Origin of the sequence: Oceanobacillus alkalisoli (genome assembly GCF_022213125.1) — a bacterium.
Taxonomy (GTDB): Bacteria; Bacillota; Bacilli; order Bacillales; family Amphibacillaceae; genus Oceanobacillus; species Oceanobacillus alkalisoli.
In genome coordinates this window covers 403,701-461,371 of record NZ_JAKNRA010000001.1, presented here as the reverse complement: position 1 = coordinate 461,371, position 57,671 = coordinate 403,701, and the positions used below count along the sequence as shown (strand labels likewise).

General features: G+C 38.3%; 46 protein-coding genes and 1 other annotated feature (1 of these 47 only partly in view). Of the genes, 33 read left to right on the top strand and 13 right to left on the bottom strand.

The features are described 5' to 3' along the window. Nucleotides 1-373: 373 nt before the first annotated feature. The 7 genes from licT (at nt 374) to L3V42_RS02070 (ending at nt 11,358) form a co-directional block, all read left to right on the top strand. Complete coding sequence (gene licT, locus L3V42_RS02100; RefSeq protein ID WP_235762009.1) at nt 374-1,213, top strand: BglG family transcription antiterminator LicT; 840 nt, start codon at nt 374-376, stop codon at nt 1,211-1,213. 233 nt (nt 1,214-1,446) lie between these two features. After that, on the top strand, nt 1,447-3,366 hold the full coding sequence (locus L3V42_RS02095; RefSeq protein ID WP_238471147.1) for a beta-glucoside-specific PTS transporter subunit IIABC: 1,920 nt from the start codon (nt 1,447-1,449) through the stop codon (nt 3,364-3,366). A 206-nt stretch (nt 3,367-3,572) separates the two neighbouring features. Then, entirely contained in the window at nt 3,573-6,068 is a 2,496-nt protein-coding gene (locus L3V42_RS02090; protein WP_238471146.1) for a glycoside hydrolase family 3 protein, read from the top strand. 77 nt (nt 6,069-6,145) lie between these two features. Then, the gene (locus L3V42_RS02085) at nt 6,146-7,585 is read left to right on the top strand and encodes a glycoside hydrolase family 1 protein (RefSeq protein WP_238471145.1); all 1,440 of its coding nucleotides are present in this window, start codon (nt 6,146-6,148) and stop codon (nt 7,583-7,585) included. 117 nt (nt 7,586-7,702) lie between these two features. Then, a complete protein-coding gene (locus L3V42_RS02080) occupies nt 7,703-8,539 on the top strand; it encodes a Cof-type HAD-IIB family hydrolase (RefSeq protein WP_238471144.1) in 837 nt (278 codons plus the stop codon). Nucleotides 8,540-8,865: 326 nt separating this feature from the next. After that, on the top strand, nt 8,866-10,338 hold the full coding sequence (locus L3V42_RS02075) for a GGDEF domain-containing protein (RefSeq protein ID WP_238471143.1): 1,473 nt from the start codon (nt 8,866-8,868) through the stop codon (nt 10,336-10,338). Between the two features lie 87 nt (nt 10,339-10,425). Then, a complete protein-coding gene (locus L3V42_RS02070; protein WP_238471443.1) occupies nt 10,426-11,358 on the top strand; it encodes an aldo/keto reductase in 933 nt (310 codons plus the stop codon). 75 nt (nt 11,359-11,433) lie between these two features. On the opposite strand, the gene L3V42_RS02065 is transcribed toward L3V42_RS02070, so the two are convergent. The 3 genes from L3V42_RS02065 to L3V42_RS02055 are packed head-to-tail and all read right to left on the bottom strand — an operon-like array spanning nt 11,434 to nt 14,332. Further along, the gene (locus tag L3V42_RS02065) at nt 11,434-11,790 is read right to left on the bottom strand and encodes a cupin domain-containing protein (protein WP_238471142.1); all 357 of its coding nucleotides are present in this window, start codon (nt 11,788-11,790) and stop codon (nt 11,434-11,436) included. Between the two features lie 22 nt (nt 11,791-11,812). Beyond that, on the bottom strand, nt 11,813-13,378 hold the full coding sequence (gene lsrK / locus L3V42_RS02060; RefSeq protein ID WP_238471141.1) for an autoinducer-2 kinase: 1,566 nt from the start codon (nt 13,376-13,378) through the stop codon (nt 11,813-11,815). Between the two features lie 24 nt (nt 13,379-13,402). Beyond that, nucleotides 13,403-14,332, bottom strand: coding sequence for a sugar-binding transcriptional regulator (locus L3V42_RS02055; RefSeq protein ID WP_238471140.1), 930 nt, complete (start codon nt 14,330-14,332; stop codon nt 13,403-13,405). Nucleotides 14,333-14,835: 503 nt separating this feature from the next. Between L3V42_RS02055 and L3V42_RS02050 the strand changes: the two genes are divergently transcribed. The 7 genes from L3V42_RS02050 (at nt 14,836) to L3V42_RS02020 (ending at nt 23,579) form a co-directional block, all read left to right on the top strand. Continuing rightward, nucleotides 14,836-16,347 carry a sugar ABC transporter ATP-binding protein gene (locus L3V42_RS02050; protein ID WP_238471139.1) on the top strand — a complete coding sequence of 504 codons (1,512 nt, stop codon included), beginning with the start codon at nt 14,836-14,838 and terminating at the stop codon, nt 16,345-16,347. Next, the gene (locus L3V42_RS02045; RefSeq protein WP_238471138.1) at nt 16,334-17,350 is read left to right on the top strand and encodes an ABC transporter permease; all 1,017 of its coding nucleotides are present in this window, start codon (nt 16,334-16,336) and stop codon (nt 17,348-17,350) included. Before L3V42_RS02050 ends, L3V42_RS02045 begins: the two co-directional genes overlap by 14 nt. Next, entirely contained in the window at nt 17,340-18,344 is a 1,005-nt protein-coding gene (locus tag L3V42_RS02040; protein WP_238471137.1) for an ABC transporter permease, read from the top strand. The genes L3V42_RS02045 and L3V42_RS02040 overlap by 11 nt, the downstream gene beginning before the upstream one ends. Next, nucleotides 18,344-19,426, top strand: coding sequence for an autoinducer 2 ABC transporter substrate-binding protein LsrB (gene lsrB / locus L3V42_RS02035; protein ID WP_238471136.1), 1,083 nt, complete (start codon nt 18,344-18,346; stop codon nt 19,424-19,426). Before L3V42_RS02040 ends, lsrB begins: the two co-directional genes overlap by 1 nt. Nucleotides 19,427-19,627: 201 nt before the next feature. Continuing rightward, entirely contained in the window at nt 19,628-20,521 is an 894-nt protein-coding gene (gene lsrF / locus L3V42_RS02030; RefSeq protein WP_238471135.1) for a 3-hydroxy-5-phosphonooxypentane-2,4-dione thiolase, read from the top strand. Between the two features lie 185 nt (nt 20,522-20,706). Next, nucleotides 20,707-20,946: a binding site (T-box leader), on the top strand. Nucleotides 20,947-21,085: 139 nt separating this feature from the next. Beyond that, the gene (gene brnQ / locus L3V42_RS02025; protein ID WP_235762015.1) at nt 21,086-22,408 is read left to right on the top strand and encodes a branched-chain amino acid transport system II carrier protein; all 1,323 of its coding nucleotides are present in this window, start codon (nt 21,086-21,088) and stop codon (nt 22,406-22,408) included. Between the two features lie 133 nt (nt 22,409-22,541). Continuing rightward, nucleotides 22,542-23,579 carry a lactonase family protein gene (locus L3V42_RS02020; protein WP_238471134.1) on the top strand — a complete coding sequence of 346 codons (1,038 nt, stop codon included), beginning with the start codon at nt 22,542-22,544 and terminating at the stop codon, nt 23,577-23,579. 457 nt (nt 23,580-24,036) lie between these two features. Here the strand turns inward: L3V42_RS02020 and L3V42_RS02015 are convergent, their stop codons facing one another. The 3 genes from L3V42_RS02015 to L3V42_RS02005 form a co-directional block, all read right to left on the bottom strand. After that, nucleotides 24,037-25,368, bottom strand: a complete 1,332-nt coding sequence (locus tag L3V42_RS02015) for a GntP family permease (RefSeq protein WP_238471133.1) — start codon at nt 25,366-25,368, stop codon at nt 24,037-24,039. A gap of 24 nt (nt 25,369-25,392) precedes the next feature. Further along, on the bottom strand, nt 25,393-26,595 hold the full coding sequence (locus tag L3V42_RS02010; RefSeq protein WP_238471132.1) for an iron-containing alcohol dehydrogenase: 1,203 nt from the start codon (nt 26,593-26,595) through the stop codon (nt 25,393-25,395). Between the two features lie 147 nt (nt 26,596-26,742). Continuing rightward, the gene (locus L3V42_RS02005; protein ID WP_238471131.1) at nt 26,743-28,530 is read right to left on the bottom strand and encodes a sigma 54-interacting transcriptional regulator; all 1,788 of its coding nucleotides are present in this window, start codon (nt 28,528-28,530) and stop codon (nt 26,743-26,745) included. A gap of 436 nt (nt 28,531-28,966) precedes the next feature. On the opposite strand from L3V42_RS02005, the gene L3V42_RS02000 reads away from it, so the two are divergent. Next, a complete protein-coding gene (locus tag L3V42_RS02000) occupies nt 28,967-29,704 on the top strand; it encodes an SDR family NAD(P)-dependent oxidoreductase (RefSeq protein WP_238471130.1) in 738 nt (245 codons plus the stop codon). Between the two features lie 209 nt (nt 29,705-29,913). On the opposite strand, the gene L3V42_RS01995 is transcribed toward L3V42_RS02000, so the two are convergent. Further along, nucleotides 29,914-31,062 carry an Rpn family recombination-promoting nuclease/putative transposase gene (locus L3V42_RS01995; protein ID WP_238471129.1) on the bottom strand — a complete coding sequence of 383 codons (1,149 nt, stop codon included), beginning with the start codon at nt 31,060-31,062 and terminating at the stop codon, nt 29,914-29,916. Nucleotides 31,063-31,272: 210 nt separating this feature from the next. Here L3V42_RS01995 and L3V42_RS01990 point away from each other — a divergent pair, with 210 nt between their 5' ends. After that, the gene (locus tag L3V42_RS01990) at nt 31,273-32,439 is read left to right on the top strand and encodes a YeiH family protein (protein WP_238471128.1); all 1,167 of its coding nucleotides are present in this window, start codon (nt 31,273-31,275) and stop codon (nt 32,437-32,439) included. Between the two features lie 29 nt (nt 32,440-32,468). Here L3V42_RS01990 and L3V42_RS01985 read toward each other — a convergent pair whose 3' ends face one another. From L3V42_RS01985 to L3V42_RS01975, 3 genes are read right to left on the bottom strand one after another with little or no spacing between them, the layout of a single operon-like run. After that, nucleotides 32,469-34,094: a M20/M25/M40 family metallo-hydrolase gene (locus tag L3V42_RS01985; RefSeq protein ID WP_238471127.1), complete on the bottom strand. Its 1,626-nt coding sequence runs from the start codon at nt 34,092-34,094 to the stop codon at nt 32,469-32,471. Between the two features lie 23 nt (nt 34,095-34,117). Further along, the gene (locus L3V42_RS01980; RefSeq protein WP_238471126.1) at nt 34,118-34,789 is read right to left on the bottom strand and encodes a GntR family transcriptional regulator; all 672 of its coding nucleotides are present in this window, start codon (nt 34,787-34,789) and stop codon (nt 34,118-34,120) included. 22 nt (nt 34,790-34,811) lie between these two features. Further along, complete coding sequence (locus tag L3V42_RS01975) at nt 34,812-35,963, bottom strand: aminotransferase class I/II-fold pyridoxal phosphate-dependent enzyme (RefSeq protein WP_238471125.1); 1,152 nt, start codon at nt 35,961-35,963, stop codon at nt 34,812-34,814. Nucleotides 35,964-36,305: 342 nt separating this feature from the next. Between L3V42_RS01975 and L3V42_RS01970 the strand changes: the two genes are divergently transcribed. The 5 genes from L3V42_RS01970 (at nt 36,306) to purU (ending at nt 40,536) form a co-directional block, all read left to right on the top strand. Further along, nucleotides 36,306-37,316 (top strand): DctP family TRAP transporter solute-binding subunit, encoded by a 1,011-nt coding sequence (locus L3V42_RS01970; RefSeq protein WP_238471124.1) that lies wholly within the window; start codon nt 36,306-36,308, stop codon nt 37,314-37,316. A gap of 77 nt (nt 37,317-37,393) precedes the next feature. Beyond that, nucleotides 37,394-37,864 carry a TRAP transporter small permease gene (locus tag L3V42_RS01965; RefSeq protein WP_235762027.1) on the top strand — a complete coding sequence of 157 codons (471 nt, stop codon included), beginning with the start codon at nt 37,394-37,396 and terminating at the stop codon, nt 37,862-37,864. After that, on the top strand, nt 37,861-39,141 hold the full coding sequence (locus L3V42_RS01960; protein WP_235762028.1) for a TRAP transporter large permease: 1,281 nt from the start codon (nt 37,861-37,863) through the stop codon (nt 39,139-39,141). The genes L3V42_RS01965 and L3V42_RS01960 overlap by 4 nt, the downstream gene beginning before the upstream one ends. An 11-nt stretch (nt 39,142-39,152) precedes the next feature. Further along, the gene (locus L3V42_RS01955; protein WP_238471123.1) at nt 39,153-39,491 is read left to right on the top strand and encodes a cupin domain-containing protein; all 339 of its coding nucleotides are present in this window, start codon (nt 39,153-39,155) and stop codon (nt 39,489-39,491) included. 145 nt (nt 39,492-39,636) lie between these two features. After that, nucleotides 39,637-40,536: a formyltetrahydrofolate deformylase gene (gene purU, locus L3V42_RS01950; protein ID WP_235762030.1), complete on the top strand. Its 900-nt coding sequence runs from the start codon at nt 39,637-39,639 to the stop codon at nt 40,534-40,536. Between the two features lie 92 nt (nt 40,537-40,628). Here purU and L3V42_RS01945 read toward each other — a convergent pair whose 3' ends face one another. Together L3V42_RS01945 and L3V42_RS01940 are read right to left on the bottom strand one after the other, a co-directional pair. Beyond that, entirely contained in the window at nt 40,629-42,242 is a 1,614-nt protein-coding gene (locus L3V42_RS01945) for a glycoside hydrolase family 43 protein (RefSeq protein ID WP_238471122.1), read from the bottom strand. A gap of 126 nt (nt 42,243-42,368) precedes the next feature. After that, nucleotides 42,369-43,571: an ROK family transcriptional regulator gene (locus tag L3V42_RS01940; protein ID WP_235762032.1), complete on the bottom strand. Its 1,203-nt coding sequence runs from the start codon at nt 43,569-43,571 to the stop codon at nt 42,369-42,371. 160 nt (nt 43,572-43,731) lie between these two features. Between L3V42_RS01940 and L3V42_RS01935 the strand changes: the two genes are divergently transcribed. The 3 genes from L3V42_RS01935 to L3V42_RS01925 all read left to right on the top strand — a co-directional run bounded on the left by L3V42_RS01935 (nt 43,732) and on the right by L3V42_RS01925 (nt 46,907). Further along, nucleotides 43,732-45,048, top strand: a complete 1,317-nt coding sequence (locus L3V42_RS01935; protein ID WP_238471121.1) for an extracellular solute-binding protein — start codon at nt 43,732-43,734, stop codon at nt 45,046-45,048. 143 nt (nt 45,049-45,191) lie between these two features. After that, nucleotides 45,192-46,070: a carbohydrate ABC transporter permease gene (locus L3V42_RS01930; RefSeq protein WP_235762034.1), complete on the top strand. Its 879-nt coding sequence runs from the start codon at nt 45,192-45,194 to the stop codon at nt 46,068-46,070. A gap of 15 nt (nt 46,071-46,085) precedes the next feature. Beyond that, on the top strand, nt 46,086-46,907 hold the full coding sequence (locus L3V42_RS01925; RefSeq protein WP_235762035.1) for a carbohydrate ABC transporter permease: 822 nt from the start codon (nt 46,086-46,088) through the stop codon (nt 46,905-46,907). 82 nt (nt 46,908-46,989) lie between these two features. Here L3V42_RS01925 and L3V42_RS01920 read toward each other — a convergent pair whose 3' ends face one another. Further along, the gene (locus L3V42_RS01920) at nt 46,990-47,610 is read right to left on the bottom strand and encodes a YesL family protein (RefSeq protein WP_238471120.1); all 621 of its coding nucleotides are present in this window, start codon (nt 47,608-47,610) and stop codon (nt 46,990-46,992) included. Nucleotides 47,611-47,927: 317 nt separating this feature from the next. On the opposite strand from L3V42_RS01920, the gene xylA reads away from it, so the two are divergent. The 9 genes from xylA to arfA form a co-directional block, all read left to right on the top strand. Continuing rightward, the gene (xylA, locus tag L3V42_RS01915) at nt 47,928-49,253 is read left to right on the top strand and encodes a xylose isomerase (protein ID WP_235762037.1); all 1,326 of its coding nucleotides are present in this window, start codon (nt 47,928-47,930) and stop codon (nt 49,251-49,253) included. 100 nt (nt 49,254-49,353) lie between these two features. Next, nucleotides 49,354-50,853: a xylulokinase gene (gene xylB, locus L3V42_RS01910; protein ID WP_238471119.1), complete on the top strand. Its 1,500-nt coding sequence runs from the start codon at nt 49,354-49,356 to the stop codon at nt 50,851-50,853. A 134-nt stretch (nt 50,854-50,987) separates the two neighbouring features. Then, nucleotides 50,988-51,797: a molybdate ABC transporter substrate-binding protein gene (modA, locus tag L3V42_RS01905; RefSeq protein ID WP_235762038.1), complete on the top strand. Its 810-nt coding sequence runs from the start codon at nt 50,988-50,990 to the stop codon at nt 51,795-51,797. Next, entirely contained in the window at nt 51,778-52,458 is a 681-nt protein-coding gene (gene modB / locus L3V42_RS01900) for a molybdate ABC transporter permease subunit (RefSeq protein ID WP_235762039.1), read from the top strand. The genes modA and modB overlap by 20 nt, the downstream gene beginning before the upstream one ends. 979 nt (nt 52,459-53,437) lie before the next feature. Beyond that, complete coding sequence (locus tag L3V42_RS01895; protein WP_235762040.1) at nt 53,438-54,784, top strand: ABC transporter substrate-binding protein; 1,347 nt, start codon at nt 53,438-53,440, stop codon at nt 54,782-54,784. A gap of 138 nt (nt 54,785-54,922) precedes the next feature. Beyond that, nucleotides 54,923-55,819 carry a carbohydrate ABC transporter permease gene (locus L3V42_RS01890; protein ID WP_235762118.1) on the top strand — a complete coding sequence of 299 codons (897 nt, stop codon included), beginning with the start codon at nt 54,923-54,925 and terminating at the stop codon, nt 55,817-55,819. Then, a complete protein-coding gene (locus L3V42_RS01885) occupies nt 55,820-56,659 on the top strand; it encodes a carbohydrate ABC transporter permease (RefSeq protein WP_238471118.1) in 840 nt (279 codons plus the stop codon). It begins immediately after the preceding gene. 36 nt (nt 56,660-56,695) lie between these two features. After that, a complete protein-coding gene (locus tag L3V42_RS01880) occupies nt 56,696-57,313 on the top strand; it encodes a YesL family protein (RefSeq protein WP_235762042.1) in 618 nt (205 codons plus the stop codon). A gap of 125 nt (nt 57,314-57,438) precedes the next feature. Further along, on the top strand, nt 57,439-57,671 hold the start of the coding sequence (gene arfA, locus L3V42_RS01875; protein WP_235762119.1) for an arabinosylfuranosidase ArfA. The gene runs 1,258 nt beyond the window's last position; 233 of the gene's 1,491 nt are visible here — the first part of the coding sequence; the start codon lies at nt 57,439-57,441; the stop codon falls past the right edge of the window.

The following is a 57,671-nucleotide window of genomic DNA, read 5'->3' as shown; positions in this document are numbered from 1 at the left end:
ATTGATTTGAGAGCGCTATATGTGCTTTTTCAAATGATTCAGGTTTTTTTATTGCCAAGCTATATCCATGCATGAAGAAATTTGAAGGAAAAATAAAATGGCTTTCAAAAAGGGGGGTATAACTACACTTAACTATGTATCGGTTTTCCAGAAGCATAAACAAAAGAAGTGATTTCTTGTTTAACCTTAATGAATTTCATAATACGTATTTAATGTATCACCATCACCATATGTAGTTGAGTTGGTTCGTTCCCAACTACATACGGTGATGGGAAAGCCGACTTTGGTAATTATGAAATTCATTCAACCTATCTAAGTTATTTCAAATGAACACTTAGAAATTAAAATAAAATATCGTTCAGGTGTGGGTAAAATGAAAATCAAAAAAATATTAAATAACAATGTAGCGTTAACTTATAATGAAATAAATCAAGAAGTCGTCGTTATGGGACTGGGCTTGGCTTTTCAGAAAAAGGAAGGCGATTCCATTGATCCGGAAAAGATAGAAAAAACTTTTATACTGGAGCATAAAGGTGTATCCAATAAGATTGCTGAGCTATTAAAAGAAATACCAGAGATTTATTTGGAATTAGCTCATCAAATTATTGAGCTCGCTAAGTCCAAACTGTCCTATTCATTAGATGATTATTTATATGTCGCTTTAATTGATCATTTGAGCTTTGCCGTGGAACGTCATAAACTCGGATACGACTTGAAAAATGCATTGTTATGGGAAATTAGAAAGTATTACAAAGAAGAATACAAAATAGCTTTAGAAGCACTGGATATTATTAATCAAGAATTAACTATAGAATTACCAGAAGACGAAGCAGCTTCCATCGCATTACACTTTGTTAATAGTCAGCTTTCTGGTGAGAATATGACAAAGACCGTCCAAGTGACGGAAATGGTTAATGACATCTTAAATATCGTTAAATATTATTTTCAAATGGACTTAGATGAAGACTCAGTCAATTATGAGCGATTTTTGACACACTTGCGCTTTTTTGCCATGCGCTTTATTCGCAAAGAAAAATTGGAAGACACATACGATGAGTTCTTATATGAGCAGATTAAATTAAAATACGATAAAGCATATCAATGTGCAGAACGCATTGCTTCGTATATTAAAAAAGACTATAATTGGTCCATTTCGCATGATGAAATATTATATTTAACGCTGCATATTCATCGGTTAACGAATCGAATTTAAGTAGGTATATATAAACTTCACAACATTTATAAGAAATGCTAGGGAATGTAACCTTAATTGGGCATAACCCGAATGTTTTGTAAAGAGGGATTTTGGACTTTACAGAGACCGAGAAAAGTAATTTTCTTGGCTGTAAAAGTGCAAACAAACATGATAGAGAATCATGTTACCCCGTTTGCAAAAACATTCGGGTTTTTATTTTAAATAAATAGATTGATATTGGAGGGTTTTAAATGAAATATGAAAAGTTAGCAAAAGACATCATCGAAAATGTCGGCGGTAAAGAAAACGTTAACAGTGTTGTCCATTGCATTACCCGCTTACGCTTTAAATTAAAAGATGAAGGAAAAGCGAATACAGAAGTGCTGGAAAATATGGATGGCATCGTTACAGTTAGACAAAGCGGCGGGCAGTACCAAGTTGTTATAGGTAACCATGTGCCGGATGTTTATAAAGCAGTTGTCATTGAAGGCGGTTTCGAATCAAATAGACCGGTGGATGACCCGGACGATAATGGTGATAAAGGCAGTTTATTAGACCGATTTATCGATATGATTTCTGGAATTTTCCAGCCGATCTTAGCTGTATTAGTTGCTTCAGGTATGATAAAAGGTTTTAATGCCTTATTTTTAGCAGCGGGCTGGTTGAATGAAGCAAGTGGAACCTACCAAGTTTTAAACGCAATTGGAGATGCACTGTTCTACTTCCTGCCAATATTCCTCGGATATACAGCAATGAAGAAATTTGGCGGAACACCATTCTTAGGGATGTTGATAGCGGGTGCACTCGTTTATCCAGCGCTTGATCCGAGTGCTCAAGCAGGAGAACCTTTATACATGTTATTTGCGGGTACTTTACTTGAATCACCCGTTTATATTGAATTCTTTGGTATTCCGATTATTTTAATGACGTATGCGATGTCGGTTATTCCAATTATTTTATCTACATTTTTCGCTGCAAAGCTGGAAAATTACTTTGCGAAATTGATTCCAGACGTAGTAAAAACGTTTGTAGTTCCGATGTTGACGGTACTGACCATTGTTCCATTAACATTCATTGTCATCGGCCCAATTGCGACATGGGCAAGTCAATTGCTCGGAGCAGGAACCATTTGGTTATATGAGCTAAGTCCTGTGATTGCTGGGGCAGTTATAGGTTCCTTCTGGTTGGTATTCGTTATGTTTGGATTGCATTGGGGTCTTGTTCCAATTGGAATTAACAACGTTGTGAGCCAAGGTTGGGATCCAATCCTAGCATTAATGTTTGTCCATTCCTTTGCTTTAGCAGGTGCGCTCACCGCAGTATGGATTCGAACAAGAAAACAAAAGTTGAAAACACTTAGCCCTCCAGCAATCATATCAGCCGTATTTGGTGTAACAGAGCCTGGTATGTACGGTATTGCTTTACCACTTAAAAGACCATTTATGTTCACGCTAATCGGATCAGGAATTGGCGGTGCATTATTAGGGTTGTTTGGTACAGTTGCTCATGTCATGGGTGGACTTGGAATATTCCAAATACCTAGCTTTATTCATCCAGAGGAAGGTATGAATATGGCGTTTATCGGTGCTCTTATCGCCGCTGTCGTTGGAGCTGTATTAGCTTTTGTACTGACTTACTTCTTTGGTGGCGCAACTAAAGAGAATGAAGAATCAGCTCAACCAGCTCCACAAGAAGAAAACAAGGAGGAAAATATAACAAATGAAGTAATTGAAAGTCCAATGAATGGAGAAGCGGTCAATCTAGCTGACATTTCTGACTCGGCATTTGCATCCGGTGCATTAGGGAAAGGTGTAGCAATTAAACCATCAGAAGGAAAATTAATTTCACCTGTATCTGGTACGGTTACAGCATTATTCGATACCAAGCATGCGATCGGTATTATCACCGAACATGGTGCGGAATTACTCGTCCATATCGGAATGGACACGGTTCAGTTAGAAGGAAAGTTCTTTAACGCGCATGTTGCTCAGGGAGACAAAATTGAAAAGGGTCAATTGCTTATTGAGTTTGATATAGAGGGTATTGAAAAGGCCGGCTATGAGATTATTACCCCCGTTGTTATTACAAACTTTGATCAATATACGTCCATTGAAACTGCAGAAGAGGGAACAATTCAGACCGGTAAGCCAATAATGTTTTTAAATAAATAAACAAAAGAAAAGCTTCTATGGAAATCAAGAAAAAAATACACAATTAATGAATTTCATAATACGTATTTAATGCTCCACCATCACCATATGTAGTTGAGTTGGTTCGTTCCCAACTACATATGGTGATGGAAAAGCCGACTTTGGTAATTATGAAATTCATTAAATAAAAAGAAAAACTTGTTAGGAAGACATAGGAGGAATTAAAAATGATAAAGAAGAGTAAGTTCATATCTATTTCATTGTTGGTATTGTTGTTATTGCTAAGTGCCTGTTCCGGTAATGATTCCACTAAGGAGAAGGAGGAAAGTCAAGACAGCAAGGAAAACAAAGAGAACCATGAAACTGAAATTGCAGGGGATCTTGATTATCAAGAGTTTTCCGATGGTGAAACGACATTTGGTGTAGTGGAAAACTCTGGCGATGGTCCAGCTATTAGTTTTTCATTAAGTAGCGGTATTAATATTTTAACTGAAGAAGTTGATGGGGAGACTTATTACTTTAAAGACTTGAATAATAATGGGGAATTGGATACCTTTGAAGATTGGCGCGAAGATACAGAAACCCGTGCAACTGCTTTGGCAGAGACATTATCTGTAGATCAGATGGCTGGTTTGATGTTGTTTAGTGAACATGAATGGGATCAATCAGCGGGTATAACAGATGACCAAAAAGCATACTTGGAAAATGATAATTTGCGGAATGTATTACATGCAGGACCTAATGATGTAGAAGCAAGTGTGAAATGGGCGAACCAGATGCAAGCATATGCTGAAGGATTGGGAACTGAAGATGAACCAATTATCCCGGTAAATTTCAGTTCTGACCCAAGAAGTACAGCTGAAAGTGGTGGAGTCTATAATTCAGAAGGGAACGATATTTCCCGCTGGCCATCAAATCTAGGTTTAGCTGCAACATTTAATCCTGATATCATGCGTCAGTTCTCTATGATGTCATCGCAAGAATATCGTGGTCTAGGAATTACAATGGCATTGGGACCACAAATTGACTTAGCAACTGAACCTCGCTGGTTAAGGGTAGATGGGACATTTGGTGAAGGAAGTAAATTAGCCACTGAATTTGCTGAAGCATACACAAACCAGTCTCAATCCACATTTGATGAAGATGGGAATGATGTAGGTTGGGGTGATGATTCTATTTCTATTATGTTGAAGCACTTCCCAGGTGATGGTGCTGGAGAAGGTGGTCGTGAATCACACACGTTCGAAGGTAAATATGCTGTATTCCCGGGTGATAATTATGAAGAACATGTACAAGTATTTACAGATGGAGGACTAAGCTTAACGGGTGAAACTGGTGAAGTGGCGTCCATGATGACTTCTTATTCCATTCAAATAGACGCTGAAGGAAATCCTTTGCATGGTGATCAATATCTGGCGTCGGCTTACAATTCCGATGTAGTCAATATTTTACGTGAAGCGAATGATTATGATGGCGTTTTGGTTACGGACTGGGGTGTTACAAGCGACCCTTCTAATGAAAAAGGTTATGACATGAGTTATATGGGATCTGCTTATGGTACGGAAGATAAAACGGTAGAAGAACGTCATTTCCAAGCTATTAAGGCTGGGATTGATATGTTTGGTGGTAATAATGATAAAGCCCCAGTGCTAGCTGCGTATGAAATGTGGGAAGAAGCTTATGAAAATGGAGAATTAGATGAGTCAGCTGACGAAAGATTCCGCACAAGTGCAAAACGAATTGTAAGCACATTTTTCAATGTAGGAATATTTGAAGATCCATACTTGAATCTGGAAGAGTCACAAGAAAAGGTAGCAAGCGAAGATAAAGTTGAAGCTGGTTACCAAGCACAACTTGATTCGGTCGTTATGGTCAAGAATAAAGATAATACGATTCATTCTTCTGATGATTTGAGTAAATATAAAGATAAAGTTGTATATATCCCTTCAACAATGCGGACACCTTTTGATAGTATGTTTGGGCCGGGTGAACCATATAAAGGACCAACAATGAGTGTTGAAGTTGCTGAGGAGTACTTTAAAGAAGTAGTAACGGATGAAGAAGTGCTGGATGAAGACGGAAATGTGATTGGTTTTGAACAGCCGGAAAATCTAGACAACGTTGACTTAGTAATTGTTGGAATGACAAGTCCTGATAATGGTGATAATTTCTCTTTTGCTGGGCTAGAAGAAGATAATGAAACGTTTTACCCGCTATCACTCCAGTATCGTCCTTACACAGCAGACGGAAAAAACGTTCGTCAGGAATCAATAGCTGGCGATGTATCAGAGGATGGTTCTAAAGAGAATAGAAGTTATTACGGAAACACTTCTAAAATCTCTAACGAATATGATTTGGATGCAGTATTAAACGCAACCGAATTAGTAGAGAAGTCAGGTAAAGATATTCCTGTAGTCGTTGCAATGAAAGCTAAGAATCCAGTAATCATGTCTGAGTTTGAAGATAAGGTTGATGCGATTGTTGTAGGATTCCAAGTATCAGATAACGCTTTGTTTGATATCATCTTAGGAAAACAAGAACCAACTGGCTTGCTACCAGTTCAATTCCCTAAAGACATGGACACGGTAGAAGCTCAGTTTGAAGACATTGCAAGAGATATGGATCCATATGTGGATAGTGAAGGAAACAGTTATGATTACGGATTTGGTTTAAATTATGATGGTGTTATTGACGATGAAAGAACAGAAAGCTTTGTAAAGTAAGTTTACGAAAGATGTTATCCAAGCGTTAATCATAAAAATAATGCTTGAATGGCATTATAAAATCAGGAGGTTATCACATGATAAAAAATACAAGATTTCCAGAAGGATTTTTATGGGGAGGAGCAACGGCTGCAAACCAATTAGAAGGCGGCTTCGGTGAAGGGAATAAAGGATTGAATATTGCCGATGTCTTGCCAGGTGGTAAAGAAAGGCTTAAAGTATTAAGTGAACCAGGGTTTGACTGGGAGATTGACAAAGATAAATATTACTACCCGAACCATTTAGGTATTGATTTTTACCACCGTTATAAAGAAGATATCGCTCTATTCGCTGAAATGGGCTTCAAAACCTATCGCTTGTCGATCGCATGGTCCAGAATTTTCCCTAACGGAGATGAAGTGGAACCGAACGAAGAAGGGCTAGCATTCTATGATCGTGTCTTTGATGAATTGGCAAAGTATGATATTGAACCACTTGTCACGTTATCACACTATGAGATGCCATTAAACTTAGTGAAAAATTATGGCGGTTGGAGAAATCGTGAGGCGATTACATTTTTCGAAAGATATGTTGAAACGGTGCTAGATCGCTATAAAGATAAAGTGAAGTATTGGTTGACATTTAATGAAATAAATAGTGGATTTATGATGCCAATCATGGGTCTTGGGTTTTCGATTCAAAAAGAAGAGGATAGGTATCAACCAACATTCCAAGCCTTACATCATCAATTTGTCGCAAGTGCACTAGCCGTTAAAGCGGCACATCGAATTATCCCTGGTTCTCAAGTAGGCTGTATGATCATTTATGCTCCAGTCTATTCCTATGATTCCAATCCGGAAAATATCATGTATGCACATGAAGAGAGCCGCTTATTTAATAATTTCTGTACCGATGTTCAAGTGCGTGGAAAATATCCTACTTTCATTAATCGCTATTTCAAAGAACATGATATCCATATCGAAATGGAAGATGGCGATGTAGAACTGATTAAAGAAGGAACTGTTGACTTTATTTCGTTAAGTTACTATATGTCCCGTACAGAAAGAAAAGAAAAAACGGCAGAGGAAATCGGTCAAGGTAACATGATTGGTGGCGTTAAAAATCCTTTCCTTGAAGCAAGTGACTGGGGATGGGAAATTGACCCAATAGGTCTCCGTGTTACACTTAATGAACTTTATGACCGTTATGAAGTACCGTTATTTGTAGTGGAAAACGGCTTAGGTGCTTATGACAAAGTGGAAGAGGATGGCAGCATTCAGGATGACTACCGTATCGAATACTTAAGAGAACATATTAATGCGGTAGGAGAGGCGATTGAAGATGGTGTGGAAGTAATGGGCTATACTTCATGGGGATGTATCGACCTTGTCAGTGCGTCAACCGGAGAAATGTCCAAGCGTTATGGCTTTATCTATGTAGACCTCGATGATAAAGGCAATGGTACATTAGAACGTAAAAAGAAAAAATCATTCTATTGGTATAAAGACGTGATTGCAACGAATGGAGAAAAGCTTTAATCTGGAAGTAAATTTTAAGTATATGTAATTGTTACCTCCAATTGTCAGGTACTCTGGATAATTGGAGGTTATTTATTCGTTAAACATTAGATAAATGTAGTACAGGAGTTGAATAGGTTGAAAAAAATTATATTTTTGGATATTGATGGGACACTGGTGAATGACAATGGAGTCGTCCCTGAGTCAGCGAAATTTGCTGTACAAAAAGCGAGGGAGAACGGTCATCTCGTTTTTATTTGCACAGGACGATCGAAGGCTGAACTATATGAAGATATACTGGATATAGGATTCGATGGCATTATAGGTGCAGCAGGAGGATATATCGAAGTCGAGGAGGAAGTCATCCTGCATGAGACCGTGGATCCGGAAGATGTCCGGCACCTTGTTGATTACTTTAGTCAGCATGGCATTGATTTTTATTTGGAGTCCAATGGCGGGTTATTTGCCAGTGAACACTGCAAAAAGCATATCCGTTCCATCATTGATAAAGTAATCGAGGCAAATCCCCAGGCCAAGGCAGAAGTGGAAAAAGGAATCCTTCCTTTTCATGATGCGCTGATTGAAGGAGAAAATTTGCTAAGAGACGATATTAATAAGATTTCCTTTTTAGGATCAGACATACCGATCGAGAAGATAAGTGAAGAATTTGGAGGAAAGTTCAATATTATTCCTAGCACCGTACCAATCTTTGGTGAAAACAGTGGGGAATTGTCTGTCCCAGGAATTCATAAGGCGACAGCTATTGTCAAGCTATTAGAGCATTTGAACATGGATCGAAAGAATACCTTTGCTTATGGTGACGGGATGAATGATTTGGAAATGATTCAATATGTTCAGCATGGAATTGCTATGGGAAATGCGAAAGAAGCATTGAAGCTGGCGGCTGATGATCTTACGGATACACCAGATGAAGGTGGGATATTTAATAGTTTTAGGAAGTATGGGTTGATATAAAAAGAAAATAATGCTAGGTGCTTAATTGAACAGGTTTTGATAATAAAAAGTCCTGCTGGAATGCTACAGGACTTTTTATTGCCAATTCTTTTGCAATATAATAAGTAGTTCTTTAATGGAGTTTTCTGGGTTTACGGTATATACTTTTCGAATCATGAAATCCTTTACCTGCATTGGTTGCACACCTCTTTTCAAAGATAAATGCGTATAAATATATGATATCACATCATTCGCCTTCCCCCCAGTTGAATTATTTAGTGAAAAGTCATATCATACTAATGTACTGAATATTTATTACTGCAAATAGAAAATGTGGAGGAATCCTCATGTGGCGTAGCTTTCGAACTAAATTAGTCATGACGATGGTTATTTTTGCAGTGGCAATTGCTTTTGTCATTGCAACAATCAATCATAAAAGAATATCGGAACAGGCTATTCAAAATAACGCATTTCAATTGGAAAGCATTGAAGCGACAGTGGAGTATTCCCTGAATACAATTGATAAGACCTATTATTATTTTGATGACGATGTAGCAGAAAGAATGAAGGCGAATACAAAAGAATTACTGGAGCTTTATAAAAATAACCCATCCATCCATACATGGGATATGCAGAAATTAAAAAAGAAATACGAGATGGATGTGTATATCATCAATCAAGACAATGTCATTTCTAACAGCTCGAATGAGGTTGATATCGGATTGGATTTTAATGAATGCTGTGGCAAGCTTGCTGAGATACTTGACTCCCGGAGAGAAGCTGGCGCATTCTACCATGATGGAATGGATATCGCTCAAGCAACAGGCGAGGTAACCAAATTCAGTTACATGGCGACTCCAGATAAAAAATATATTATGGAGCTTAGTTACTCTTTAGAGGATGGGGAGATATTCGAGGATTTTAACTTCCTAAGTGTGACAGATGATTTGGAAAAAAGTTATCCATCAATTAATAAGATAAACATACTGAATTTAGGCGGACTTGCCTTAGGAGATCCAGCGGAAGATTCGAAATTATCATCGGAGCACAGAGCTGCATTTGAAGAAACCTTAGCAAAAGGTGAAACTACTGAGGTTCGCACGTTAAACGATAAAGGTGAAGCAACTATTTATCATTACGTACCTTACAATTCAGGCTATGATTTCGGTTCGACACAGAATAAAGTAATTGAAATCTCTTATAACGAACGGGAACTTGAATCTATCCTCCAAAAACATAATGAAGCGTTTATCCTGCAATTAGCATTTATTCTAGTTATTACCGTTATCATCGCCCTTATTATCTCAAAATGGGTGTCCCGCCCGATGTACATGGCATTCCATGATAGCTTGACAGGTTTAAGAAACCGGGCAGCTTTTGAAGAGGATTTAGATGCAATCTTGCACGTGAGTGAAGGTGAAACAGGTTTATTAATGATTGATCTGGACCATTTCAAGTCAGTTAATGATCTGTTTGGACATGCTGATGGGGATGAATTACTGAAAAACATGGCAACATCTATTCAGTCGACTATTCATTCAGAAGGAAAAGCTTATCGATTAGGCGGGGATGAATTTGCGATTGTACTAAGAAATACGAATCGTGATCATGCAACATTTGTGGCAGAACAGGTTATTGAAGCAGTGAACGAATCGGTAACAGAATATTATAAAACAAAAGGGCTTGAATTATCGGCAAGTATTGGAATAGCGCTAGTTGATGAAGAAATAAGAGATGTGAATGAGATTTATAAACAGGCAGACCGGGCTTTATATGAATCGAAGGAGGGAGGAAAGAATCAGTATCGGGTGTATGGGTAGGAATATTGGGTATTGAGTGTAGTAGAGACGAATATTATAAACTATAAATATATTTTTAGACGTTTAAAACGAAGGAGAGGATCCGTCATTAGTAAAAGAATTGAATTAGGAAAAACAGGAATTCACATCCATCCTATTGGACTTGGCGCTAATAAAATCACGGAAGAAGATAAAAAAACGAATACCCAATATGGAGGGAAAATCCTTTCAACAGCAATTGAAAATGGTTTGAACTTTATTGATACTGCATTTATCTATGGGAATGGGGAATCTGAAGAAATTGTAGGAAAAACATTGAAGGAAAGTAAAAGCAGAGAGGATGTTGTTATTGCAACGAAAGGAGCGCATAAAGTCACGAACGATGGGATTCTAGTTGACAATACACCAGAATTTCTCAAGAATGAAGTGGATAAAAGTCTTAAGCGTTTGCGTACGAATGTAATTGATTTATATTACATTCATTTTCCTGATGAAAAGACACCTAAATATGAAGCGGTTGGTGCGTTAGAGCGTTTAAAAGAGGCTGGGAAAATTCGCTCTATAGGTGTTTCCAATTTTTCAGTAGAGCAATTAAAAGAAGCGAATCAAGATGGCTATGTGGATGTCGTTCAAGGAAACTATAATTTACTCGACCGCTCCGTAGAGAGAGAATTTTTCCAATACCTGCTCGAAAATGATATCTCTTTTGTACCTTATTATCCTTTAGCATCAGGGTTACTCACGGGGAAATACTCAAAAGATAGCGTGATTTCCGAGAAGAATAAAGCTCGTCCACAGTTTCAAGGTGACATGTACATGGAAAATGTTAAAAAGGTGAAAAAACTTCGAGGAATTGCTGATAAACATGGGGTAGAAATTCATCATATTGTTTTAGCATACTATTTGACGAAGAAACCAATTGATGCGATTATTCCTGGTGCAAGGAATACAGAACAAGTGTTAAGTAATTTAAAAACTGCGTCTGTTCAATTAGTACCTGAGGATTTACAGTTGATCGAAGAGCTCTTTCCCTTAGAATGAAGAACATTAAATGACTTGGGGACTTTATAGTTGATGATTATCATTTGTAAAGTCCCCAAGTTTGTTTTCATTCCGTTATTTTTTATATGGCCTGTAGTCTACCTCGACTTTATCTTTTTCTTGAAACGGCGCAAGCATAAAAACGGCCTTAAAATCAGTTTTACCGGGATTTATTAAATAATGGACTTTTTTCGGTTCGACATGAATGTAATCCCCTGTTTTGCAATGGAAAATTTCATTATCAATATGAATTTCCAGTTCTCCCTCTAAGACGAAGAAGTTTTCTTCCATGATATTATGATAATGGGCAGTGAAATCCTCACCAGGCCTTAATACGACAACCCCAACATTCATTCTTGGCCCTCTTTGTAAATACTTCGGTCCGCTGTCTCCAAATCGATATTCTCTTTCGTTTTCGTTAAGAACTGTCATTTACAACACTCCCATTATTTTATTATAAACCTGGCGCAATCCACATATGTTCCGTAAATCCTTGATCAGCCAAGCTCAACTGATTACTATATACTTTTTCCCATTTTTTATAGATCCCCTCGTAAACGGAATGGTTTTCTATTATTGGAGTGTATGTTCTTTCAATCTTTACGACTCTAGAAATGGCATCATCAAAATGATTATAAACGTTCGCGCCGACTCCTGCGCAAATTGCTGCCCCAAGTGCGGTCGCTTCTTTGACAACAGGTACTTTAACTGTTTTATTTAGTACGTCAGAAAGGATTTGGCACCATAGGTCACTCTTTGATGCACCACCTCCAAAGATTACGGAATCAGGAGAAGTATTAGTAATGTTATTTACGGATTCCATATTTCCTCTTGCAACAAAGGCTGCATTTTCCATGATTGCTCTGTAAAATGTTGCTTTATTGAATTTGACGGGATCAAGTTTGAAATTCAGGAATCCTGGTGCTGCATGTTTCCAAGAAATGTAATTCATTTTGTCGGAGAATGTGCTAAGCATGCCAAGGCTTCCGGCTGGTACGTTTCTCGCTCGGTTTTCCATCTGTGAATAAATACTCTCTCCTGTTTCATTTTCGATGTATTTCTCAAGCTCGCAGAAAGCGTCTCTAAACCATCTCATTACTAATCCAGGGAAGAAGGCGATGGCTTCGTATTGCCATGTATCAGGAACTGCATGACAGTTTATCCTGACTTTACATTCATCATCCATTTGTACACTTTTCGTCGTATATTCATATTGCCAAAAACTGCCGCCAAGTATTGCTGCGTCGCCTTCATTAATGACACCCATGCCGATACAGCCTAATTGAGCGTCACCTCCTCCGGCAACAACTATCGTATCCGAACTCAATCCTGTCAGTCCCGACATGCTATCCGTTACTTTACCTATAACAGTTCCACTCTCGAAAACAAGTGGATATATATCTGATTTCAGCCCTACCTTTTTGGCGATTTCGGGATCCCAAACTCTTTTCTTTATGTCGAAAATACCTGTCGTACAACCATTAGATGGTTCTACAGAAATGATATCTGTTAATCGATAGGTTATCCAATCGTTAAGCATCGTTACATATCTCACTTTTTTGTACATATCAGGCAGATTGTTCTTCACCCAGAGAATTCTTGGGATTGCACCTAATGAAAAGGTTTGACCGGATAATTGATAGATTTCAGATTCTAAGCGGTCATTGATTTTATGGAGATTGCTTACTTCTGTTGTGGCACGTGAGTCTACATTAGCGCAAGCCCATAGTTCAGCCCCGTTATCATCATATAAGACGATGGCTTCACGCATACTCGTCGTGGAAATCGATAGGATATCTTTTGGATTGACATTGCTTTTAATTAGAGTTTCATTCATTAATTGGATGATGATTTTTAAATTCGTGTTTACATCAAAATCCATGGAACCTGGGAATCTTGGGTCTTCAGTATGTACCCACTCAGACTGAGAAACTTGGTGTTCATTCCCACGTGTATCAAATAATATAACTCGGACACTTCCGGTGCCTGCATCAATCGCCATTAAATATTTGTCTCGCATTTCCTTTCCCTCCCCGTGATTATTTTATTCAACTAAGCTATGGGCAACATCTTCATCCGTAATGAGCACATCGATATATCCGCCATTAAGTGCTCCTAGAATAGCTTCTTTTTTATCGAGTCCTCCAGCGACTGCTACCACATGATTTAAAGATCTTAATAGGTCTATGTCTGTGCTGATTAGCTCTTCGTGCAGAGACAAATCCAATTTATTGCCGTTAATATCGTAGAACTGACTTAAAATATCTCCAACAGCCCCCTTAGATTTCAGAACTTCTACTTCTTCTATACTTAAATGACCTTCATTAATAATTGTGGCATGTTCATTTAAAGCTCCGATGCCAATTACAGTAACATTGGAATGAGGGATGATTTCTAAAATATTTTGGATCGGTTTTTCCTGTTTCAATTGATTGGCAATATCTCTAGAAGAGACGATTAATGGTGCAGGTATAATGAAATGGTTATAATTTGGATTCGTATAATAGTCCGATTCCTTATCGATTGCAGTTGGCATAAAGAATTTTACCCCACCAGATAGTGAAACGAATGTAACCTTATATTTTGTTGAGATATTCAAATGTCCAAGTGTCTTTGACACGGACTCACCATAGCCAACGTTGATGATTGTATCTTTGGTGATTCTATCTTCAATATACTGTGCGGCAGCAATTGTGAGGCTTGTTGGAATATGTTGAGTCGATGCTGGCACGATGTAAATATCATCTATGCTGTATTTTTCCTTTATTTTATTTTCAAGCTCAAGTTGGTCCATTTTGCTTAAATCAACTTTGAATTGGATGATATTAGTGGATTTTGCTTTTTCTAGATATTTAATGACTTTCATTCTGGAGAGATTCATAACTTCCGCTATTTCATTCTGTGTTAATCCTTCGTGGTAATATTTCCATGCAATTTTTACGATTAAATTTTCCGAGTACGCTGTCATGATCATTCATCACTCTCTATCTTCATTTTTTAATCCCTATTACAAATTCAACAAAATATTTTACTCGATACATTTGTTTCAAAAATAAATGAACCGTTTTCCAATATCCTTTGTTAGTTGAATGAATTTCATAATTACCAAAGTCGGCTATTCCATCACCATATGTAGTTGGGATCGAACCAACTCAACTACATATGGTGATGGTGAAGCATTAAATACGTATTATGAAATTCATTAAGTTAATAATGTATTAAAATGACATTAAAAAAATACGTAAAGATAAAAAAGCAATGACCACCTGTATATAGATTGTTCTATGATTAAAAAATGCATTTTATTCTATGTTTTTTTCGTTTCGTTAGCATACTTTCGTTTTTTGAAAATAAGATAGAAAATAATAAAAGTATTATTGAACAATAAAATGTTTAGCAGGAGCTCCTACGGAATGAAGCTTCCTTTTATAAGATGAATGGCAGCAATTATATCAAGATTGTTAGGGGGGGATAAAAGTGAGAAGCGAAAGAAGCCTGGTTGAAATGGAAAACATCCATAAAAGCTTTGGTAAAAATACCGTGCTAAAAGGTGTTTCTGTGAATTTAATGGAGTCTGAAGTAATTTCTATTATCGGTGGTAATGGGGCTGGAAAAAGTACGCTTATGAAAATACTGACTGGTGTGCACCGCGTGGATGATGGGATTATAAAGATAAATGGAGAAAAGGTAAAAAATTTAAATCCTTTGAAAGCGCATCAAAAGGGAATTTATTTAGTGCCTCAAGAGCCCTTACTGTTTCCAAATATGACGGTAGAACAAAATATATCCATTGGCTTTGATTTTTCTAAGCAAGTTATGAAGGAAAAAACTAAAAGGATTGTTGAAGAACTTGGATGGGAGATGAACATGAGTCGTCTGGCATCCTCTCTTACGATAGCTGAACAGCAACAGCTTGAAATCATTAAAGGGTTACTCTGGGAGGCGAGAATACTAATTCTGGATGAGCCTACAAGTGCTTTGACATTTTCTGAAACGAAATCTCTATTCAACGTGATACAAAAACTAAAAGAAAAGGGCGTTGGAATTTTCTATATTACGCACAGACTGAATGAAGTATTTGAGATTTCTACCCATGTAGTTATTTTAAGAGATGGGAAGGTCACTCTTAAAGGGGATATCAAAGATTTTACAAAAGGTTTGTTAATTCAAGGATTACTTCCAGAGGGAAGTAATGTTGAAAACCAGGATGTGGTTGCAAAGGAAAATATCGATCATTCTGAGGATATACCAATTTTAAAAGTAGCTAATATTTGTGGGGATGGTTTTAGAAATATTAGTTTTAACATCTACAAAGGGGAAGTAGTCGGACTTGCAGGTCTGGTTGGTGCGGGAAGAACGGAAATAGCTGAAGCGATTTATGGACTGAGTCTCGTCCACAGCGGAAAAATCTATTTGCAAGGGAAGGATATTACAAAAAAAGGCATCAATGGAACAATTCGTAGTGGGCTGGCTTATATCCCTGAAGATCGATTTTTACACGGGGTATTCCCGATCAGCTCTGTAAAAAATAATATTACCGCACAAGTGATCAAGCGTGCCCGAGTTTTTATTAATCATAAATTTGAAAAGGAAGTTACGAAAAAGTATGTTGAACGGTTACGTATAAAAATTAATGATGAGCATCAGGAAATGAAATCACTTTCTGGAGGAAATCAGCAAAAAGCAGTCATTGCGAGGATTCTATCTACTGAACCAGAATTAATCATCATGGATGAACCGACTAGAGGGATTGATGCGACAGCAAGAAGTGATATTTATTCGATCATTGCAGAATTAAAGAAAAAGGGATATTCCATTCTGCTTATATCTTCGGATCTTGAAGAACTAGAAAGAATAAGTGATCGCATCTATGGAATATATCGGGGTACTTGCAATGCATATTTGGAATCGAATGAAATAAACGCAACGAATTTGATGAGGGCTGCTTTTGGAACGAATGAAGGAAGTGGAGCGTATGCAAAAGCTTAAAAGTATAACTAAAAAAAGAGAGTTTAGGACCTTTTTATTTCTGATTGCCTTATTCGTAATCGTTGGTCTGATTAACTCGGAGTTTCTGTCACTCAGCAATATCCATAGCTCTCTGAAAAGTAGTTTACTTTATATCGTATTGGCGGTCGGACTGACATTCGTACTTTTAACAGGGAATATAGATATTTCTGTAGGTGGGACATTGGGCTTGAGCGCAGCGGTTAGTGGAATGATACTTCAAAATGGTGGAAGCATCCTGTTAGCGATTGTCATTGCGATAGGTATTGGCGGTTTGATTGGGCTTATGAATGGCTTAGGAGTAACGGTGTTCAAAGTTTCATCCTTTATTATGACACTAGGGATGCTAGGAATAGCAAGAGTAGTACAGGTTATTTTTACCGATGGCAAATGGATAGAGAATCTGCCGGTAGCATTTAAAAAGATTTCGCAAATACATGTGTCTGGAATCAATCTATTATCCATTTTCGTTGTTGTTGGATTAATAGTAGTTCATCTGTACCTAACGAGACACAAAAAGGGAAGATATTTTGCTGCGATTGGAGATAACGAAGAAGGTGCTATCTTGCTGGGGATCCCGGTACAGCGCTATGTTATTTATTCATTCATTATTTCTGGCATATGTTCGGCTATCGCTGGTTTTATTTTTGCTAGTCAAATCGGATTCATATCTACAACTGCCGGTCTTGGTATTGAGATGACGGTTATTGCCGCAGCTGTTCTTGGTGGAGTTTCTCTAAGTGGGGGAGTGGGATCAGTAATTGGAGCGGGAATAGGTGCTATTATCATGATTTCAATCAACTCAGCATTAGTATATATGAAAGTTCCAGCATTCTGGAATGATGCTATTTCCGGCATGTTATTAATCGTCATCGTTGTGAGTGATGCATTACTAGCGAGAAGAGCGAATGAGCAGGCAAAAAGAGAAAGATTGAGAGCAAGGGTCCTTCACGAGAAGGAGGTATCAATGGAATATGTTAAGTAAAATACCTAAATGGAATATCATATTGTTACTTATATTACTTTCTGAAATATTGATCTTTGGATTGATAAATCCTCGGTTTTGGAATATCTCCATTCTGCTAAATAGTTTTAATGATTTTATAGGGATTGCCGTCATCGGATTCTTTGTAACTTTAGTGATGATTACTGGTGGCATCGATATATCTGGTGGATCCATTATCGGTTTGACATCAGTGCTCGTTGGAATTTTATCTCAGATCGTTGGTCTTAATATTTGGGTTGCGTTAGTGCTAGCTATTTCAGCCGGGGCTTTCTGTGGATTACTTAACGGGGTTTTAATCGCTTATGGCGGTGTGCAAGCGATGGTAATCACACTTGGTGGGATGCTTCTATATAGTGGCATCGCCATTGTGCTTGTCGGTTTATCAGGTGTAAGTGCTTATGAAGGCATATCAGGATTTCCACAAAGCTTCAGTACGATTGCGTATGGTGCGGTTTGGGGAATACCGAATTCAGTTATATTGTTTGTAATCATGTTTACGATTGCATATATCCTTTTACATTGGACGAAATATGGCAGGTTCATATTTTTGACTGGGATTAATCAGAATGCTGCAGCGTATTCCGGTATCAACACAAAAAAAGTAATAGCAAGCACCTATGTATTATCTGGTTTAAGTGCTGGAATAGCCGGGGCAATGCTAACATCTTATTTAGGAAGTGCGAGAGCTGACTTTGGTGCAGAGTATCTTATGCCGATTTTAACAGTAGTAGTCTTGGGAGGAACATTGATTACAGGAGGTAAAGGAGGTGTTATTGGCACTGCACTTGCTAGTATAATAGTAGGTTTTATGCAGGTAGGATTACAGATGGGAGGAATTTCAACTCAGTATATTGGACTTGCAACAGGTCTGCTTCTTATCATATCTGTAGCTGTGATGGGTATTTCTCCAGAATTTCAGAAAAATATCAGGAAGTTAGTAAGTCATAAAAAATATCAAGGGGGGAAAGTGTAATGAATAGATTTAGAGTGAGTTTCCTAAGCTTGGCGATGCTATTACATCTTGTAGTATTAGCCGCTTGTGGCTCAAACGACGGTGATTCATCAACGAATGGAACCTCTGATAATTCGGATGCAAGTGATATTGAAGTCGTATTTATACCAAAAATGACAGGCAATGCTTTCTTTGAATCTGGCAATGATGGAGCACAAGCAATGGCAGAAGAGATTGGTTTTAATGTGAAATATGATGGTGCTCCCGAAGGTACGGTTGCTAATCAAGTTCAAATTATTAACAGTGCTGTAAGTAGTGGAGCAGATGCCATCGCAATATCATCTGTGACATCTGATGGATTGAACCAAGCACTGCAAAAAGCTTTGGATGCAGGAGTGAAGGTCGTTACTTGGGATTCGGATGTAGAACCAGAATACAGGTCTATTTACGTTAACCAGGGCACACCAGAAATACTTGGAGTGATGCTTGTCGATATGGCAGCTGAACAAATGGATGATCCTAACGAGGAACAGCAAGTAGCGTGGTTTTATTCGAGTCCGACCGTTCCTGATCAGAACTCTTGGGTAGACTATGCTGAAGAATATATTGCTGATAAATATCCCAATTGGGAAATCGTTACAAAGCAATTTGGTGAAGGGGATGAGCAGAAATCTCTGCAAATTGGTGAGTCTATCATTGACTCGTATCCTGACTTAGATGCTGTAATCGCTCCAGATTCAACCGCATTGCCGGCAATGGCACAAGCTGCGGAAAATAAAGGGCTTCATGCTGAAGATTTAATAATTACTGGCTTTGCATCTCCAAATTCGATGAGGCAGTTCATTGAAAATGGAACCATTCTTAATCACGGGCTTTGGGATGTAACGGATCAGGGTGCACTTGCTGTATATATTGCCTATCATCTAGCGAGCGGGAATGAATTGAAAGTTGGCGATACGCTTGAAGTACCTGGGATGGGGAAAGTAGAAGTCGAGCCAAACACAGTTCAAGGGTACGATTATGAAGCAGAAGATTCAGGAATCATTGTCTTACCAGAAAGAATTGTCTTCACAAAAGAGAATACGAATGATTTCGATTTTTGATCCCAAATGAATTCGTTTATCACGGATTAACGGTCTATAATACCCCACCTCTAAACAAGAGGGAAACGCAAAATGTGAGGGTTGGGGATAAACAGTCCGTAAAACCCTGATTCTGTTCAAGTAACATGCAGTGGAGGAGATAAGGAAACCCCCACTGAATAAAGTTTCACTTTATGAATAGATAGAGAGGAGAATTATTTAATGGCTGACGTAATAGGTAACAAGGATGCAAAAAAGTTTGCAGAGAATGTAGCTTTTGCCAACAACGGTGATTTCCATGTGAAAGGTGCAGCTAATTTGGATTGGGGGATGAAAGACAGGTTATCCAGGATTTTTAATGCAAAAACTGGAAAAACAGTCATGCTAGCTTTTGACCACGGTTACTTTATGGGACCAACTTCCGGTTTGGAGAGATTAGATTTATTAATTCCAGAATTAGCAGAGCATGCTGATTGTCTGATGGGGACGAGAGGGGCAATCCGGACTAGTGTACCTGCAAATTACAATAAAGCAATTGCACTAAGAGCTTCCTCTGGTTCGAGTATACTTCAAGACGATTTAAGTCATGAATCCATGGTAGTTGATATGGAAGATGCGATTAAAATGAATGCAAGTGCAATAGCGATTCAAACGTTCATTGGTGCGGAAGGACAAAAAGAAACAATCGAAGAATTAAATAAAGCAATCAATCTTGGGCTAAGGTATTCTATTCCCACGATGGGAGTAGTAGCGGTAGGGAAGCAAATGGAGCGCACAACCAAATTCTTTCTTTTAGCAACAAGAATGCTAGCAGAGTTTGGAGCACAGATTGTAAAAACGTATTACTGCGATGATTTTGAAAAAGTTGCAGCTGCTTGCCCGGTACCTTTAGTTGTAGCTGGAGGGAAGAAAATCCCTGAAAAGGCTGCGCTCACTTTAGCATATAATTCAATCCAGTCTGGGGCGGCCGGGGTAGATATGGGGAGAAACATTTTTCAGTCCAAGCACCCGAAAGCAATGATTCAAGCAATTAATAAGGTTGTCCATGAAAAGTTTACCGATAAAGAAGCTTATGAGTATTTTAATCATTTAACTGACATAAAAGCAAAGGTTTAACCTGCTTTTATTAGAGAAATTTTAGCTAAGCTTGCTTAAATATCCAGCGATTACATTTAAATCTGTAGACACATCCATTATTGGTGAAATAAAACTAACCCATTTTTCCCACAAATCCTAATATACCGTATTTAACGAATCCTATTGACGAAAAATATTTATTTAGCTAAACTATTCTTAACAAAGTAAAATCAGTGATGGGAAAGAGTAAGTTATCATTCTTGTTCTTCAGAGAATCGGTAGATGGTGAGAACCGATGGACAATTTATTTCTGAAAATCATCCCAGAGATGCAACACTGAAGCAAGTAAGTGTTGACGGCATCCACCGTTACCTGGAGCATGTATGATAGTACGTGGCAGAGAGTTGTATGTAGTATAACATACAGAATATGGGTGGTAACGCGAGCATAAACTCGTCCCTGAAGACAGGGGTGAGTTTTTTTGTTGTTGATAATTAGTTTCCAGGCGCTGGTGACTGACTAGTAAACAATCTCGATTTACACTTTACTCTCTGTCCTTAATCATCTTAGAAAATCAAATTCATCAAGTTTAGGAGTGGAAATATGAGTAAAAAAAGAGTGTTTTTTATAGGTCTCATGTTATTCTCATTATTCTTCGGTGCTGGTAATTTAATTTTCCCGCCTTTATTGGGCTTAGAGTCTGGGAGTAACTTTACACCGGCAATGACAGGATTTCTTGTGACGGGGGTGCTGCTGCCGTTTGTGGCGGTATTAGCGGTTGTTACAGTTGACGGAGGGATGATTTCGATCGGCAGTCGTGTACATAAAGTATTCGGAATTGTATTTGCGATTATCATATATCTTTCAATTGGTGCTTTTTACGCGATTCCACGTGCTGCAAACGTTGCTTTCGAGTTAGGATTTCAACCGTACTTTACAAATGAAGCTGGCTGGCCACTCATCTTGTTCACTGTATTGTTTTTCGCTGTTGCTTATTATATTTGTTTAAATCCGAAAAAGCTGGTTGATCGTGTTGGTCAATTGCTTACACCTATTTTACTAGTTGCTCTAACTATATTGTTTGTACGTGCATTTTTCCTTTTAGAGAATGTAGCAAGTCCGGTAACAGAAAAATATACAGCTAGCCCATTTGTCACTGGCTTCATTGAAGGGTATTTTACAATGGATGCAGTTGCGGCGCTTGCTTTCGGAATTGTCGTGATTAACGCTTTTAAAGATTCTGGAGTGAAGACGAAAAGAGAGCAAATAAAAGGAAGTGTCCTTGCTGGTATCATTGCTGTCGTTGGGCTGGCAGCTGTTTATATCTGTTTAGGATGGATCGGTGCAGTTATGCCGCAAGCAGAGCAATTCGCAAATGGCGCGGAAATTTTAACTGCAGCTTCATTTCTATTGTTTGGTAACACTGGTAGCTTATTATTTAGCGTCATCGTAATTCTTGCATGCTTCACTACATGTGTCGGGCTAATTAACGCAAGTGCCAGCTTTTTCCACGGATTATATTCGAAAGTTAGTTATAAAACTTATGTTCGAGTTCTCACGCTTGTTGGATTTGTTATCTCAAGCCTGGGGTTAAGTGCGATTCTTGACATTGCTGTACCAATTCTAGTATTGATTTATCCGATTGCGATTGTCTTGATTATACTATCTCTTTTTACACCACTTATTGGGAAAGGAAAAGCGATGTATCGGATTTCTGTTGTGTTGACATTGTTTTATGCAATTTATGATGTACTGACAAATCTTGGTTTTAAATTAGATGGATTTGCGCAAGTTATTGGCTTTGTTCCATTTTTTGATTTAGGTTTAGGTTGGATTGCTCCTGCGTTTGTAGGTGCGGTTGTTGGGTATGCTATTGACCGGTATACGACAAATCATAAGGAGACACAGGCTTCAGAAAAAAAGTAAGTTAGACTAAATTAGATAGTTTTGAAGAAGCGACAAACTTTATCTGAATGCTAGATAGAGGACAAAGCCGCAATGCTTATGATAGTGTATTAAGTAACTTGATATATAAGCAATATTGAAGGAGGAATCTTAAGTGAGCAAAAAATATACAGGCTATCTCGGAAGTTATACAAAGAAAACAAGTGAAGGAATTTATCGCTTCACCTTGGATACGGAACAGAAAAAGATAACAGATGTTGAAGTTGCTGCTAAACTGAATAATCCGACGTACGTAACGGTAAGTCAAAATAATGATTATCTTTATGCTGTTTCTCAGGAAGGCGAAGAAGGCGGTGTTGCGGCTTTTTCAATTGCAGATGGCAACTTGGAAAAACTGAACAGTGAAGTAACAGCTGGATCCCCGCCTTGCCATGTCAGTGTGGACAGTAAGAACCGTTTAGTAGTCGCGGCAAATTACCATACAAAAAAAGTAGAAGCTTTCCAAGCGAATGAAGATGGGTCCCTGCAAGCTCCTACATCTGTAACTCATGAAGGAAGCGGCCCGCATGAGCGTCAGGAAAAACCGCATCTTCACTTTGCAGGGTATACGCCGGATGAGAAATATATTGTCGTTGTGGACCTCGGCAGTGATACGATTACAACATACTCCCCGAATGGAGATGAGCTGGAAGAAGTTAGCGTATTAACTGTAAAAGTTGGAAGTGGCCCGCGTCATATCGCATTCCACCCGTTTGCTCCTTATGCATATGTAATGACAGAGTTAAGTAATGAAGTTATTGTACTTAAATATGATGAGAACACAGGAACATTTGAAGAAGTCCAGTATGTAGCAACGATTCCGGAAGATTTCACAGAAAATAACCAAGGAAGTGCAATTCATCTATCTTCTGACGGGAAATTTGTATACGCAGGTAATAGAGGCCATGATTCCATTGCAGTTTTCCGGATTGCAGCGGATTATACGGTCGAGCTGGTTGAATATACACCTACAGAAGGAAACTGGCCGCGTGATTTTGTGCTGGATCCTAGTGAGCAATTTATTGTAGTTGCAAACCAGGAAAGCGGTACGTTAACATTGTTTGAAAGAGATAGCGAAAGCGGTACGTTAACTTTATTGCAGAAGGATGTAGAAGCACCGGAAGCAGTCTGTGTTAAATTCTTGCATGCTTAACTGACAAGAGTAACTAGAAAAAGTTTCGCACGGTTCCGGAATATTTTAAAGAACGGTGAATGTATTACAATCGATAATAATCTAAGGTATAAAAACAAGTATCATACTTTATTTTATACTTTTTTTCACCCTATTGTTCATCATTTCGCTATATGTTCACATCCTATCTATGTGAGAAGGCGTAAAACAATTATTGATTTAGTAATGAGAAAAAAAAGTTGCTCCATATTCATCGGATGTCAGATCAAGAGTGGATAATAGACATTGACCTTTTTCACCGGTTAAGAGGGATTGAACAGGATTTCTTTCATGAATTTTTGATCCGAGAAAGGAATTATGAATTGGGCAATATAACCGAGTTAACATCGGTTGTACGGGAATAATAAAAAGGGGTGGAATATATACGAGGGTATATTTCCATCCCATTTTTGAGTGATTAACAATTCTGATTCTAATTCTAGAATATAGAGTAAAGTAATACAGCTAGTAATGTAACAGCTGTTGGAACGATGATGCTTACGAACAAGATTGGTTTGTATGCCCGACGATGTGTTTCTCCACAAATCGCCCGAACAGTTGTGACGACATACCCGTTATGCGGCAATGAGTCTAAACCACCGGAAGCTAGGGCTGATACCCGGTGAGCTGCGCCTGGATCTACGCCTTGCGCTAAATAAATTGGTGCGAGAATCGGGAGTGCGATTCCTAGCCCGCCAGATGCGGATCCCGTTATTCCACAAATGATGGTTACCCCTATAGCGAGTCCAAGTAATGGAGGACCAGGCATATTTACAAGCCCTTCGATTAAGGTATTAAAAGCAGATACTTCTGCGGCAACACTACCAAAGCCCACAACTGCACATGTGTTGGCAATAGCGACCAATGAATTATGCGTACCAGCTGCAAGGGTTTCCCAAAATTCCTTTAAAAATCGTTTCATGGTGATGCAGGCTACTGTGATACCAATAACTAGAGCAATCAGCAATGCCGTTGTAGGATTGATAAATTGACCAAGTATATTTAGGATGATAATGACTAATGCAAGGGGAATGATAGAAACCATAATATTCGGTAAATCTTGTATCTTTAGACCCTCTAGTTCTTCCACCTCCACTGCTGCTGCGATTTCATTTTTTACTTTAGGAGGGGAGAATGTTTCACCATTCTTAGAAGCTTTTCTAACTAACGACCCTAACCATAATCCACCAACAATCATAATTGCTAGACCCATTAAGACACCAATGAATCCTCCTGCAGTCGGAGAGGTCCCGAAGAATTCAGTCGGAATGATATTTTGAATTTCCGGTGAGCCAGGCGAAGTCATTGTAAATGAGATGGAACCAAATACAAGCGCTGCCGGGATAAAACGATGGGGCAGATTTGCTGAGCGAAATAAGGATACGGCGATAGGATAGACTGCGAATCCGACAACGAACAAGCTGACCCCGCCGTATGTCATAATTGCTGCGGCAGCAACGACTGCAAAAACAGCGCGTTTTGTCCCAAATGTATTTTTAATCCAATTGGCAATACTCTCAGCTGATTTTGTTTCCTGCATGACCTTCCCAAAGATTGCTCCTAATAGGAAAACAAGGAACCAGGAAGCGAAATATCCGGTAAAACCGGTCATATAACTATCTAGCATTGCAGTTTCAAGATTTATTCCACCTGTTATAGCAACCGTGAAAGAGGCGATGATTGCTGCTATTATAATATTGATTCCTTTCATTGTTAAATAGATAAGTAAGACTAATGAAAGCATCAACCCTAACATTCCTACTACTGCCATCCCATTCCCTCCATATTTTAAAAGTTAATTGAACATATCCTCTGTCTCCAATTGGTAGTCAAAGCATTTTAAATAAAGCTTTTCTATTTCTTCTTTTGCAGGAACTATTGGAGTGTTTTGCGGACTTCCACTAGCGAGTGCATCATCAGCCATTTTACTTAGCACCTTATCGAATTCGGTCTTGTCTATTCCCCAACCTTTCAAGTTCGGTATATTTAACTCTGAACAAAGCTGTTTCACGGAAGTAACTGCAATCTCACTCGCCTCCTGATCAGAAAGATCTTTCGCCGACTTGTCAAAAATTCTACCAAGGTCTGCTAATCTGCTGATAGCTGCATCTTTTGTGAACTCGAGTACTGTCGGTAACAGCATGGCATTGGAAACTCCGTGAGGTACATTGAACAACGCACCAATTGGTCGCGACATCCCGTGTACGAGACAGACGGAGGCATTAGAAAAAGCTAATCCCGCTTGTAGAGCACCTAAAGACATTGCTTCTCTCGCATCAAGATCATCCCCGTTCTCATAACATTTCTTCAAGTTTTCAACGATCAATTTCATTGCAGAAATGGCCAATGTATCAGTCATGGGATGAGAGCGTTTGGAAATATAGGCTTCAATAGCATGGCTTAAAGCGTCGACTCCTGTAGCTGCAGTAACTGATTTTGGTGAAGAGATGGTGAGCAATGGATCGATAATTGCTACCTCTGGCAAAAATGCAGGCTGCTTAATCATCATTTTCACTTGACTGGTGGTATTTGTAATGACCGTCACGTCCGTTGCTTCTGAACCAGTTCCGGCAGTCGTCGGTATAGCAATATGCGGGATAGGATCTCGGCCGGCGATTTTCCCGCCTCCCTTATAATCCCCAATATAGCCACCGTTCGTTGCAACTACTGCGACTGCTTTTGCCGTGTCAATACAACTTCCACCACCAAGAGAAATAATGACATTACAGTTCTCGGCAATGAAAATATCTAAGGACTCAGTAACATAACGATCAACAGGTTCAGAGGCGACGTCTAGGTATAAAGCGCTTTCAATGTTTTCTTTCTGAAAAATAGTTCGTAATTCGCTAACATATCCCAAATCATCCATTATTTTATCACTTACGATAAGCGCTTTTTTCCCTTTCTGTTTTGTGATTTCTCCTGCTGCTTGAAACGCACCTCTTCCATATTGAATTGTAGTTGGTGTTAAAAACGTATGATAAGTTTTATTTTGCATGATTAAAAAATCCCCCTTTATATATTCAATAATATATATGCAAAATTCATGCCAAGTTAGAAGGTTTAGGGTACTCGTCTATAAAAGAAAAAAGTGTAGGATGGAGACTACACTTTGCTGAAAGGATTGTAGGAATCTATCTACACTTCATAAACCATATTTATTGATTTTTTGATATAAGGTCGTTCGGTGGATTCCAATCATTTTTGCAGCTTCTGTTTTATTGCCATTTGCTTGTTCCAAAGCCACTTTGATCAATTGCTTTTCTGCAGTTTCTTCATTCATTTTCAATTGCACTGCAGGGCTTTTATTATTATTTTGCACTGCATGATAATCAATCATATAGCTTGGTAGATGTTCGCTTCCGATTTTATCTCCTTCGGTCAGAATGACGAGTCTTTCCATCATATTCATTAGCTCTCGAACATTCCCAGGCCAATTATAATGAATAAATGCTTTCATCGCGTCAGAGGTCAGCTGCTTAACAGCCATAGAATAGTTTTCGGAGAACTTATTTAAATAGTGCGAAATTAAAGGCGGAATGTCGTCTGTTCGTTCCCGCAATGGCGGTATGGTTAGTTCAATAATATTTAATCGGTAGTAAAGGTCTTTCCGAAATTTACCTTGTCCCACCATTTTTTTAATATCTTGGTTTGTAGCTGCTATGACTCTAGCTTGTAACCGTTGCTTATTTGTAGCCCCTATGCGTTCGAACTCTCTTTCCTGTAAAACCCTTAATAGTTTAATTTGTAGGGTTAAAGGCATTTCCGCTATTTCATCTAAAAAAATCGTGCCATGTTTTGCTAATTCAAACTTACCTGGTTTCCCGCCTTTTTTAGCCCCTGTAAATGCTCCGTCATCATAACCAAATAACTCCGATTCAAAAAGTTGTTCGGGAATCGCTGCACAATTTACGCTAATAAATGGACCATGAACTTGCTTGCTTAAGTGATGGATACCCTGGGCGATAACTTCTTTTCCAGTTCCGCTTTCACCGGTAATTAGGACCGTAACATTTGTGTTTGCAACTTTTCTCACGGAACGCTTTAAATGATGGATTTCTTCACTTTTTCCAATCAATTGATCTAGTGTCTTATTACTTCCCGGCGTTATATCTGATAATTCAGGATTCTGTATGAATTCTTGATCAAATTTTACCGTTTTGTGGAATTTATTGTAGATTTGATAAAGTTCTGAAACGCCTTCAAAAATCACCATTCCGATGGCACCAACGACTTTGCGGTCTTTCCAGATTGGAATCCGGTGAACAATCATTGGTTGTCCTTGAATGTACTGAATTTGTCCCCGCTCGGGCATCCCGTTTTTAACTGTGTTATGCAGATTAGTATTATCAATGACTTCCTGCACATGTTTTCCAATCGCATCTTTTTTATCAATTCCAATGAATCTGCTGTATGCTAAGTTGAACTCTGTGATAATAGCATTTTCATCAATGACAGTGACACCTTCGTAGGCACTATCAAGCACGATGTTCAACACGTCTGCACTATGTTTGATTTGCTTCAGTTCTGTAACGTAATTTGAGAAAAATTTTTGTAAATCGCACTGGGTTAACGTTCCGGTCAATCTCCCAACTTCATCAACCACAAAGAAGTAGGAATGTGGAAGGCTGCTGGTGTGAAGGATGGGATCATTTTGTGAAACGATATGTGCATTGTCCGTTATCATATAATGCTGTATGTTCTGCTCCGGATTATTCAACATTCCAGAAAGAATAGATTTTCCAGTAATAATACCAAGTGGACTATTATCTTGATTTATGACGGCTAGGTAATCACTGTTACTGTTCAACAACATTTTCGTGGCATTATGAACTGATTCATCATATCTGATAAATGGCAGAGTTGAATTAACTACATCGCTTATAAGTGGTAATCTCCAATCCGCAGAAGATCCAATGAAATTAGAATACACAAGGTCTCCCCCTTTGAACGACAAGTTAACTCTAATTATAAGCATTCATCTATGTATTTGTCACTTCTCCGAGGGATGATGTTTAGTTTCTAATTGTAATTTTCACGCAGATAATTCGCTTACGTTGTGCGATCTTTACTAGCGGTGGCGCCCAAGATTGTGGGAAGTATGTAAATTTGACTTGAAGTGGTGTGTAAAATCCCGAACCGTGTGTGCAATTCGGCTTGTGTGGTGCGACGATTTTTTATTTGTCGTATGATTTTGTTGAGGAGTCGTGCGTGATCTTGAAAAGTTGATGGAAACTCCTGCACCTAACCGGTATGAAGTAATGTCATAACTTGGATTTGCGCACTATTTTAATCAGTGATATAATAAAAATTAAATGTTCAATACTTCACAATTCATTAACTTTAACGAGACTAACGGAGGTTTTCCTATGATAAAAACAGCAATCATTACAGGTGGCGGTAGTGGTTTTGGCAGGGAAGCAGCTTTAAAGCTTGCGGAGAAGAGGACAAAACTTTCTATTGTTGATCTGTCAAAGGAAAATGGAGAAGAAACGGTAAGGCTATGCAAGGAGCACGGAGTGGAAGCTATTTTTGTTCAAGCAGACGTGAGCAAGGTGGAAGATGTTCAGCGCTATGTGGCCGAGACCATAGCCGAGTTTGGAAGAGTTGATTTGTTCTTTAACAATGCAGGTATTTCAGGTTCAGGAGTTCGCACACTGGACTGCTCGATTAAAGAATTCCATTCCATCGTGGATGTGAACTTAAATGGTGCTTTCTATGGATTGAAATTTGTTGTCAATGAAATGCTGAAAACGGGTGGCGGTGTGATCGTGAATACGGCTTCCTTAGGTGGTGTGGTTGGTATGCCAACGCTTGGTGCTTATTCTGCAACGAAACATGCGATTATTGGTTTAACGAAAACAATTGCTGGTGAATACGGCCGAGATAATATTCGTATTAACGCGATTGCACCAGGAACGAACGAAACACCCATGGTAAAAGCATTCCCGCAAGAAGCGATTGGTGCAATGGCTGAAGAGGTACCGATGGGCAGATTAGGCCAGCCTCATGAAGTAGGAGATGTTGTAGCATTTTTATTAGGTGAAGAATCATCCTATATTCATGGAGCGGTCATTTCGATTGATGGTGGAGCAGCTGCATTATAAATGGAATCAAAATACGTCTTGATAGAAGCTAGTGAAAAGTATCTGAAGAACTTTATTTCGTCTGATACTTTTTACTAGTATTTCCTAAAAGATGCCGAAATATTTAATCTGAAAGGCCACCTCTCCTTTATTTTGGGCTGAGGTGGACTTTTCCATTATCACCCATTGAGAGGAGTCATGACGATGAGTGGAAGGTAGCTAAAGATAACTTATCCCATGATATCTTTTTGAATTTCAAGTACTTCTTCTTTTGATAACTCTGTTATACCCATTACGTATTGGATTTCGGCACCATCTGAAAGAAGGCGCTGAGCTATTAACTTTTTAGCTTTTTTCTCACCTTGCTCGATTCCACGCTTCATTCCACTTTTTATTCCACGCTCGATTCCGCGTTCCATACCACGTTCCATACCACGCTCCATACCACGTTTCATACCATCTTTTTCCGCCTTTTGCGCCCGAAGTTCTGCTTCTCGCTTTGCCGCTTCTTCATCCAAGATATGCTTTAGGCGGGATTCATAAGCTAAAAATTGTTCTGGTGTCATGCTGAGCTCTTCCCAGTTATGAAATGCTTTTCGAAGTGTCTCATCTTCCATTGCAATCTCCTCCAATTCACGGTAAATATCTTCATAGAATTTTTTATTTCGATGATCGATCATACCGAGCAATAATAACCATCTGGCTAAAACGTCATTCCAAGGGTCCAGTTGATCTTCTTTCCAAGCTTTCAACAGTTTCGGCATTTCAATATAGTGAAACTCCATGACACCTGTTAGTTTGAATTGTTCTTCATCTTCAAATAGATGATGCATCGTATGGAACCGTTCCGTTTGGTCAAAAATATTAAAATTCAACAGGTTGATGGAAATAACATCGCTTAGCTCGTCGTATCCCATTCCTGAACGCAACTGACTGCGGTAGACTCCTGACCAATAATAAATAGACCGTTTAATCATATTATATTGGTCGGTAAACTGAATTTCAACGTTGATTTTTTCACCAGCAGTGGTGAGGACTAACACGTCAAGTCTTGATTGCTTATCGTCGATATATTCTCCGCCTGCTTCGATATTGATGAAAGTAATGTCTTTAATTGGATCTCGTCCTGTTTTCTGTAAAAATTCATTTAAAAATACAATAGTTATTTGTTTATTTTTTTCGATACCAAAAAGTTGTTTAAAAGCATAATCAATCTTTAAATCCATCAAGCCTGACAGCGGTATCCGTTTTAGTGCTTTAAACTTTTTGGTGCTTGAAAAATCTGATTTGTTCTTGCCGTAGTCTGCTGGTTCGTCTCTTACAGTATCGTGTATGATGTCTTCTAGGGGGTACTGGCGAAGTGATTTTGTTAATTCCATTCTAACACATCCCTTGTGAAGTTTTTTAAATTAAACGAGGACTTACTGAGATGCGAATCTAGCTATAGTATAACAAAATTAAACAGATAGAACAAGTGTTCCTTTTGGGGGATTAGCAAATCTCTCCCCTTCAAATTTTGTCGAAACCACCTTGGTTGTGTGATAATGAGTAATAAGAGAGAGTGCTAATGAAAGGGGAAGTATGTTATTTTGCAAAAATCAATACAACAAAAAGAACCACATTTTTTATTAAATATTCTCCCTGGGCTTTTGCTATGTGTTGTACTTATGCTTGGTGGAATGTACGGCGCAGAGCTCATCGGAGTAGGCTTAAAAATGGCAGGGCTCTTATCAGAAGGCAGTGAAACACCAATATCAGGAATTTTCGTCGCCATTATACTCGGTATTATTATTCGAAATTCAATCGGTCTCTCGGAGATTTTTACAAAAGGGATTTCCTTTTCGATGAAATATATCCTGCGAGCAGGGATTATTTTACTCGGGCTCCGTTTAAGTTTGATGGAAGCTTTAAAACTCGGGGCATTCGGAATCCCGCTCATTGTTGCATGTATATCTGTCGGGTTATTTGTCACTCTATTTCTAGCAAATAAAATGAATCAATCGATGCGACTTGCGACATTGATTGCCAGCGGAACGAGCATTTGCGGGGTCACTGCAATTATGGCGACATCTCCTGTAATCAAGGCGAAGGAAAATGAAATTTCTTATGCAGTAGCCAATATTACAATCTTTGGTTTAACGGGGATGCTGCTGTACCCATTTCTCGCTAATTTCTTATTTGCAGATGATGCGATTAGGGCTGGGTTATTCTTAGGTACCGCAATCCATGATACGGCGCAGGTAACAGGAGCTGCATTGATTTATGATCAGCTTTATCAGATACCGCAAGCGGTGGATGCGGCAACCGTTACGAAGCTGACGAGAAATCTATTTATCATTGCAATCATTCCTTTTGTGTCTTATTTATTTTTTAGTAAATCGAAGGAGCGGACTCATCAAACAGAAAATAAAGAGGAGCGTTTACCAAAATGGTATACATTCATTCCGTTATTTGTGATTGGGTTTCTGATTCTTTCCGTTCTGCGGACGATAGGGGATGCAACGTTGGAAAGTACGGGAAGCGCATTTGGTATTTTTGCGTCTGATAGCTGGAGCAGTCTATATACGAATCTTAGTTCGTTTGGAACGACTTATCTTCTTGGAATGGCGATGGCGGGGGTTGGATTATCAACGAATTTCAAGATGTTTAAAGGGTTGGGGCTAAAGCCGTTTTATATTGGTTTTGTCGCAGCTGTTTCTGTAGGACTGGTAAGTGCTACGCTTATTTGGTTATTTGGTGGGTTTGTTCAGCTATAGAGCAAAAAAAGAGAAGTGAAATTTAATTTTCACTTCTCACATTCACTGACAGTTGTCACCTCAAACATACTCTCCACAACCTTCCGCAAAACAAAAGGCATGTGTACAAAAGCACTTTGCTTATGAAGCCGCTCCGTCAACTTATGGGCATCTTTCCCGAACGGTCCAATATTTAGGACCGGGGCTTGGAGTTTCTGCATTTCATCAAATGGGATTGTATATAAGTGGTTCCAAACCGGTGTATTATTTTTATAAGCTTGCCAGCCATGATCCTGCTTATCGTAATTCACATAACTCAAATCACAGATTCCATTAAAATAATGTACTTGCTTTGCCGAAACATCAAAATGATCCTGAAGCAGTTGCTTCGCTAATGCAATTTTATGCTGAACGATTGGGTCACGTGATGAATTAATTGCCGGATAATACGGCGGGGCAAAGAATAAAATGCATGCAGGTGCAATTTCTTGGCAATGTGTCATCATTTGATCGCATATTTTCATGGAAATTTCCCGCTGATCCAAACCGCGAAGTGCAAATGTTTCTTTAATTATTGCCTCTGTCTTTTCTTGGCCGAGCTTATCCCTAGCATAATTCAGTAATTCTTCGTATTCCCATACCCCAATGTTGAAGTGCTCTTCACTATTTTCTTCTCTTGCTAAAATAAGCTTGTATTCTTCTGCGCATTCCTCCATGGCCTCTGTTGCGACTTCGCGGAAAGAGGCAAGTGTCTCTTTCGCATTACGTTTCATTAAAAAAACGTTATATAGTGCTGCAACGTGGTTGGATGTCTGTGTTGAATAATCGACTTTCAAATCATAGGTTTTTAAACAAACTGGGAGCGGTGTGCGCTCGCCGTATATTTCTTCGCTAAACGCTTGATTATATTCCATCTTCTTCGTTAAAAAACTAGCCATATAATGTGCATTGATGCCTTGCAGTGGTTCACCGGCATGGGTTTCACGTCCGTAGAAAAGAGCGGAGGGCATGATTTTCCCAATCGTTCCAGAATAAATATAATACTGCTCATCTTGTGAATGCATGGAAAAACTCGGTTCACTGTTCAAAAATAAGGTATACTCTAAATCATAGCGCTCTTGTATATTTACAAGTCCTTTAACCGCGGCAAGCATACCGCTTGAATTCACTTCTTCATCGGGAACCGTGACGAGCAGAAGGTTAATCGGCCAATTTTCATGAATAGCTTGCTCTAGCAGATGAAGGTGCAGAACAATACCCATCTTCATATCCATCGTGCCGCGCCCGAATAAATAATCACCGGATGTAACGTCACTTCGCACACCTTCTGGTAACGAATCAAGCATTTCCCTGAATTTCTTCGTTAGTTCTCGTGGTTGAAAGGCGAGATTCCCAAGCGCACCGAATTCTGTTATATGTACCGTGTCGAAGTGGCTGATGAGTACAATTGTTTTTTTGACGTTTTCCTGTTTGTATAAAGCTGTGACGGCATTTCGTTTATTTCCCGCATCATGAAATTGAATTAAATCTGGATTCTCTCTAAAGTATTCTAGCTCAAGCAGCTTCCCCTTTATCTTTTCAGCAAATTGGATTTCCCCTTCTGTTCTTGTCCGACTATCCCAGCTGACAACCTCACAAAGTAAATCTTCCAATTGTTGTTCCGTCTGCCAAAGCATGATGGATCCCTCCTGTATAGGCTCTAATTCTTATTTTCGGCGTGGTCGTAGTAACTTAAAAAACGTTTTTTAACATTGTTCATATGCACGAGCATATTGTTTTTCGCTGTGATGACATCCTTTTGTTCCAATGCTTTTATAATTTCATGATGTTCCTCGTAAGCATCTTCCGCACTTTTCGGAACAGTGCTGGATAGTATAAGAAATGCGCGATTGACACCTGTATTCATGCGATGAATGACTTTTTTAATTTCTTCATTATCATTGCAAGCTGCTAATAGGAGATGAAAATCACGATCAAGCTCAATAAACTCGTTATACTTGTTTTCATTAATTGCTGTACGCTGGCTAACAAGGTTCTCCTGCAGTTTTTCAATCGTTTCGTCACGCATTATTGCAGTTATCTTCTCCATATTATATACTTCGAGCAAACTGCGAAGTTCCATATATTCAAGGGAATCTTTTTTTGTAAAACTAGCGACGAGCGCCGGTGCGCCTTTTTGCTGAATAATGAGCCCTTCAGCTGCAAGGCGTGCAAAGGCATCACGAAGCGGGGTACGACTGATTCCTAAATCTTTTGCGAGCTTTTCTTCGGGCAGTGATTCTTTATCTTTGAGTTTACCATCTGTAATCGCTTGTTTAATAATCCGGTACGCTTGATTAGAAAGGGTTTCACGTTGAACTACTTTTTTCATGATCTTCTCCTTTTTCCTTTGATTATTTTCCAAGGAAACGCTCCATCCTTGCGAGCCCTTCTTGTAAATTTTCCATTGAATTAGCGTAAGAAATCCGGATAAATCCTTCACCGTTTCCTGTAAATGAACTTCCTGGGACGACAGCAACGTGTTCTTTTTCCAGCAGGTTAGTCGCGAATTCCATTGAAGTGAGGCCAGTTGATTGAATGGATGGGAAAAAATAAAAGGCACCAGTAGGTAGTGTTGTCTCAAGTCCCATTTCCGTCAAGCGCTTGTATACAAAATCTCTTCGTTCAATATAGGCCTTGTTCATTTCAGCAGGTGCTTCTCTTGCAACTGTCAGTGCTTCGATTGCTGCGTATTGGCTCGGTAGAGAAGCACAAATCGAATTGTTTAAATGTACTTTCAATACATGCTCCATCAAATCTTTACTTCCAAGCACATAACCAATGCGCCAGCCGGTCATGGCATGAGATTTCGAGAGTCCATGGATAAGAAATAATTGCTCGCGGATCTCCGAGAAAGAAGCGAATGAACAATGTTTGCCATGGAATGTGTTTTCACTATATATCTCATCGGAAATGATAAAAATATTATGCTTCTTTACAACAGCTACAATCTTTTCCATTTGTGCACGGCTGAGCGTTGCCCCGGTCGGATTTGATGGATAATTGAGGATAATAGCCTTTGTTTTATCTGTTATTGCTTGATCCAACCGCTCCGGATCCAGAACGAATCCGGTGTCTGTTGTATCGATTGTGACCGATTTTGCGCCATTTAAATGGATAATCGATTCGTATCCAGAGTAGATCGGGGAGGTCAAGATGACTTCATCTCCACCTACTAAAATAGTACGCAACACCGAATCAATTGCTTCACTGGCACCGTTCGTTACGATAATTTCATCTGCTGCATCGTAATGAAAATGATACGTTTCCTCAAAAAAGCGTGAGATCGCTTGGCGAACATCCAATAACCCGGCATTATGGGAATAGCCGGTCAAGTTGTTTTCTATCGCTCGTATTCCAGCTAGTTTTACATTTTCTGGTGTTGGAAAGTCAGACTCACCAATCGTGAAATTAATGCCGTTTTCATATTTATTTACTTTATTTGCAAAGACGCGAATGCCGGGTACGAAAATATCTTTTACGCGAGAATTTATTTTGCATAGCATGTGTTATGATCTCCTTTATCACTATTGCATATTAGAATAATGTTGTATACTGTATACAGATTTGCTTATTATCATACATTAAGATGAATATTTTGTAAACTTGTATAAAAGGGATTTATACCAATAAACACAGGTGATACAATGGTATTTGGTCGTTTGAATGTTATTTTTCTGTGTATTCAATTTGTATTGACTTTTATATTTATGTATTGTAGTATACAGTATACGAATATTTCAGTAGACTCGTCGAAATAGAAAGAAAGGCGTTAAATTACATAAGAGGAAACATGGATTAGTAGCGCTTTCTTGGAATCACTTTTGACAAAAAAGAGGAGAGAGAAAATGTCTAATAAATGGAAGCTTAGTTTCTTTGCTATACTACTCGTTTTTGTATTAGCAGCTTGTTCGGACACCGATGGGGAAGGGGGAAGTGGTGATTCTGTCACTTTACAGCTCGGACATGCTTTGACGGAAGGAACTCCTGCATCTGATTTAATTGAAGAAATGGCGGCTGAGGTGGAAGAGCAAACAGAAGGGCGCGTGACCTTTGATATTTATCCGAACAGTCAGCTTGGTTCAGAGACGGAAATGCTTGAACAAGTGCAACTCGGTTCGATGGAATCAGCGGCAATTATGGTCGGATCGATGCAGGCACTGGATACACGGATGGCAATCGAGGATTTACCATATATGTGGAAAGATATCGAACATGCGCGGGAAGCATATAAGGGAGAGTTTGGCGATTATTTGGCTGATATTATGGCTGAACAGGACATGACAAAAATCGGGTATCTTGAATGGGGATTCCGTCATATTACGAATAACAGAGGCCCGATTGTGGAGCCGGAAGATTTAGAAGGACTCAATATTCGAGTTGCGGAGACAAAATTGCGAGTTGATGCGTTTGAACAATTGGGAGCACTACCTACTGTAATGGCATTCAGTGAAGTATATGGAGCATTACAACAAGGGGCAATTGATGCGCAAGAAAACCCACTCGCAAATACGGTGTTGCCAAAATTTTATGAAGTTCAGGATTATTTATCTTTGACCGGGCATTTTTATAATACAATCATGCTTGTTGTGAGCACGGATATATGGGACAGTATCTCTGAAGAGGATCAAGAAATCATAATAGCGGAAGCAGAACGGATTCAAGATGAAGTGACGGTAATGAATGATGAACAGGAAGATACGTATATTCAGGAATTGATCGACAATGGCATGCAGGTTAATGATGACGTGAATGCAGATGCATTCCGTGAAGCGATGATGCCGGTTTATGATAAATGGGAAGAAGATGTATTTGGCGAAGAGATGATGGACATTTATCGTGAGGCGTCAGGCTGGTAAGGGGAAGAAGGAAGAGAGTCGCTTCTCTTCCTTTCTTATTTTTAGCGTAATGAAGGAATAGGGGGAAAGAGGAACCCATGAAAGCGAAAGAAATCATAGCCAAACTATTAGTCTACTTATGTGTCATTGCAATTACGGGTTTAACAGTCATCGTATTTCTGCAAGTGTTAACAAGGACGATGAATATTTCCTTTCCAGGTGCAGATGAGCTTGCTCGGCTTTTAGTCGTTTGGCTTACCTTTTTAGGTTCGAGTCTGGCAATCTATGAAAAAATGCATTTAGCGGTGACATTCTTTGTTAAGCGAGCAAGACCGAAGCTCCAAAAGATGATTCAATTTTCGGTTCACCTATTGACGATTCTATTCTTTGGAATCTTGGTCTATTACGGCTTCGGACTGACGATGGGTGCGATGTCGACAACTTCGTCCACCTTACAATTACCAATGGGATTATTTTACTTAGCAATCCCGCTTAGTTCTCTCTTTTCCATATACTTTATCGTGACGGATATGTTCCGTTCCACTGGAGAGGGGGAGCCGACTGTATGATTCTATTAATTCTTGCTGTATTCTTCGGACTACTCTTTTTAGGAATGCCGATCGCTTTTATTCTAGGGATTGTAAGTGCAGGGATGATGGTTTTTGGAAATGTTTCCTTGGAAATTCTCGTACAACGGATGTTTGCAGGGATAAATAATTTCTCCTATCTCGCCATTCCTCTATTTATTTTGGCGGGAAACATTATGGGAGAAGGCGGTTTAACACGTAGGTTGATGGAGTTTGCTCGGAGCTTTGTCGGACGTTTAACTGGTGGGCTTGGGATGACAACTGTTGTAACAAGTGCGCTGTTCGGAACGGTATCCGGTTCGACAGTCGCTACGACTTACGCAGTTGGATCGGTGCTTGTTCCACGGCTGAAGGAGGAAAAATATAGTAATTCATTTATTGCAAGTATTATCGGTCCAGCAGGTGTGCTTGGATTGATTATTCCGCCGAGTATTACAATGGTTATCCTCGGTATAACAGCGAATATTTCAATTGGTGACTTATTTATTGCCGGTGTAGTCCCAGGTGTTGTTCTTACGATTCTTCTTTGTATTTACGTTGCTTACATGTCGAAAAAGAAAGGCTACGGTGCTGACAAGCCTGCTCCGATGACAGCTAAAGAGTTTGTCCAAGTAGGTGTGAAAGCTTTCTTCCCGTTGCTTACACCAATCTTTATTTTAGGAAGTATTTTCAGCGGATTTGCGACAGCAACAGAGGCGGCAGTAATCGCCGTTGTCTATAGTTTTATTTTATCAATATTTTACAGAGAGCTTACATTTAAAAAGTTTAAAGATATCATGGTTTCCTCTGCGGTGACTTCTGCAACAATATTAATTATTATTTCTGTTGCGAATGCATTTACATATGTACTGACTGCAAATAAAATTCCAGCGATGATCTCGGAATTCTTCCTGCAGTTTGCAAGTACACCGCTTCAATTCTTGCTGATTGTGTCCGTCATCTTGCTTATACTTGGTATGTTGACTGAAGTGACGTCACTTATTATCTTACTGAGCCCAATTTTCATGCCGATTGCGATGGAATATGGAATTGATCCAATCCACTTTGGAATGGTGCTCGTCATGAACTTTGCGCTGGCGAACGTAACGCCTCCAGTAGGTTTATCTTTAATTGCAGGAGCGAGTGTGACGGATCGGAATATGGGGATAGAAGATACATTGCCATATGTGCTGCATGTCATCGGTATCCTTGTTGTTGTTATTTTATTAATTATTTTTGTACCAAGTATTTCTACGTTCTTACCAAGTTTTTTTAATTAGAGGGTGATGAGATGATTAAACGTTCCGATACAGTAGAATCATTGGAAAACATGTATGGTGGAAAAGGCGTCGTAGATATATCTCGTAAATTGACAAAAGAAGATCAGGTTGCTGGTCTTGATATGTTTGCAGAAGTCAGCGTGCCAGTTGGCGGTTCGATTGGGTACCACCTGCATGATAAAGATGCGGAAGCCTACTATATTGTTGAAGGAACTGGCACTTTCCAGGATGATGAAGGAAAACATGCCGTTTCAAAAGGTGACCTCTGCCTGATCACGAAAGGCGGGAGTCACGGCTTGATCAATACTGGGGACGAGCCGTTAAAAGTTATCGCTGTTGTCTGGAGCTAAATAGTGCCTGTCATGCCTTGCGTTTTATCAAAACGAAGCGGAGTGCTGACAGGCGCTTCTTAATTTTGCTGATTTACTTGACGCTTTTATCTAAGTTTCATAAAGTAGGTAATAACGGTAAAATTAGATGAGAAGAGGAACATATATGCATACCTATACAGAAAAGAAAATCCAAGCGTATCAAAAAGATAATGAGAACCGGGCGCGTCTCTTAATCCGTTGCCCGGACCAGCCGGGGATTGTTGCTACAGTATCCCAGTTTCTTTATGAGCATGGGGCAAACATTGTAACGTCAGACCAATATACCCTTGATCCAGAGGGCGGTCAGTTCTTCATGCGGATTGAATTCGAATATCCAGGGTTAATAGATAAGAAAGCTGATTTGGAAAAGGATTTCACTCCAATCGCGGAGAAATTTGATATGCACTATGATATCATGTATGTGCATGAGCTGAAGAACGTGGCGATTTTTGCTTCAAAAGAGCCGCATTGCTTACTTGAACTTTTATGGGAGTGGGAGAGCGGTGACTTAATGGCAAATATTGCTGTTGTCGTCAGTAACCATGAAGTGGTAAGAGATATGGTAGAATCCCGCGGTATTCCATTCCATTATATTCCAGCAAATCGAGATATTCGTACCCAAGCGGAAGCACAACAAAAAGAAATCCTTGAACAATATAATGTGGATTTCATCATTCTTGCACGTTATATGCAGATTCTAACACCTGATTTTGTAAAAGCGTATAAGAACCAAATTATCAATATCCATCATTCCTTCTTGCCTGCATTTATTGGTGCAAATCCATATGAGCGTGCGTTTAACAGGGGTGTGAAGATGATCGGTGCGACGTCACACTATGTGACGGATGATCTGGATGAAGGTCCGATTATTGAACAGGATATTGGACGAGTAGATCATCGTGATGATGTGGCAGCAATGAAGAAGATTGGACAAGCAATTGAGCGAAGTGTGCTTGCAAGAGCCGTGAAGTGGCATTTAGAAGACCGGATCATTGTGCATGGGAATAAGACGATTGTGTTTTAGTTAATTGTTACATCTCCTGATTTCATTAAATAATAATCATATATGAAAGACGTATATTGAAACAAGGCCAGCGGATTGCTGGCCTTGTTTTGTTACGCTAGTACAGGCTTATAGACGAAATAATCAAAATCAGCTGCTATTCCTTCCCCAGATGTATCTTGACATTGCATACCGACAAATGCTCCGGTAAAGAAGCCTCCACCACGTATGTAGTCATCGGATAATTTATAAGCGTAAAGTTGAACAGGAACCTTTTCCCAATTAGTTCCGTCAAAGGAATAGGAATAGTTATAGACATTCGTGTTTACATCTACACGAAGATAAACATATTCTATATCTTTAGGGATCACAATTTCATTCCCTCTCAAAGGCTGGTCAAAAGTAAAGTTATCACAAGTAGTTAACTCAAGAATTCTCCCCTTTTCTTCATTCCAGGTAATCTGGAGAGCTGTCCAGTTTTCCGTATTATAATAGTTTACTAGACCTGCAGCTTGCTGAAAAGATTCAGGTTGAAAAGCTACTTTTGTTTCAGCAGCAAAGTTGAAATGTTGCCAACGTCTCGCAACATAGCTTTGAGTGAATTTAGAAGTTAATGATTCTCTGCCATACAAACGTAAATGTCCTGGATTATCTGTTAAGGATAGAATTTCTTCTCTTAATGGAATACGTAATGTTTGGAAGTGAAGATTTAATTGTTCGGAATTGAAATCTTCTTTCTCGTCGTAATCATTTTCCCACTTCACTTCTTCAATTGCAGGACCTTCGACCTCAAGGGAAGGTTGATTTCCACCAACGACATAAGGCCAATCATCTTTCCATTCCAAGCGCTGGATTGCCGTCTCTCTGCCTAATGGGCAAAATCCGCGTGGGTCTAGGAGGGGCTGATTTTCTTTCGGCAATGGACGACCAGTTAGATGAACTAAGAACCACTCATCTGTATGCGTTTGCACAATTGAAGCATGACCGGCTTTTTGTAAAGGATTTCTAGGATGTGTATAAGATGAGATCAATGGGTTTTCAGGGTGTACTTCATATGGCCCCCATAGATTTTCAGAACGAGCGATTGTAGCCTGATGCTCGTATCTTGTACCACCTTCAGCAGTTAGTAAATAATAGTAGCCATTCATTTTATAAATGTGTGGCGCTTCTACTAATTTGGCATCCGTACCTTTAAAAATAATTTCCTTTTTTCCAATAAGCTTTTGTTTTTCCGCATCATATTCCTGCAGAACAATACCGTAGAAATTATGATTACCAACCCGATGATCCCATAGCATGTTTGTGAAATATTTTTTTCCATCGTCATCATGGAAAAGGGAAGGGTCAAAACCAGAGCTGTTCATATAAATTGGTTCTGACCATTCTCCGTCAATGGAATCACAAGTAACGAGGTAGTTATGACTGTCTTTCCATTGCCCTTCTGTAACTTTAACATCGGTGTAAATTAGCCAGAACTTGCCATCGTTATAGGATAGCTGTGGGGCCCATACTCCGCCAGAGTTTGAGTTACCCATCATATTTAATTGACTAAGACGATTTAATGGTCTTGAAACTAATCTCCAGTTTTTTAAGTCTTTCGAATGGTAGATTCCTACTCCAGGAAACCATTCAAAGGTTGAAACAGCAATATAGTAATCTTCATCTACTCGGCAAATACTTGGATCGGGATTGAATCCTGTTAAGATTGGGTTTTGAATTTTAGTCATGATTATTCACCTCAAGTTTATTTAATATAATTTTCAAAAAGGAATGCGCTTACTTTGTTTTGGACAGGAATTTCATTATGCGTTATTTTCTATAATAGAATCCCTGTTAGACATCTTGTTCATTTATTAAAGACCAGAAGCACGTTGATGATGTATATTATTATTTAAAAATGCTTCAGCAGAAAAAGCAGCAACCCCTAAAGCAGTCGAATGGGTGCGTAGATTTGAAAAGTCAATTTTCAAATCTTGTTGACTGTACCATAAAGATTGATTTTGAATAGAGTCTATTAGTGGTTGTTTTATCCACTGTTCCGCCTCAGCCATTCGGTTACCGATAATGACCTGCTCGGGATTAAAAGTATTGATGATGTTATTCATCCCCACTCCTAAATATTTCCCTATTTGTTCAAATAATTGGATAGAAGTAGATTCCCCGTTGTTAGCAAGTTCAAGAATGGTTTCTAAAGACAGATGATCATTCTGTTCTTGGTTAAAATTGGAGCGCTCTGCATTCATTATTAATGATCTTTCGGATGCATATAATTCCCAGCATCCTGCATTTCCGCAGCTGCATTTCATCCCATTTAATTCGATCGTCATATGTCCAAGCTCTCCAGAAAAGCCATTATTACCTCTATACAAATTTCCATTTAAGATAAGACCTACACCGATTCCGATACCTACACTTACATAAATAATATTATTAAAGTCTTGTCCAACTCCAAAGTTTTTTTCCCCGTATGCTCCAGCATTTGCTTCGTTCTCTATCGTTATCGGGACTTCATATCTATTTTCTAACTCTGCTTTTAAATCAACATTTCTCCAGCTTAAGTTAGGAGCGAGTAATATTTTCTTTTCTTTATTAACAATACCTGGAACGCCAATCCCAATACCTACAATGCCATACGGACTTGGAGGAACATCGTTCATAAGGTGATCAATCACCCCGTTTAATTTTTCGAGTATTTCTTCGTACGTTAAGTTGCTGAAATTAATTTGTTTTTCTAAGCAGATATTTCCTTTTAAATCTGTTAACACCCCCAGAATATAATTAACACCCAAATCAATTCCAATGGAATAGCCTGCTAATTTATTGAAATGTAACATAACAGGCCTTCTGCCGCCACTTGATTTACCAGGACCAGATTCATTAATTAAATTTTCATCCAATAGTTCTTTTACTAAAGATGAAACAGTTCCTTTATTTAAACCAGTAGAAGTAGCGATATCAGCTCTTGATATTGGGGAGTTTTCAATAATTTTTTCCAGAACTAGAGCTTTATTTTCTTGTTTAACTACTTGTTGATTCCAAGTTTTACTGATTTTCATCGGATTTCAACTCTTTCTCTCGCATTTTAGGCTAGTATAGCACATAGATTTAGTTTATTACAAACTTCGTTCATCCAGTAGACAAACGATGTTTAATTTGTTATTATTATAACTAGCTTATAGAATATAAGCAAAATTTAATTTTCAAGGGGGTTCAGTAATGAAGTTGAGGAAAGCGGTTACATTAATGGGGATGTTGTTGATCTTCACCTTGCTTTTAGCGGCTTGTAATGAAGAGGATGGGGGAGAAAGTGGATCAAATGAAACAAGTTCTGGAGATGCAAAATCAGTAAAGTTTATACATTTATGGCCGGAAGGCAGCTCCGCTCAACATTACAAAATTGTAAATGAAATCATAGCCGACTTTGAAGCGGAAAACGATGATATAACCATCGATCTTGAAGTTCTAAGCAATGAGCAATATAAAGATAAAATTACAGTATTATCTACATCTAATGAGTTGCCTGATGTTGGGATGACTTGGGCAGCTGGATACATGGAGCCATTTGTAAACGGAAACATGTTTGCGTCTGTGGACGATGTTGTGGAAAGTGATTTATCTGATAGTTTTGTAGAAGGGACGCTTGACGGTTTTGCGATAGATGATACGACTTATGGACTTCCTTTAGAACTAAATATCTCTACAGTATTTTACAATAAGAGCATATTTGAAGAGCATGGATTGGAAGAGCCTGAGACAATGGAAGAATTGAATGAAATCGTCAAGACCTTGAATGATAATGGTGTTAATCCAATAGCACTCGGTAATAGAGATGCATGGACAGGTTCGATGTGGTATATGTACTTAGCGGACCGGCTTGGTGGCGATGAAGATGTATTGTCAGAAGCGATTAATAGAGAAAAATCATTTGAAGACCCAGTTTTAATCCAAGCGGCTGAAGAAGTTCAAAGTCTTATCGATGCAGATGCTTTCGTACAGGGTTTTAATGGGTTAGCTGATGAGGAAGCGAAGAGTATGTTTATGTCAGAACAAGCAGCAATGTATTTAATTGCTACTTGGGATCTTCCGAACTTTACAACGAATGAGGATGTTCCTCAAGAATTCCGGGATTCAGTAGGTTATTTTCAATTTCCAACTGTTGATGGTAGTGGGGATGTTAATAATTATGTAGGCGGTCCGGGCGTAGGGTTATTTGTAGCGGAAAACTCGGATGTTAAAGAAGAAGCCAAAGCATTTGCCTCTTACTTCTTACAACAATGGGGAGAAAAGGCGGTAACTGAAGTAGGAGTGATTCCTGCGACAAAGGTGGATGCAGAATCTCTGGATCTTCCAGAAATGTATGTTGATGTTTTAAACGATTTGAATGCAGCAACTAATATTACATTATATGCTGACGTTCAAATGAGTCCAAGCGCTGCACAAGTGCATTTGGATATGATTCAAGCGTTATTTGGCGGGGAAGTGACACCGGAGGATTTCGCAAAAACGCATGAAGACACACTTTCACAAGAGTAATTATTAATAAGACTAGTAAGCCTCTGTCCGAGGCTTACTAGTATCTATTAACTTAATAATTAATGAAGAAGGTGATGTTAGTTTTTAGAATAAAAGAGTGATTGTAAAAATAATCTATCAAAAAGAGTATGGGGTTGAATATTGTGAATAAAGTTATGTCAAATAAGTGGATTATTACCTTATATACGCTCCCTGCACTTCTATTGATTATTGTCCTTATTGTTGTTCCATTAATTCTTTCGGGATATTTCGGTTTAATGAATTGGGACGGAATCGGAGCAATGGAGTTCATTGGATTAGATAATTATATTGTAGCATTACAAGATACGAAGTTTTGGCAGAGTGCGATGCATTCTTTTCTATTAGCATTGTTTTCTGCACTTAGCCTAATTGCTTATCTGGCAGTTGCTCTGATTTTAGCTTCGAAAATTAAAGGTGCAAACCTTTTCAGAAAAATATATTTAATTCCAATGCTGCTATCTTCTGTTGCAATTGCACAGTTGTGGATTAAAGTGTATAACCCTTCCAATGGAATGTTGAACAGTATTTTAATGACACTTGGAGTTAATAATCCACCTGCATGGTTAGCGGATCCGAATATTGTCCTTTACGCAATATTCGTTCCAATCATTTGGCAATATGCCGGGTTTTACATTTTAATCTACTATGCTGCATTAAAGAATATCCCAGACTCATTAATTGAAGCGGCAAAAATTGACGGAGCAACTCCACTGCAAATTGCGCTAAAGATTAAAATCCCATTAATCATGAATGTATTTAAAGTGACAATCGTATTAGCTATCGTTGGATCCTTAAAATATTTTGATTTGATTTATGTGATGACAGGTGGCGGACCGAATGGCGCAAGTGAAGTAATGGCATCTTACATGTATAAATTGGCCTTCTCAAGCTATGACTTTGGATATGGTAGTGCAATAGGATTCTTATTATTGATTATAACCTTAATTGTTACAGTAATTGTTCGTAAAGTGACTGCTACCAAAGAGGAAATTGAATATTAAGAGGAGGAGCAGAAAATGTCTAGAATAGGTTACAGTTTACTTTATATTTGTTTAGGGCTTGTTGCAGTGTTTCAAATATTTCCGATTCTTTGGTTGTTTATGTTTTCTCTAAAGACAAACCAAGAAATATTTGCAGGAAGTCCGTTTGCCCTTCCTTTAGAACCGAAATGGGAAAATTATTTGAAAGTATTTGATGGGGGAATTGCAACATACTTCTGGAATAGCATTTGGATTACAGTCGTTGCTACCGTATTGACGATTTTAATAGCCAGTATGGCAACATTTGCAATTACGAGAATGAAGTGGAAGCTGAGTGGACTAGTCCTAGGCCTCATTATGGTTGGTTTAATGATACCAATCCATTCTGCACTCATCCCATTATATAATATGTTTTTAAATGTAAATTTGATAGATAATCCACTATCCATCGTTCTTACGTATATTACGTATAATCTGCCGATAACCGTTATGATCCTACTGGGCTTTTATACAACGATTCCAAGGGAAATTGAGGAAGCGGCTATTATTGATGGCAGTTCGATTCATCGTTTATTCTTTAGAATCATCTTACCTATTTCTGCGCCAATTATGTCCACAACGGTTATTATTAACATGATTTATAACTGGAATGAATTTGTTTTTGTTAACACATTTATAAGTTCGGAAAAGTATAAGACGCTTACCGTTGGAATTCAAAACTTTATCGGACAGTATATGACGGATTGGGGTGCGATAGGAGCAACACTCGTAATAAGTGTACTGCCAATCATCATTGCATTCCTATTCTTCAGTAACAAAATTATGGAAGGAATTACTGCCAGTGCTGTGAAGGGATAAGCTCGCAGCATAAGATTAATCTTGCCGAAACATGAAAAGACCGCCTCAACCTCCTAAGCTTATTAGTCTGGTGAGGTGGTTTTTAGCTTGAGTGTTGTTTTCTTTCGATGTTTTTAAATGCATGTAAGCTTAGCCAGGATGTAATAAAAGCATAGGTTGTACCACCAAAAATGAAGAACAAGGCAGGGATGGCCCTCATTATAAAGAAAAGAGAAACGAAACATAATACCATAAGAAAACTATATAGCGGACTTATAATCATGATTAAAAAGGCATTTTTTATTAAAGGAATGGTTCTTAAATCATAATGGGTAAAGCTTGGAAAAATATAAAATAGAAATAAGATGAAGATGAGCATAAATGCAAACAGTGGAATATAAGTCCACGTTAACTGTTCATTTATATTACTTTGGATGTAATAAATATCAATAGCGACAAGAAGAAAGAGGACGTTGAGGAAAAGTCCAAGTAAATTGCTTTTTAAAAAGTCGCGCTTGTAATAATACCAAAACGTTTTTAGTACCGGTAAGTCTGATTTCCCTCTGAGCCAATCACGAACCATCGCAAACATAGAAGTGGTAGAAGGATAAAAACCTAGGATAACACCGCCAGCCAATGTAAAAACAACCCAGAGCAGATTGACATAGGCGAACTTTGTTATCCATTCTAATATGTTATATATAGCACTCATTCTGTTGGTCATTGTTATTTCTCCCTTCATCAAAACATCTGATGGTTTAACAGAATGAATTTCATAATTACCAAAGTCGGCTTTTTCATCACCATATGTAGTTGGAAACGAACCAACTCAACTACATACGGTGATGGTGATGCATTAAATACGTATTATGAAATTCATTAAACAATAAACATTATACGATAATCATGATTCTTTTTCTATTACCATGAGGAAATTTAAAAAACTTAGTTCATCCAATGGACGAACTATAGATAAGATGCTATAATCAAAAACATGAAAGCTCTTACATTAAAATTCATAAAACTTAGGAGGACACACAAATGACATTTTTTAAAAACATCAACCAGGTTCACTACGAAGGCCCAACATCTACTAATCCACTCGCATTTAAATTTTATAATCCCGAGGAAAAAATCGGTGGAAAAACGATGGAGGAGATTCTCCGTTTCGGTGTCGCATACTGGCACACATTTACGGAAGATCTATCGGATCCGTTCGGTGTTGGCACAGCGATGCGACCATGGGATAAATTTGAAGGAATGGACCTGGCAAAAGCACGTGTCGAAGCAGCCTTTGAATTCTTTGAAAAGCTGAATGTACCTTATTTTGCATTTCATGACGTCGACATCGCACCTGAAGGGGACAGTTTAAAAGAATCAAATGAAAACTTAGATACGATTGTGGCCATGATTAAAGATTATATGAAAGATAGTAAAACGAAATTATTATGGAATACAGTGAACAACTTCAGTCATCCACGCTTTGTTCATGGCGCAGGCTCGTCTAATCACGCGGATGTATTTGCTTATGCTGCAGCGAAAGTGAAAAAGGGATTGGAAGTTGGGAAAGAACTAGGTGCGGAAAACTATGTGTTTTGGGGCGGAAGGGAAGGTTATGAAACCCTGCTTAACACAAATATGCAATTAGAACTGGATAACTTAGCTCGCCTTTATCATATGGCGAATGATTATGCGAAAGAAATTGGTTTTGCTGCCCAGTTCTTAATCGAACCGAAGCCAAAAGAGCCGACGACCCATCAATATGACTTTGATGTAGCCAGTGGCTATGCATTTTTACAACATTATGGGCTCCAAGATGTTTTCAAATTCAATATCGAAGCAAACCACGCAACATTAGCGGGCCATACGTTTGAGCATGAGCTGCATTATGCGAGAATTCACGATATGCTTGGTTCAGTGGATGCAAATCAAGGGCATCCATTACTCGGCTGGGATACGGATGAATTCCCGACAGACCTTCATACGACAGTGCTAGCCATGTATGAAATCCTGAAAAATGGAGGGCTTGGCAGTGGCGGCTTGAACTTTGATGCGAAAGTTCGTCGTGGCTCTTTCACGCCAGAGGACTTATTCCATGCACATATTGCGGGAATGGACAGCTTTGCGGTTGGATTAAAAGTAGCACAGAGATTGATGGATGATCAAGTACTCGATAACGTAATAGATGAAAGATATCAAACGTATCAGGATGGAATTGGTCGTGATATCGTAGAAGACAAGACGGATTTACGCAAGCTGGAGGAGTATGCGCTAGGATTAACAGATATTCAGCATCAATCTGGTAAACTGGAGAGTATTAAAGCTACGATAAACCAATATCTATTAACAACCTTTACTGGTGAATGAAACAGAGCATCTAATATAAATGATGAAAATAAAGACGAAGGGCTCTAATCTGATCGAGTGCTTCGTCTTTCTTCTTTATAGAGACAAGGAGAGATATAGAATGAAGTATGTCATTGGTGTTGATTTAGGAACAAGTGCCGTCAAAATATTATTAGTTAATCAGAATGGAAGCGTCGTTCAAGAAATATCAAAATCATATCCATTATATCAAGAGAAAGTGGGCTACAGTGAGCAAGATCCTAATGATTGGGTCGAGCAGACAATTGCTGGGATATCAGAACTCGTAGCAGCGTTTAAAGGGAATCCAGAAGATATTGAGGGGCTGAGTTTTTCTGGTCAGATGCACGGTCTTGTATTGTTGGATGAGGATAATCAGGTTTTGCGAAATGCAATTCTTTGGAATGACACACGGACAACGCAAGAGTGTAGTCAGATTTATGAAAAGGTGGGCAAGGATCGTCTATTAGAGATTACTAAGAATCCGGCATTGGAGGGCTTTACCCTACCAAAAATACTTTGGGTGAAAAAGCATGAACCTCACATTTTTAATCAAGCAAGAGTATTTGTTTTACCGAAGGATTATGTCAGGTATCGATTAACCGGAGAGCTGCACATGGATTACTCGGATGCTGCAGGCACGTTATTATTGAATATCGCTAAAAAGTCATGGAGCAGGGAAATCTGTGAGAAATTAGAGATTAATCCAGAAATATGCCCACCACTCGTGCAGTCAGACGATGAAGTGGGGACTGTAGGGAAACAAATTGCAGAAGTGACAGGCTTGAATGTTAAGACAAAAGTATTTGCTGGTGGGGCGGATAACGCTTGTGGTGCGATTGGTTCAGGGATTTTGGAAGACGGACAGACACTGGCGAGCACAGGGACTTCTGGTGTTGTTTTATCTTATGAAGCAAGTAGCGCCAAAGATTTTGGAGGGAAGGTTCACTACTTTAATCACGCTGCCCCTGATGTGTTTTATACGATGGGGGTGACGCTTGCTGCAGGGTACAGTTTGTCTTGGTTTAAAGAGACATTTGCAAAAGATATAAGTTTTGAAGAATTGCTGGCAGATGTTGATACGGTTTCAGTTGGTGCGAATGGTTTAATTTTCACACCTTATGTTGTTGGAGAAAGAACCCCTCATGTGGACGCGAATATCCGTGGAAGCTTCATCGGTATGGATGCAGCCCATGAAAGAAAACATTTTACTCGCGCAGTATTAGAAGGTATCACTTTTTCGTTAAATGAATCAATAGAGATATTTCGAGAAAATGGCAAGAAAATTAATACAGTTGTATCTATTGGCGGGGGAGCAAAAAACGAAACTTGGCTGCAAATACAAGCCGATATTTTTAATGCGAATGTGGTAAAGATGGAAAGTGAGCAAGGTCCGGGGATGGGAGCTGCCATGCTTGCAGCGGTGGGGTGTGGTTGGTATCCATCACTGAAGGAATGTGCAGTTGAATTCTTAAAAGAAGAAAAGGTCTATTCACCTAATCCAGAAAATGTTGCCAAATATAAAGAACTATTTAAGCTTTATAAAGAAGTCTATAGTAAAACAAATCAATTAAATGAACGATTGATGAAATATAGAAAGTAGACGAGGTGCGGGGCTTACCTTACTCCGAATTTAAATCTCCTGAAGATATCGCATCAGGAGATTTTCATTTTCGACGTTCATTATTAAAATAGGATATAATAAACAGTAAATGGTCGAATGGAGGGCGGTAAAGGATGCGAAAACAATTTCATTTCATTTGTATTCTTTTATTCTTACTTCTATCGTTAGTGGCATGTTCGGATACGAGTAACTCTGCTCAAGATTCAGCAGACAAGCAGAGCGCTAGCGGCGAAGATACTGAATTAACAATATCAGCAGCAGCTAGTTTAAAAGAGGCATTAGATTCCATTCAAGAGGCATTTCTAGAAGAACATCCGGAAGTAGCATTAACCTTTAATTATGGTGCTTCGGGTTCCCTGCAGCAGCAAATCTCACAAGGAGCACCAGTGGATTTATTTTTCTCAGCGGCAAAAGATAAGTTTAATATATTGGTAGAAGAAGGGATGATTGCGGAGGAAAGTCAGGTAGACTTGCTTGGCAATGAGCTAGTATTAATTGTTCCGAAGGGTGAACAAACAATCAATGGATTTGCTGATCTTCAGAAAGCGGAGATAGGTAATATATCCATCGGTATACCTAAAACCGTGCCAGCGGGAAAATATGCGCAAGAACTGCTGGTGGAAATGGATCTATGGGATGAAATAGAATCGAAAATTGTTTTCGCAAAAGATGTCCGACAAGTTTTATCTTATGTTGAAACTGGGAATGTTGATGCCGGAATCGTTTATCAAACGGACGCCCTTACTTCGGAAAAAATAAACATTGCTGCTCCTGCTACTAACGAATTACATACACCTATTCTTTATCCAGTCGGGATTATAAAAGATTCTGACCAGTACGAAATGGCAAAAGTATTTCTCGAGTATATACAAAGCGATGAAATTATAAAGGTATTTGAAGAATATGGATTTACAGTTAAATAGTGAAATCATGCAAGAGTTCCTTAGTCCAATCTGGTTATCTCTTAAAGTTGCTACGATATCAGGTGTTATCGTTATAATAATAGGAACTTTAATTGGTAGAATTCTTGCAAGAAGAAGGTTCAAAGGAAAAGCAATTGTAGAGACACTGCTGATGCTCCCGATGGTGCTACCTCCAACTGTTGTTGGCTTTTTATTGATTGTTGTTTTCGGGAAAAATAGTATTATCGGTCAAGCGATTGAGTGGATTTTTAATCAACCGATTATTTTCACCTGGTGGGCTGCTGTGATTGCAGCAGTAGTTGTCGCATTTCCACTCATGTACCAGGCGGCAAAATCAGGATTTCAGGGAGTGGATAACAATATTGAAGAAGCTGCAAGAATCGACGGGGCGAGCGAGTGGAAAACCTTCCTATTTATCTCGATTCCTTTAGCTTCGAAAATGCTGCTAGCTGGAAGTATTCTAAGTTTTGCCCGGGCTTTAGGAGAATTTGGGGCTACTTTAATGTTTGCCGGGAATATTCCAGGCGTCACGCAAACGATTCCTACTGCGATTTATATCGCGATTGATTCAGGGAAAAGGTTCATGGCTTGGATGTGGGTGATTGCGATTATGATTCTTTCCTTTGGTATGATGCTTGTGGTACGAATTAAGCAGGAGTGATGCTTCTGCTTTATTGAATGAAGTGAAATAGGAACAAAAAGGGGATTTTTTGAAGAATAATTATAATTAGAGATAGAGCAGATGGATGGCGGATAGTTTACAATTGTTAACTAAATATTTATTGCTTCAATAATAGAGGATATTTTCCTATTATCGCACAAGAAAAGTTACACAAATTGATTGTGTTAAGAAAAAAAGGAAAAACTTAGTTCATCCACTAGACGAACAATGATGATTTTGCTATAATGAAATTAATTTAAAAGTAATAAGTAGAAAATCTTTTTAGATTTACAAGATGTATTTTGTAAGCGGTTTTAGCTGGTGTTTTATTAACTATCTTAGATCAATATTGAGGAAATATTATTATAGTAATCTTCAAGGTTTCTGACCCTATGCTAGGTTAATGAATTTCATAATACGTATTTAATGCTTCACCATCACCATATGTAGTTGAGTTGGTTCGTTCCCAACTACATACGGTGATGGGAAAGCCGACTTTGGTAATTATGAAATTCATTCAGGTGTCTAATTTTATAACTATGCTTTATTTAGAAGGGAGAGATTGAAATGAAACGATTTATAATTCAGTTGCCTTTGAAATAGAGAACAAGAGATTATATACTCATCACCTAAATTTAGTTACACTAGATAAAATTCTTAAGAAAATAGATGGTGAGTAGACCTAGGAGAGGTATTTAGCCGCGTTAGATATTAGATATCATGAGAGGAAAGCTTTTATTTCTTTGTATTTAAATACTTACAAAATATTGGAATAAGATAAGGCTAGTCTACCATCAACTTGCAGTGCGTTTTATCCTTTAATAATGAATGGACAGGGGAAGCACATTTAAGTATAATTTTGTGTTTTTGTAAGCGTTAGCATCGTGGAATCTCAATAGATATTATAGTCGAATAATGCTAGGAAAGAGTTGAGTAGTTATAGGTTTGAAGTATAAAACAATCATTTAGGAGGAAAAAAATGAAAAAGCTTAGCTTGTTAGGATTACTAGTATTGATGCTTTTAATTTTAGGTGCATGTGGTGGGGGCGATGACGCTGAAACGAATGGGGGGGACGCAGAAGAATCTGTTGTTGCCGGTGCAGATTTAGAAGATGCAACCGAATTATCATTTTGGACTTTTGCTGGTACGCATGCTGACTTCTATGCAGATGCTGCTGAGAAGTGGAACGAGGAAAATCCTGATAAAGCAATTAAATTAACTGTTGGAACTTATCCGTTCGATCAAATGCATAATAATTTATTGCTCGCATTGCAATCTGGCAGCGGTGCTCCAGATTTGGCAGATATTGAAATCGCGAAATTCCCAAATTTTCTTAAAGGTGATATCCAATTAGAGCCCTTAAACGATTTAATTGAACCAGAGTTAGAAAGTTTTGTAGAAGAAAGGCTAGATATATATGCAGCGGACGATATATATTATGGTGCTCCAACACACTTAGGTGCAACCGTAGTATATTACAATCAAGAAATAATGGACGAAGCTGGAGTTGATATAGACTCTATTAAAACTTGGGATGACTATGTTGATGCTGGTAAACAAGTTGTTAACACGACTGGTAAACCAATGACAACGATTCCAACGAACTGGTATGGTATTTGGCCGTTTGTTACTCAAAAGGAATCAGACTTCTTTAATATAGACGGTGAATTTACTCTTGATAATGAAGAGAATATAGAAACACTAGAATTTATTAATTCTTTAATTAATGAACATGAAATTGCAGAAATCGCACCTGGTGGAAATTACCATTCAGAAGAATTCTATGGTTTTATGAATGAAGAAGGACAAGCTTCTATCGTCATACCAATGTACTATATGAAAGATTTTGTAGAGTACATGCCTGATTTAGAAGGTAAAATGCAAATCCGGCCAATGCCGCTAGCACCTGGTTCAGAAACCCAGTCTGTAGCTATGGGCGGGACCGGTACTGCGGTCATAAGTCAATCGGAGCATACAGATTTGGCTAAAGAATTCTTGTATTTTGCTAAATTATCAAAGGAAGGAAATATTCGTTTATGGACTGAGCTCGGATTTGATCCACCAAGGTGGGACGTATGGGAAGAACCAGAGGTAAGGGCAGATAATATATATTATGAGTTTTTCCATGAGGATATTTTTGATATTTTACTAACTATTAAAGACGATGTTGCTGGTATTAATCTATCAGAATACACACCAGATGTTTTATCAGAGATTGATTCCAATATTATGCATAATGTTCTAAGGGAAGGTAATCAAACTCCAGAAGAGGCTTTAAAACAGTCTGCTGATACCATAAGACAGAAAATGGAAAGCGCAAATTAATAGTTAACATAAAAAGGACAGGAAAACTGTCCTTTTTCCCAAAATATGATTGTAAGAAGGGATAAAATGACAAATAAGAAGTTTAAACAGAATACAAAAGATTATGAATTTGGAGGAGGAAATATAGCAGAACCTCCAATGAGAAAAAGAACGAGAGGCTTTTTGAATTCAAAAAATGTTGTTCCATATGTATTTGTTTCTCCATTTATAATTTCTTTTTTGATTCTTACTCTCTATCCGACAATTCAAGCTTTTATCATGAGTTTTCAAAGAATTTTACCCGGACAAGTTACTTTTATAGGATTTCAAAATTATGAAAGAATATTTAATCCAGCTTTTTTTAAGGCATTATCGAATACAACAATCTATACGATAGCAACAGTGTTTGTTCTTGTATTGGTACCTTTAATTTTAGCAATACTTTTAGACTCTAAATTTGTGAGATTTAAAACAATATTTCGTTCTGCATTGTTTATTCCTTCGCTAACATCTGTGGTAGTTGCAGGTATTATTTTTCGACTATTTTTTGCTGAATCAGAAAGTTCTATAGCTAACCAAATGATAGGTCTATTTGGTTTTGATCCAGTAAGCTGGCAATACACGGGATGGTCTGGGATGTTACTAATGGTTTTAATTGCATCTTGGCGTTGGATGGGGGTTAACGTTTTGTATTTTCTAGCGGGATTACAAAATATATCAAAAGAACTCTATGAATCAGCAGATATAGATGGTGCAAATATATTCCAAAAGTTTCTATACATTACTCTACCTTCCTTGAAACCTATTATGGTTTTTGTAACCACAATAAGTATAATTGGTGGATTTAGGGTTTTTGAAGAAAGCTATGTACTATGGGAAGGTAATTCTCCAGGAAACATTGGTTTAACCTTAGTAGGATATCTGTACCAACAAGGTATTCAGCAAAATGATATGGGATTCGGAGCAGCAATTGGAGTTATTATTTTATTAATAATTTTCATTGTAAGCATACTCTATTTATTAATAACAGGTGGATTTAAAAGAGGTGACGAATAAATGAAAAAGAAAAATGATACAGTGACTAAATGGCTGCTGACTATCATTATCGCGATCATAGCTTTCATTGCATTGTTTCCATTGATCAGTTTAATTATCTCTTCCTTTCGTCCCTCTACGGAACTAATGAGGGATGGGATAACTTTTTCGATTAACTGGAATGAATTATCTTTAGATAACTATGTATATATATTTACTCAAGCAGGTGAATATTGGCAGTGGTATGGTAATAGTTTAATAGTATCTGCTCTAACTATTATCTTATCTCTATTTTTCTCTTCAATGGTTGGCTATTCCTTGGCACTATATAACTTTAAAGGAAGAAATTTAATATTCTTATTCGTTTTGGTTATTATCATGATTCCATTTGAGGTTTTAATGCTACCGTTATATCAATTGATGATAGATATAAAATTAATCAATACATATACTGGTATTATGTTGCCATTAATTGTTTCACCAACGGCAGTGTTCTTTTTTAGACAGTATGCAATGGGGCTGCCGCAAGAACTGATGGACGCTGCAAGAATTGATGGGTGTACAGAATATGGAGTATTTTTCAAGGTAATGGCGCCTTTGATGTTACCGTCGTTTGCTGCAATGGCTATTCTACAGGGACTGCATAGCTGGAATAACTTTTTATGGCCATTACTTGTGATAAGGTCAAATGATTTATTTACACTGCCTATTGGCTTGGCAACCTTACTAACTCCTTACGGTAATAACTATGATATTTTAATTGCGGGCGCTGTCATGACAGTTATTCCAATTGTTATTCTCTTTGGTTTATTTCAGCGTTATTTTGTTGCAGGACTTACAACTGGCGGTATAAAGGGATAAAAGTAAGAGATATTATTTGAAGAAGGTGCAACTTAAATGAATGTAGATGGATTTACCGGTTCACTGAATACAATTCTTACTTGGATAACTCGTTTAGCATTCCTAAATATAGTGTGGATTATATTTTCCATAAAGGGTCTATTTATTGCAGGTATTTTCCCCTCGACAATTGCTGCCCTGGATATATGCAGAAAATGGAGAGAGGGAGAACACGACCTATCAATCTGGAAAACCTTTAAACGGTTTTATCGTAAGGAATTTTTAGTTTCAAATATTCTTGGCTGGACAATTATGTTGATAGGTACTCTTTTATATTTAAATTTTCTAGTTATGAGTAATAGTCACGGCAAAGTTCCGATTATAGTACTTATTGCTTTTTACCTGATAACATTCCTATATATTATGATTGTAATTTGGTCATTCCCATTACAATCACGTTATCATGCATCCTTATTTCAGCAGATAAAAAACGCGATAATAATAGGAGTAGTAAAGATACATTATACATTTGCTATATTAATTCTTTTGTTCTTTGTTTTCTATATATCCCTAAAACTCCCGGGGATGCTTCCATTCTTTACCTTTAGTATCACTCTTTTATGTTGGTCATGGATTTCTGAATATATATTTAAAGAAATAGAAGTAGCTAAATAGATTCATGCTAGCTGCCGATGCGGAATAAGAACGGAGAAACACATATTGTATGATCATGAGCCAGATAAATATTGTATTTTGAAAGGAAGAGGAATAGAGTGAAAAAAGAAACGATAAAAGCTGAAATGATGTTAGATAAAGAATTTGTGATATCAGAAATAGACCCTAGAATCTATGGATCTTTCATTGAGCAATTAGGTAGAGCGGTGTATGGGGGGATTTATGAACCAACCCATCCTACTGCAGACGAAAATGGGTTTCGTCAAGATGTAATGAATTTAGTTAAACAGTTAGAAGTACCAATTATTCGTTACCCAGGTGGGAATATGGTGTCAGCATACAATTGGGAAGATGGTAT

Bases quoted from the DNA above. Each gene is read 5' to 3' on its own strand.
- purU (WP_235762030.1), top strand. From the start codon at position 39,637: ATGCATACCTATACAGAAAAGAAAATCCAAGCGTATCAAAAAGATAAT.
- L3V42_RS01995 (WP_238471129.1), bottom strand. From the start codon at position 31,062: ATGGAATTAACAAAATCACTTCGCCAGTACCCCCTAGAAGACATCATA.
- lsrK (WP_238471141.1), bottom strand. From the start codon at position 13,378: ATGCGAGACAAATATTTAATGGCGATTGATGCAGGCACCGGAAGTGTC.
- L3V42_RS01935 (WP_238471121.1), top strand. From the start codon at position 43,732: ATGAAGTTGAGGAAAGCGGTTACATTAATGGGGATGTTGTTGATCTTC.
- L3V42_RS01890 (WP_235762118.1), top strand. From the start codon at position 54,923: ATGAGAAAAAGAACGAGAGGCTTTTTGAATTCAAAAAATGTTGTTCCA.
- L3V42_RS01960 (WP_235762028.1), top strand. From the start codon at position 37,861: ATGATTCTATTAATTCTTGCTGTATTCTTCGGACTACTCTTTTTAGGA.
- L3V42_RS01885 (WP_238471118.1), top strand. From the start codon at position 55,820: ATGAAAAAGAAAAATGATACAGTGACTAAATGGCTGCTGACTATCATT.
- lsrF (WP_238471135.1), top strand. From the start codon at position 19,628: ATGGCTGACGTAATAGGTAACAAGGATGCAAAAAAGTTTGCAGAGAAT.
- L3V42_RS01955 (WP_238471123.1), top strand. From the start codon at position 39,153: ATGATTAAACGTTCCGATACAGTAGAATCATTGGAAAACATGTATGGT.
- lsrB (WP_238471136.1), top strand. From the start codon at position 18,344: ATGAATAGATTTAGAGTGAGTTTCCTAAGCTTGGCGATGCTATTACAT.
- L3V42_RS02045 (WP_238471138.1), top strand. From the start codon at position 16,334: ATGCAAAAGCTTAAAAGTATAACTAAAAAAAGAGAGTTTAGGACCTTT.
- modA (WP_235762038.1), top strand. From the start codon at position 50,988: ATGCGAAAACAATTTCATTTCATTTGTATTCTTTTATTCTTACTTCTA.
- L3V42_RS01895 (WP_235762040.1), top strand. From the start codon at position 53,438: ATGAAAAAGCTTAGCTTGTTAGGATTACTAGTATTGATGCTTTTAATT.
- L3V42_RS01945 (WP_238471122.1), bottom strand. From the start codon at position 42,242: ATGACTAAAATTCAAAACCCAATCTTAACAGGATTCAATCCCGATCCA.
- L3V42_RS01920 (WP_238471120.1), bottom strand. From the start codon at position 47,610: ATGACCAACAGAATGAGTGCTATATATAACATATTAGAATGGATAACA.
- L3V42_RS02000 (WP_238471130.1), top strand. From the start codon at position 28,967: ATGATAAAAACAGCAATCATTACAGGTGGCGGTAGTGGTTTTGGCAGG.
- L3V42_RS02085 (WP_238471145.1), top strand. From the start codon at position 6,146: ATGATAAAAAATACAAGATTTCCAGAAGGATTTTTATGGGGAGGAGCA.
- L3V42_RS02010 (WP_238471132.1), bottom strand. From the start codon at position 26,595: ATGCAAAATAAAACTTATCATACGTTTTTAACACCAACTACAATTCAA.
- L3V42_RS01880 (WP_235762042.1), top strand. From the start codon at position 56,696: ATGAATGTAGATGGATTTACCGGTTCACTGAATACAATTCTTACTTGG.
- L3V42_RS01965 (WP_235762027.1), top strand. From the start codon at position 37,394: ATGAAAGCGAAAGAAATCATAGCCAAACTATTAGTCTACTTATGTGTC.
- L3V42_RS01970 (WP_238471124.1), top strand. From the start codon at position 36,306: ATGTCTAATAAATGGAAGCTTAGTTTCTTTGCTATACTACTCGTTTTT.
- L3V42_RS01940 (WP_235762032.1), bottom strand. From the start codon at position 43,571: ATGAAAATCAGTAAAACTTGGAATCAACAAGTAGTTAAACAAGAAAAT.
- L3V42_RS02055 (WP_238471140.1), bottom strand. From the start codon at position 14,332: ATGATCATGACAGCGTACTCGGAAAATTTAATCGTAAAAATTGCATGG.
- L3V42_RS01925 (WP_235762035.1), top strand. From the start codon at position 46,086: ATGTCTAGAATAGGTTACAGTTTACTTTATATTTGTTTAGGGCTTGTT.
- L3V42_RS02090 (WP_238471146.1), top strand. From the start codon at position 3,573: ATGATAAAGAAGAGTAAGTTCATATCTATTTCATTGTTGGTATTGTTG.
- xylB (WP_238471119.1), top strand. From the start codon at position 49,354: ATGAAGTATGTCATTGGTGTTGATTTAGGAACAAGTGCCGTCAAAATA.
- L3V42_RS02015 (WP_238471133.1), bottom strand. From the start codon at position 25,368: ATGGCAGTAGTAGGAATGTTAGGGTTGATGCTTTCATTAGTCTTACTT.
- brnQ (WP_235762015.1), top strand. From the start codon at position 21,086: ATGAGTAAAAAAAGAGTGTTTTTTATAGGTCTCATGTTATTCTCATTA.
- modB (WP_235762039.1), top strand. From the start codon at position 51,778: ATGGATTTACAGTTAAATAGTGAAATCATGCAAGAGTTCCTTAGTCCA.
- licT (WP_235762009.1), top strand. From the start codon at position 374: ATGAAAATCAAAAAAATATTAAATAACAATGTAGCGTTAACTTATAAT.
- L3V42_RS02095 (WP_238471147.1), top strand. From the start codon at position 1,447: ATGAAATATGAAAAGTTAGCAAAAGACATCATCGAAAATGTCGGCGGT.
- L3V42_RS02075 (WP_238471143.1), top strand. From the start codon at position 8,866: ATGTGGCGTAGCTTTCGAACTAAATTAGTCATGACGATGGTTATTTTT.
- L3V42_RS01980 (WP_238471126.1), bottom strand. From the start codon at position 34,789: ATGAAAAAAGTAGTTCAACGTGAAACCCTTTCTAATCAAGCGTACCGG.
- L3V42_RS02065 (WP_238471142.1), bottom strand. From the start codon at position 11,790: ATGACAGTTCTTAACGAAAACGAAAGAGAATATCGATTTGGAGACAGC.
- L3V42_RS02040 (WP_238471137.1), top strand. From the start codon at position 17,340: ATGTTAAGTAAAATACCTAAATGGAATATCATATTGTTACTTATATTA.
- L3V42_RS01975 (WP_238471125.1), bottom strand. From the start codon at position 35,963: ATGCTATGCAAAATAAATTCTCGCGTAAAAGATATTTTCGTACCCGGC.
- L3V42_RS01985 (WP_238471127.1), bottom strand. From the start codon at position 34,094: ATGCTTTGGCAGACGGAACAACAATTGGAAGATTTACTTTGTGAGGTT.
- xylA (WP_235762037.1), top strand. From the start codon at position 47,928: ATGACATTTTTTAAAAACATCAACCAGGTTCACTACGAAGGCCCAACA.